The 57,671-nt window shown below is 52.3% G+C and carries 52 protein-coding genes (2 of these 52 only partly in view); 5 read left to right on the forward strand and 47 right to left on the reverse strand.

The features are described from left to right. A protein-coding gene (locus MKX63_RS30740) for an AraC family transcriptional regulator (RefSeq protein WP_341022573.1) crosses the window boundary here: on the forward strand, nucleotides 1–646 show its 3' portion. The gene continues 227 nt to the left of window position 1, outside the view; 646 of the gene's 873 nt are visible here — the last part of the coding sequence; the start codon falls outside the window, past its left edge; its stop codon occupies nucleotides 644–646. Between the two features lie 582 nt (nucleotides 647–1,228). Here MKX63_RS30740 and MKX63_RS30745 read toward each other — a convergent pair. Then, the gene (locus MKX63_RS30745; RefSeq protein ID WP_341022575.1) at nucleotides 1,229–2,968 is read right to left on the reverse strand and encodes an ABC transporter ATP-binding protein; all 1,740 of its coding nucleotides are present in this window, start codon (nucleotides 2,966–2,968) and stop codon (nucleotides 1,229–1,231) included. Then, nucleotides 2,965–4,704: an ABC transporter ATP-binding protein gene (locus MKX63_RS30750; protein ID WP_341022576.1), complete on the reverse strand. Its 1,740-nt coding sequence runs from the start codon at nucleotides 4,702–4,704 to the stop codon at nucleotides 2,965–2,967. Before MKX63_RS30750 ends, MKX63_RS30745 begins: the two co-directional genes overlap by 4 nt. A 161-nt stretch (nucleotides 4,705–4,865) precedes the next feature. Between MKX63_RS30750 and MKX63_RS30755 the strand changes: the two genes are divergently transcribed. Further along, nucleotides 4,866–5,735 (forward strand): LysR family transcriptional regulator, encoded by an 870-nt coding sequence (locus MKX63_RS30755; RefSeq protein ID WP_341022579.1) that lies wholly within the window; start codon nucleotides 4,866–4,868, stop codon nucleotides 5,733–5,735. A gap of 178 nt (nucleotides 5,736–5,913) precedes the next feature. Here the strand turns inward: MKX63_RS30755 and htpG are convergent, their stop codons facing one another. Continuing rightward, the gene (htpG, locus tag MKX63_RS30760; protein WP_341022581.1) at nucleotides 5,914–7,797 is read right to left on the reverse strand and encodes a molecular chaperone HtpG; all 1,884 of its coding nucleotides are present in this window, start codon (nucleotides 7,795–7,797) and stop codon (nucleotides 5,914–5,916) included. A gap of 233 nt (nucleotides 7,798–8,030) precedes the next feature. Here htpG and MKX63_RS30765 point away from each other — a divergent pair, with 233 nt between their 5' ends. Beyond that, nucleotides 8,031–8,486: an AraC family transcriptional regulator gene (locus MKX63_RS30765; RefSeq protein ID WP_341023366.1), complete on the forward strand. Its 456-nt coding sequence runs from the start codon at nucleotides 8,031–8,033 to the stop codon at nucleotides 8,484–8,486. Nucleotides 8,487–9,026: 540 nt separating this feature from the next. On the opposite strand, the gene MKX63_RS30770 is transcribed toward MKX63_RS30765, so the two are convergent. Next, nucleotides 9,027–9,923, reverse strand: coding sequence for a LysR family transcriptional regulator (locus MKX63_RS30770; protein ID WP_341022582.1), 897 nt, complete (start codon nucleotides 9,921–9,923; stop codon nucleotides 9,027–9,029). Nucleotides 9,924–10,042: 119 nt separating this feature from the next. Here MKX63_RS30770 and dapA (MKX63_RS30775) point away from each other — a divergent pair, with 119 nt between their 5' ends. Further along, entirely contained in the window at nucleotides 10,043–10,948 is a 906-nt protein-coding gene (gene dapA / locus MKX63_RS30775) for a 4-hydroxy-tetrahydrodipicolinate synthase (RefSeq protein ID WP_341022584.1), read from the forward strand. Between the two features lie 110 nt (nucleotides 10,949–11,058). Here dapA (MKX63_RS30775) and MKX63_RS30780 read toward each other — a convergent pair whose 3' ends face one another. The 19 genes from MKX63_RS30780 to sleB all read right to left on the reverse strand — a co-directional run bounded on the left by MKX63_RS30780 (nucleotide 11,059) and on the right by sleB (nucleotide 29,969). Then, nucleotides 11,059–12,591, reverse strand: a complete 1,533-nt coding sequence (locus MKX63_RS30780; protein WP_341022586.1) for a DEAD/DEAH box helicase — start codon at nucleotides 12,589–12,591, stop codon at nucleotides 11,059–11,061. A 220-nt stretch (nucleotides 12,592–12,811) separates the two neighbouring features. After that, nucleotides 12,812–13,384 (reverse strand): phosphate propanoyltransferase, encoded by a 573-nt coding sequence (gene pduL, locus MKX63_RS30785; protein ID WP_036692683.1) that lies wholly within the window; start codon nucleotides 13,382–13,384, stop codon nucleotides 12,812–12,814. Nucleotides 13,385–13,545: 161 nt separating this feature from the next. After that, the gene (locus MKX63_RS30790) at nucleotides 13,546–14,532 is read right to left on the reverse strand and encodes a dipeptidase (protein ID WP_341022588.1); all 987 of its coding nucleotides are present in this window, start codon (nucleotides 14,530–14,532) and stop codon (nucleotides 13,546–13,548) included. 159 nt (nucleotides 14,533–14,691) lie between these two features. After that, complete coding sequence (locus tag MKX63_RS30795) at nucleotides 14,692–14,952, reverse strand: stage V sporulation protein S (protein WP_019910496.1); 261 nt, start codon at nucleotides 14,950–14,952, stop codon at nucleotides 14,692–14,694. A gap of 203 nt (nucleotides 14,953–15,155) precedes the next feature. Continuing rightward, nucleotides 15,156–15,950, reverse strand: a complete 795-nt coding sequence (locus MKX63_RS30800; protein ID WP_341023368.1) for a TIGR00282 family metallophosphoesterase — start codon at nucleotides 15,948–15,950, stop codon at nucleotides 15,156–15,158. Nucleotides 15,951–16,173: 223 nt separating this feature from the next. Beyond that, the gene (rny, locus tag MKX63_RS30805; protein WP_036692679.1) at nucleotides 16,174–17,715 is read right to left on the reverse strand and encodes a ribonuclease Y; all 1,542 of its coding nucleotides are present in this window, start codon (nucleotides 17,713–17,715) and stop codon (nucleotides 16,174–16,176) included. A 309-nt stretch (nucleotides 17,716–18,024) separates the two neighbouring features. After that, complete coding sequence (locus tag MKX63_RS30810; protein ID WP_341022590.1) at nucleotides 18,025–18,759, reverse strand: regulatory protein RecX; 735 nt, start codon at nucleotides 18,757–18,759, stop codon at nucleotides 18,025–18,027. 161 nt (nucleotides 18,760–18,920) lie between these two features. After that, complete coding sequence (gene recA / locus MKX63_RS30815; protein WP_341022591.1) at nucleotides 18,921–19,985, reverse strand: recombinase RecA; 1,065 nt, start codon at nucleotides 19,983–19,985, stop codon at nucleotides 18,921–18,923. Nucleotides 19,986–20,284: 299 nt separating this feature from the next. After that, nucleotides 20,285–21,574 carry a competence/damage-inducible protein A gene (locus MKX63_RS30820; protein ID WP_341022592.1) on the reverse strand — a complete coding sequence of 430 codons (1,290 nt, stop codon included), beginning with the start codon at nucleotides 21,572–21,574 and terminating at the stop codon, nucleotides 20,285–20,287. Between the two features lie 58 nt (nucleotides 21,575–21,632). Beyond that, a complete protein-coding gene (gene pgsA / locus MKX63_RS30825) occupies nucleotides 21,633–22,220 on the reverse strand; it encodes a CDP-diacylglycerol--glycerol-3-phosphate 3-phosphatidyltransferase (protein WP_340753219.1) in 588 nt (195 codons plus the stop codon). Between the two features lie 149 nt (nucleotides 22,221–22,369). Continuing rightward, nucleotides 22,370–22,861, reverse strand: a complete 492-nt coding sequence (locus MKX63_RS30830; protein ID WP_341022593.1) for a YajQ family cyclic di-GMP-binding protein — start codon at nucleotides 22,859–22,861, stop codon at nucleotides 22,370–22,372. Nucleotides 22,862–23,092: 231 nt separating this feature from the next. Next, the gene (locus MKX63_RS30835; RefSeq protein ID WP_179090467.1) at nucleotides 23,093–23,254 is read right to left on the reverse strand and encodes a hypothetical protein; all 162 of its coding nucleotides are present in this window, start codon (nucleotides 23,252–23,254) and stop codon (nucleotides 23,093–23,095) included. Between the two features lie 83 nt (nucleotides 23,255–23,337). Next, complete coding sequence (locus MKX63_RS30840; RefSeq protein ID WP_341022594.1) at nucleotides 23,338–24,285, reverse strand: RodZ domain-containing protein; 948 nt, start codon at nucleotides 24,283–24,285, stop codon at nucleotides 23,338–23,340. Between the two features lie 48 nt (nucleotides 24,286–24,333). Then, nucleotides 24,334–25,101: a DUF3388 domain-containing protein gene (locus MKX63_RS30845; RefSeq protein WP_341022595.1), complete on the reverse strand. Its 768-nt coding sequence runs from the start codon at nucleotides 25,099–25,101 to the stop codon at nucleotides 24,334–24,336. Between the two features lie 147 nt (nucleotides 25,102–25,248). Next, nucleotides 25,249–25,509 (reverse strand): DUF3243 domain-containing protein, encoded by a 261-nt coding sequence (locus tag MKX63_RS30850; protein WP_036692667.1) that lies wholly within the window; start codon nucleotides 25,507–25,509, stop codon nucleotides 25,249–25,251. Nucleotides 25,510–25,641: 132 nt separating this feature from the next. Then, entirely contained in the window at nucleotides 25,642–26,409 is a 768-nt protein-coding gene (gene ymfI, locus MKX63_RS30855) for an elongation factor P 5-aminopentanone reductase (protein WP_036724753.1), read from the reverse strand. Next, nucleotides 26,409–27,689 carry an EF-P 5-aminopentanol modification-associated protein YfmH gene (yfmH, locus tag MKX63_RS30860; protein ID WP_340753216.1) on the reverse strand — a complete coding sequence of 427 codons (1,281 nt, stop codon included), beginning with the start codon at nucleotides 27,687–27,689 and terminating at the stop codon, nucleotides 26,409–26,411. Before yfmH ends, ymfI begins: the two co-directional genes overlap by 1 nt. A gap of 2 nt (nucleotides 27,690–27,691) precedes the next feature. Next, nucleotides 27,692–28,972 carry an EF-P 5-aminopentanol modification-associated protein YfmF gene (gene yfmF, locus MKX63_RS30865; RefSeq protein ID WP_445323547.1) on the reverse strand — a complete coding sequence of 427 codons (1,281 nt, stop codon included), beginning with the start codon at nucleotides 28,970–28,972 and terminating at the stop codon, nucleotides 27,692–27,694. Between the two features lie 145 nt (nucleotides 28,973–29,117). Continuing rightward, nucleotides 29,118–29,969 carry a spore cortex-lytic enzyme gene (gene sleB / locus MKX63_RS30870; RefSeq protein ID WP_341022597.1) on the reverse strand — a complete coding sequence of 284 codons (852 nt, stop codon included), beginning with the start codon at nucleotides 29,967–29,969 and terminating at the stop codon, nucleotides 29,118–29,120. Between the two features lie 172 nt (nucleotides 29,970–30,141). Between sleB and MKX63_RS30875 the strand changes: the two genes are divergently transcribed. Continuing rightward, nucleotides 30,142–32,121 carry an AraC family transcriptional regulator gene (locus MKX63_RS30875; RefSeq protein WP_341022598.1) on the forward strand — a complete coding sequence of 660 codons (1,980 nt, stop codon included), beginning with the start codon at nucleotides 30,142–30,144 and terminating at the stop codon, nucleotides 32,119–32,121. Between the two features lie 75 nt (nucleotides 32,122–32,196). Here the strand turns inward: MKX63_RS30875 and MKX63_RS30880 are convergent, their stop codons facing one another. From MKX63_RS30880 to rimP, 24 genes are all read right to left on the reverse strand, one after another. Next, on the reverse strand, nucleotides 32,197–34,872 hold the full coding sequence (locus tag MKX63_RS30880; RefSeq protein WP_341022601.1) for an FtsK/SpoIIIE family DNA translocase: 2,676 nt from the start codon (nucleotides 34,870–34,872) through the stop codon (nucleotides 32,197–32,199). 97 nt (nucleotides 34,873–34,969) lie between these two features. Next, entirely contained in the window at nucleotides 34,970–35,185 is a 216-nt protein-coding gene (locus MKX63_RS30885; protein WP_341022602.1) for a YlzJ-like family protein, read from the reverse strand. Beyond that, a complete protein-coding gene (locus MKX63_RS30890; RefSeq protein ID WP_341022604.1) occupies nucleotides 35,182–35,976 on the reverse strand; it encodes a ClpP family protease in 795 nt (264 codons plus the stop codon). Before MKX63_RS30890 ends, MKX63_RS30885 begins: the two co-directional genes overlap by 4 nt. 158 nt (nucleotides 35,977–36,134) lie before the next feature. Beyond that, a complete protein-coding gene (locus MKX63_RS30895; protein ID WP_341022605.1) occupies nucleotides 36,135–37,154 on the reverse strand; it encodes an anti-sigma factor in 1,020 nt (339 codons plus the stop codon). Then, a complete protein-coding gene (locus MKX63_RS30900; protein ID WP_341022607.1) occupies nucleotides 37,151–37,651 on the reverse strand; it encodes an RNA polymerase sigma factor in 501 nt (166 codons plus the stop codon). The genes MKX63_RS30895 and MKX63_RS30900 overlap by 4 nt, the downstream gene beginning before the upstream one ends. A 153-nt stretch (nucleotides 37,652–37,804) precedes the next feature. After that, on the reverse strand, nucleotides 37,805–39,490 hold the full coding sequence (locus tag MKX63_RS30905; RefSeq protein ID WP_036692641.1) for a ribonuclease J: 1,686 nt from the start codon (nucleotides 39,488–39,490) through the stop codon (nucleotides 37,805–37,807). Between the two features lie 617 nt (nucleotides 39,491–40,107). Beyond that, nucleotides 40,108–40,983: a 4-hydroxy-tetrahydrodipicolinate synthase gene (dapA, locus tag MKX63_RS30910; RefSeq protein ID WP_341022610.1), complete on the reverse strand. Its 876-nt coding sequence runs from the start codon at nucleotides 40,981–40,983 to the stop codon at nucleotides 40,108–40,110. Between the two features lie 16 nt (nucleotides 40,984–40,999). Continuing rightward, nucleotides 41,000–42,220 carry an aspartate kinase gene (gene dapG / locus MKX63_RS30915; RefSeq protein ID WP_341022611.1) on the reverse strand — a complete coding sequence of 407 codons (1,221 nt, stop codon included), beginning with the start codon at nucleotides 42,218–42,220 and terminating at the stop codon, nucleotides 41,000–41,002. 218 nt (nucleotides 42,221–42,438) lie between these two features. Then, complete coding sequence (locus MKX63_RS30920) at nucleotides 42,439–43,035, reverse strand: dipicolinate synthase subunit B (protein ID WP_341022613.1); 597 nt, start codon at nucleotides 43,033–43,035, stop codon at nucleotides 42,439–42,441. Next, nucleotides 43,036–43,932, reverse strand: a complete 897-nt coding sequence (dpsA, locus tag MKX63_RS30925; protein WP_341022616.1) for a dipicolinate synthase subunit DpsA — start codon at nucleotides 43,930–43,932, stop codon at nucleotides 43,036–43,038. Nucleotides 43,933–44,111: 179 nt separating this feature from the next. Next, nucleotides 44,112–44,564 (reverse strand): dUTP diphosphatase, encoded by a 453-nt coding sequence (gene dut, locus MKX63_RS30930; RefSeq protein ID WP_036724736.1) that lies wholly within the window; start codon nucleotides 44,562–44,564, stop codon nucleotides 44,112–44,114. Then, entirely contained in the window at nucleotides 44,536–45,801 is a 1,266-nt protein-coding gene (locus MKX63_RS30935) for a M16 family metallopeptidase (RefSeq protein ID WP_341022619.1), read from the reverse strand. Before MKX63_RS30935 ends, dut begins: the two co-directional genes overlap by 29 nt. Before the next feature lie 79 nt (nucleotides 45,802–45,880). After that, nucleotides 45,881–46,867 carry a polysaccharide deacetylase family protein gene (locus MKX63_RS30940; protein WP_341022622.1) on the reverse strand — a complete coding sequence of 329 codons (987 nt, stop codon included), beginning with the start codon at nucleotides 46,865–46,867 and terminating at the stop codon, nucleotides 45,881–45,883. A gap of 267 nt (nucleotides 46,868–47,134) precedes the next feature. After that, on the reverse strand, nucleotides 47,135–49,237 hold the full coding sequence (gene pnp, locus MKX63_RS30945; protein ID WP_341022623.1) for a polyribonucleotide nucleotidyltransferase: 2,103 nt from the start codon (nucleotides 49,235–49,237) through the stop codon (nucleotides 47,135–47,137). Nucleotides 49,238–49,461: 224 nt separating this feature from the next. Then, nucleotides 49,462–49,731: a 30S ribosomal protein S15 gene (gene rpsO / locus MKX63_RS30950; RefSeq protein WP_019910460.1), complete on the reverse strand. Its 270-nt coding sequence runs from the start codon at nucleotides 49,729–49,731 to the stop codon at nucleotides 49,462–49,464. Nucleotides 49,732–49,880: 149 nt separating this feature from the next. Beyond that, nucleotides 49,881–50,828: a bifunctional riboflavin kinase/FAD synthetase gene (locus MKX63_RS30955; RefSeq protein WP_341022624.1), complete on the reverse strand. Its 948-nt coding sequence runs from the start codon at nucleotides 50,826–50,828 to the stop codon at nucleotides 49,881–49,883. 36 nt (nucleotides 50,829–50,864) lie between these two features. Next, a complete protein-coding gene (gene truB, locus MKX63_RS30960; protein WP_341022626.1) occupies nucleotides 50,865–51,779 on the reverse strand; it encodes a tRNA pseudouridine(55) synthase TruB in 915 nt (304 codons plus the stop codon). Next, nucleotides 51,776–52,753, reverse strand: coding sequence for a DHH family phosphoesterase (locus tag MKX63_RS30965; protein WP_341022630.1), 978 nt, complete (start codon nucleotides 52,751–52,753; stop codon nucleotides 51,776–51,778). Before MKX63_RS30965 ends, truB begins: the two co-directional genes overlap by 4 nt. A gap of 26 nt (nucleotides 52,754–52,779) precedes the next feature. Next, on the reverse strand, nucleotides 52,780–53,127 hold the full coding sequence (gene rbfA / locus MKX63_RS30970; RefSeq protein ID WP_036692621.1) for a 30S ribosome-binding factor RbfA: 348 nt from the start codon (nucleotides 53,125–53,127) through the stop codon (nucleotides 52,780–52,782). Between the two features lie 18 nt (nucleotides 53,128–53,145). Beyond that, complete coding sequence (gene infB, locus MKX63_RS30975; protein ID WP_341023374.1) at nucleotides 53,146–55,797, reverse strand: translation initiation factor IF-2; 2,652 nt, start codon at nucleotides 55,795–55,797, stop codon at nucleotides 53,146–53,148. Beyond that, the gene (locus MKX63_RS30980) at nucleotides 55,790–56,113 is read right to left on the reverse strand and encodes a YlxQ family RNA-binding protein (protein WP_445323548.1); all 324 of its coding nucleotides are present in this window, start codon (nucleotides 56,111–56,113) and stop codon (nucleotides 55,790–55,792) included. Before MKX63_RS30980 ends, infB begins: the two co-directional genes overlap by 8 nt. Continuing rightward, nucleotides 56,106–56,414: an RNase P modulator RnpM gene (gene rnpM, locus MKX63_RS30985; RefSeq protein ID WP_036692616.1), complete on the reverse strand. Its 309-nt coding sequence runs from the start codon at nucleotides 56,412–56,414 to the stop codon at nucleotides 56,106–56,108. Before rnpM ends, MKX63_RS30980 begins: the two co-directional genes overlap by 8 nt. A 30-nt stretch (nucleotides 56,415–56,444) precedes the next feature. Next, nucleotides 56,445–57,542: a transcription termination factor NusA gene (nusA, locus tag MKX63_RS30990; RefSeq protein WP_036724723.1), complete on the reverse strand. Its 1,098-nt coding sequence runs from the start codon at nucleotides 57,540–57,542 to the stop codon at nucleotides 56,445–56,447. Nucleotides 57,543–57,568: 26 nt separating this feature from the next. Then, nucleotides 57,569–57,671 carry the 3' portion of a ribosome maturation factor RimP gene (gene rimP / locus MKX63_RS30995; protein WP_341022632.1) on the reverse strand. The gene runs 365 nt beyond the window's last position, so 103 of the gene's 468 nt are visible here — the last part of the coding sequence; the start codon falls outside the window, past its right edge; its stop codon occupies nucleotides 57,569–57,571.

A 57,671-nucleotide genomic window follows, 5' to 3' on the forward strand; every position in this document is an offset into this window, starting at 1 on the left:
GCATGAATATTATCCGTTATCCCACGAACCGTGGCATGTCGGCTTTATCGGATTCCACGGCAGCCAGTCTGCCTCCGTTCTGGAGGGTCTCGGCCTGCTGCCTTCGGCCCCGTTCCGCCCCGAGCGGTTCGAGGAATGCTGGGACATGCTCAGCGGGATCTGGCATACGGTGAACGGGAACAGCTCGGCGCGTCAGGAGGAACAGCCGATGCAGGAGTTGTCGGTGACGCTGTATCGGCTGCTGCTGATGCTGCGCAAAAGTGAAGTCTCCTCAGTTCCAGCAACCCGGCTGGAGAACGAAAACGTCCGCAACGATGCGCTTAATAAAGCGGTCAGTCTGATTAATGAGCATTTCACCGAACCGCTGCTGATCACCAACCTGGCGGCGGCTGTCGGTTATTCCGTCCAGCATTTCCAGCGTCTGTTCCTGCAGGAATACAGCGTCACTCCGCATAAATATCTGCAGAACCTGCGCCTGCAGCGCGCCATGCAGATGCTGACTGAGGACCCGGAGCGTCCCGTGCAGGATATCGCCCTCAACCTAGGCATGGAGACCAATTACTTCATCCGGGTCTTCCGCAAGGCCCATGGAGTGACTCCCGGGGTGATGCGCAGCCGGCTGCATCCGGGCAAGGATCAGTATTGAGCCCGCTGGGCAAAAATAGGGGGTGCCCCATAAGCCATGAAATGGCAGGGACACCCCTTGTTTTGAAGTTGGATGGACGTTTGCGCTCGGTGAGGACGCTCCGCGAAAGCGGAAGAACAGGCTACGGCCGCTATCCAAGGAAAAAAGCTGCAAATTTCCAAAAACACAGAGCAGCGATTCTCTAATAACGGAGAATCGCTGCTTTTTTGTATGTTCAGCTTTTGAAGATACGGCCTGTCTCCTGAAAATCACTTTAACTAATGGCTTGCTGAGAGGTTACCTCCCCCCGATTAGGGTGCAAGGGGGAGGCTTAATTATAATTCGTACAACTAAATCGTCCGATGTGCCGCCAAATCTCCCTTTAGATGTACTTCGTGCAATTAAAATGCCCCTACACCTGGATTTTTGCCCATTCCAGCAAATTTAGTTGTATGGAATACAGTAAGGATAGGAATGCCTTCCTTTTCACTGTTTTTAGTTGCACAGAATACACTTATCCCTGTTTTTCGCTAAGAATGCAGCTTCATACCTTACCGATTTTATGGAATGAAATCACTTGTTTAATCCTGATGGTATACCTAGTTACACCGCCGTAAACTGGCTGTTGTACAAGCGGGCGTAGTAGCCTCCGCTCTCCAGCAGCTCATCATGCGTTCCGCTCTCCACGATATCTCCATCCTTCATGAACAGGATGAGGTCCGCCTCGCGGATCGTGGACAGCCGGTGCGCAATGACGAAGCTGGTCCGGCCGGTGATCATTGCCAGGAAGGCCTTCTGTATCCGCGCCTCTGTCAGCGTATCAATACTGCTGGTCGCCTCATCCAGAATGAGCATCGGCGGATCAACCAGCATGACACGTGCAATGGTGAGCAGCTGCTTCTGGCCCTGGGAGAGATTATCTCCCGAGGTACTGATCTTGGTGTCATAGCCTTCAGGAAGGCGCTTGATGAAGCTATGCGCATTCGCGGCCTTGGCGGCTGCAATCACCTCCGATTCGGAGGCCTCCGGCTTGCCGTATGCAATATTGTCACGGATGGAAGCCCCGTACAGCCAGGTCTCCTGCAGCACCATACCGAAATTGCGCCGCAGACTGTCACGGGTGATGGAGGTAATATCCACCCCGTCAATCCGAATCGTTCCGCTATCTACCTCATAGAAACGCATCAGCAGGTTAACCAGCGTGGTCTTGCCCGCCCCGGTCTGGCCGACGATCGCCACACGTGTGCCCGGCTTCACCTCCAGACTGAAGTTCTTGATCAGCGGGCGCTCCGGTGTATAAGCGAAGCTTACCTTGTCGAAGGTAATGGTTCCCCGGCTGTTCTCCATTACAAAGGCATCTGGCTGGTCCGGGGCCTCCTGCGGGAGATCCAGAATGGTGAAGATCCGCTGCGCCGAGGCTGTGGCAGATTGCAGTTGTGTAATAACGCCAGTAATCTCATTGAACGGCTTCGCGAACAGACTGGAGTAGATCAGGAAGCTGGACAGATCCCCTACGGAGAACAGGTCTCCGATAACAAGCACACTCCCGATCATCGCTATCAGCGAGAAGGTGATATTATTGACCAGCCGCGTAGTCGGATTCGAGAGCGAGCCATAGAACTGCGATTTCGTCCCTGTCTTGTACAGCTCATTATTCCGCTCGGCGAAACCTGCAAAAGAGCGGTCCTCGTAATGATAAGCCTGCACCACCTTCTGCCCGCCGACGATTTCCTCAACATAGCCGTTCAGGCCCCCAAGAATCTTGGCCTGCTCACGGAACAGCTGCTGGGAGCGCATTGTAATGAAGCGGGCGACGAAGAAGGTGGCCGGAGCAGACAGCAGCACCACCAGCGTCATTATAGGACTGATATAGAGCATGAGCCCTATGGCTCCGGCAATGGTTACGATCCCTGTCAGAAGCGTGGAAAAGCCCTGCAGCAGCCCGTCAGAGACGGCATCCATGTCATTCACGAACCGGCTGATGCTGTCTCCCTGAGGATGGTTATCATGGAACTTCAGAGGCAGGGCGTCCAGCTTGTCAAACAGCTCGCGGCGCAGGTCATAGACTGTACGGAACGCCAGCTTATTCGTGTAGTAAGTGAGCAGCCAGCCGAAGAAGCTGCCGACCAGATACACACTGCCCAGAATCAGCAGGAGGCGCAGAATCTCAGGGAACTCCACCCGGTCCGGTCCGATCATATGGTCAATGGCGCGGCCGATCAGGAGCGGCCCGATCAGGCTGGCAACCACGCTCAGGATGGCGCAAAAAACAGCTCCATATGTTATTTTCCGGTACTCACGGGTATATTGAAACAGACGTTTCCAGGTCATTGTACTGGTCATTGTAGTGCCTCCTCGCTTGAGAGCTGTGACATACAGATTTCCTGATAGACTGCGCAGCTCTCCAGCAGTTCCTCATGCGTACCGATTCCGGCAATCTTGCCTTCCTCGAAAACGATAATCTGATCGGCCTGCCTTACTGTACTTACGCGCTGGGATACCAGCAGCACGGTCATATCCGCACTGTTCTCGCTCAGCGCACGGCGCAGTGCCGCATCCGTAGCGAAATCCAGCGCACTGGAGGAATCATCCAGGATAAGGATCGGCGGACGTCCTACGACAGCCCGGGCAATGGTCAGTCGCTGCTTTTGTCCGCCGGACAGGTTATGCCCGCCGCGTACGACCAGCGTATCCAGCCCTTCCGGCAGCCGGGTGATGAACTCCTCAGCCTGGGCAACCGCCGCTGCAGCCATGATCTCATCCCGTGTAGCAGACGCCTTGCCCCAGCGGATATTCTCAGCAATCGTGCCGGTGAACAGCATCGCCTTCTGCGGCACAATACCGATTCTGCTGCGCAACTGTTCCAGCCGGTAGTCCCGTACATTTACGCCCTCGACTCTAACTTCCCCTTCCACAGCGTCATAAAAGCGCGGAATCAGATTTACGAAGGTGCTCTTACCAGAACCGGTACTGCCGATTAATCCAACCGTCTGCCCTTTGAGGATATCTACAGAGATATTTTCCAGGGCCAGCTCTCCGGTCGTGTTATAGCCGAAACAGACATTGCGGAAGGAAATCACCGGTGCTGCACCGTCCGGCTTCGCAGCAGGTGCTTGAGCAGGCACTTCAGCAACCGAAGCGGTCATCGCCAGCACCTCATTGATGCGGCTGGCAGACGACGAGGCTTTGGTGAACAGAATAACCAGATTGGAAACCACGATCAATGCCAGTAGGATCTGGGTTACATAGTTAATGAATGCAATAATCTCACCCTGAGACAGACTCCCGGCTTCGATGTGAATGCCGCCCACCCACAGTATGGCAATAATGGCCGCGTTTACTACCAGTGTCGTCATCGGTCCCAGCCAAGCGGAGATCCGTCCGACACGGATGGCCGTCTGCGTCAGATCCTCAGAGGCTTCATTGAAGCGCTGCTTCTCGCGGCGGCTCTCGGCGAAGGCCCGGATGACCCGGATGCCCGAGAGATTCTCGCTGAGCACCAGCGCCAGCCGGTCCAGCTTCGCCTGATATTTGCGGTACATTGGCGAGCTGCGCGTAATGATGAAGTACAGAATGATTCCGAATACAGGAGTAGCGGCAATCAGGATCAGCGACAGGCGGAAATCCAGGATCATCGCCATAATAATCGCCCCGATACAAATAAACGGCGCACGGATGACCAGCCGGATCAGCATGGCTACTGCCACCTGCAGCTGGTTAACATCGTTGGTGATCCGGTTGATCAGCGAAGGTGTGCCGATGACATCAAGCTCCGCATACGATAGCGAAGAAATATGCTTGAACATTTTATTGCGCAGCGTGGTCCCGAACCCCTGAGAGGCCCGCGCCGCATAATATTGACATACCAGAGAGCAGCCGAAGCCCAGAATAGCCATTGCCACCATCAGGGAGCCCATCTTGTAGACATAGCTGCTATCCTGCTTGGCAATTCCGTTGTTGATGATCAGGGCTACTATGGTCGGCAGCAGCAGCTCCAGAATTGCCTCCAGCAGCTTGAAAATCGGCCCGATCGTCACTTCTTTTTTGTACGGTTTTAAGAAAACTGCAATTTTGCGCACATTGATCCTCACCTAACTTAGCGTATTATGTACTCCCTCTTGAAAAAAACAAAAGACCCGTTATGATTATGTCATACCTGCTTACATATTCATAATATTGGTTTCGTATCTATCCCATATGAATAGCATATGTCATAACCCTTAAGAACGGAGGCTGCACCATGGATATCCGCCAATTAAAATATTTCCTGGCCATTGCCGAGGAAGGACAAATTACATCCGCAGCCAGGAAGCTGAGGATGGCCCAGCCGCCGCTCAGCCAGCAGCTGAAGCTGCTGGAGGAGGAGCTTGGGGTCAAGTTAGTGGAGCGCGGACCGCGCAGTATCCAGCTAACGGATGCCGGAATCATTCTGCGTAACCGGGCCCAGCAGATTCTGGAATTAACGGACTCCACCGCCCGGGAGATCAGCGATTATGCCAAGGGGCTGAAGGGCAGCCTTACCATTGGAACGGTCTCCTCTTCAGGCGCTACCTTGCTTCATGAGCCGCTCACAGCGTTCCATAAGAGCTACTCGGGCGTAACCTTTGAAATCCATGAAGGCAACACATTCATGATTATCGACCTGCTGAATAGGGGCATTGTTGAAGTGGGCATTGTCCGCACCCCGTTCAGCACCAGCAACCTGGAGTGTCTGTATTTCCATTCAGAGCCGATGATTGCGGTTATGACCTCAGATTATGACTGGGCCCCGAGTCAGACTGCCGCCCAACTGGGCGAGCTGCAGGACAAGCCGCTGATTATCTACCGCCGCTTCGAGCAGCTCATCCGCGAGACCTGTCTGGAGCACGGCTTTGAGCCACAGCTCTTCTGTATGAACGATGATGCCCGGACCACGCTGCTCTGGGCCAATGCGGGACTCGGGATCGGCATCGTACCGAGGTCGGCTTTCGAGCTGGCTAATCACAGCAACCTGATCTACAAAGAGATCCTCTGCGAGACTCTGCGCACCCGCGTGGCTGCCGTATGGATGAAGGATAAATATTTGTCGTCCATGGCGACCAAGTTCATCGAGACCTTCAAGTCCATTTGAACCGGCCGCGCACCACTTCCAGCCTCCGCATTCAGGAGGATGTCCAATCCCGGCGGCATTCATCCGCAGGCTGCCCGGACGCCATATTTCTGTGATCAACACAAATACCCCGCTACCGGTCAGCACCAGTAGCGGGGGTTGTTATTCTCTCAGGTCTGCGCCCGGCGCTACGCCGGTGTTAGACCATAATTTTACAAATATCGTTCGTAAACTGTACCGGATCATTAACCTGCAAGCCCTCGATCAGAAGCGCCTGATTGTACAAAAGGTTGGTGTACAGTCCCAGCTTCTCCTTGTCGCCTTCGGCAGCTGCCTTCAGTGATTTGAAGACATCATGGTGAATGTTGATTTCCAGCACCTTATCCGCTTGCACATCCTGGCAGCCGTTAGGCATGGCCTTGAGGATTTTCTCCATCTCGATTGTCAGCTCGCCCTCGGTGGACAGGCAGACCGGATGGGATTTCAGCCGCTTGGAGGCTTTGACTGCCTTCACTTTGCCGGACAGAATGCCCTGCATCGCTTCGAACAATCCCTTGTTCTCATTCTCTTCCTCTTCGGATGGCTTATCCTCGGCACTTTCTTCAATCCCCAAGTCGCCGCTGGAGACATTTCTGAACTCCTTCTCCTTATATGCCATGATCATCTTGATTGCGAATTCATCGATATCATCGGTGAAGTAGAGAATCTCATAGCCCTTATCCAGCACCATTTCGGTCTGTGGCAGCTTCTCAATGCGCTCTACCGATTCACCGGAAGCGTAGTAGATATATTTCTGGTCTTCCGGCATTCTCTCTACATATTCAGCCAGCGTTACCAGCTTCTTCTCTTTGGAAGAATGGAACATGAGGAGATCCTGCAGTGTTTCTTTTTCCATGCCGTAGTCGTTATAGACTCCGAACTTCAGCTGTCTGCCAAAAGACTTATAGAACGTCTCATACTGCTCGCGCTCATCCTTCAGCAGGCTCAGGAGCTGGCTCTTGATCTTGCTCTTAATGTTCTTCGCGATCATTGTCAGCTGGCGGTCATGCTGCAGCATCTCACGGGAGATATTGAGCGACAGGTCCTCGGAATCGACCATCCCCTTGACGAAGCTGAAGTAATCCGGCAGCAGGTCGGCGCATTTATTCATAATCAGCACGCCGTTGGAGTAGAGCTCCAGGCCTTTTTCATATTCCTTGGTGTAGTAGTCGAACGGAGTATTCTCCGGGATGAACAGAATTGCATTATAGACCACTGCGCCGTCGGCACTGATGTGGATATGCTTCAGCGGCTTGTCGAACCCGTAACGCTTCTCTGCATAGAAGTTGTTGTAGTCCTCATCGGTCAGCTCTTTCTTGTTCTTGCGCCAGATCGGCACCATGCTGTTGACCGTCTGCTCTTCGGTGACATCGATGAATTCATTCTCGGCGCCCTCTTTGGGCTGTCTGCCGGTAATGTCCATCTTGATCGGGAAGCGGATGAAGTCCGAATACTTCTTGATGATCGATTTCAGACGGTATTCTTCGAGGAATTCATCGTAGTTATCGTCCTCGGTGTTCTCTTTGATCTTCAGCGTAATTTCGGTACCGACCGTATCCTTCTCACAAGGCTCAATCGTGTAGCCGTCGGCCCCCTGGGATTCCCACTTGAACGCCTGCCCGCTGCCCAGCGCCTTACTGATTACGGTCACATCGTCAGCCACCATGAATGCGGAATAGAACCCGACCCCGAATTGTCCGATGATGTTGTGTCCGTCCTTGGCTTCATTATCCTTCTTAAAAGCAAACGAACCGCTGTTCGCGATAATACCCAGGTTGTTCTCCAGCTCTTCCTGTGTCATCCCGATGCCGGTATCGGCAATGGTTAACGTGCGGCTTTCTTTGTCAGCGGTTACTTTAATGTAGTAGTCCTCTTTATTGAACACCAGACTATCATCGGCCAGTGCCTTGTAATAGATTTTATCGATGGCATCACTTGCATTTGAGATCAGTTCCCGCAGAAAAATCTCACGCTGCGTATAAATGGAGTTAATCATCATTTCCAGCAGTCTTTTGGATTCAGCTTTAAACTCTTTTTTAGCCATGAATAAATAAATCTCCTTTCAAAAGTAACCTTCGGATTGCGGAGCATCGTTTAGCACTCCACTCACTTGAGTGCTAACACTCCCTTTTATATAACATATTCTCGTTTTTGATGTCAATATCTTGCTGCATATAATAGGCGCCGAAAAAAGATATGCATTCTATTTTAGTCCATGTTAGCATTCGGATTGTACTTCATTTGACCACTTAACTACAGAAAGGATAATGAATCTTGATGAACATTCAACTCGAAAGCATTCCGGCAACACGCATAGCTTATGTACGGCAGACAGGTCCCTACGGTCCCGCAAACGCTCAGGCGATGGAACATTTGAAGCAGTGGGCGCGCGAACAAGGCTTGCTTCAAGGCTCGGCGGTGCTGTTCGGCATTCCGCAGGACAACCCTGAGACCACCCCGCCTGCGGAGTGCAGATATGATGCCTGCATCAGCCTGCCTGAGAATCCTCCCACCGAGGACTCCGTACTTTACGGCAAGCTTCCCGGCGGAGCCTACGCAGTGGTAACCCTCCAGCATACGGCTGAAGCTGTAGGGCAAGCCTGGGCTGAGATTCTCCCGGCAATGTCACGCAGCGGCCATCAGCTTGATCCCGGGCGGCCGGTTATGGAGAGATACACGGAGGACATGGTCAGCAGGCATCTTTGTGAGCTTTGTTTCCCTGTGTTAGGGTAAGAGCGGGAAGGCGCTTTGAAAAGCGGATGTGCCGAAATCCATGAATGGAGCAAGATCAACGTGGGCCCTTGGGTAGACGCTCCGCAAACAGAACGTTGTTACACAATATTGTTGCACATTTTGCAGGACTTCACTAAAAAAGTTACTGGCTACAGTACATTGTTGCATTATTTGCAGGAATTCCGGTGCTTGGAGCAAGTTAGCGCTGGCATTGTTGCAATTGTTGCAGGATCTCAGCATCAGTCGCTTCTACCGGACACTATTGCTGCACTTCATGCAAGATTTCTCTACGATGTTACAAGCTGCGGAGCACGAGGCCTGTCCTTCATCGCAGCAACACCAATTGTATTCGAATTTCCGCATAGATGGGGTCCGATTATCTTCGTGACAGCATTGTGTTCGGTTTTCCGCATCCATTGTTACACTTTCCTTCACACCGAACAAGAGCGCTGCCACACCCTTCATGAGGGTGTTACGGCAGTGCTCTTCTAATGGTATGAATCTGCTAAACGACGGCCAGACGCTGCGCGCACGTTACCATCATAGCGCAACAGTCCTCGACTTTGCATCCTCAAGCAGCATCTGAATCAGCGACTGGAGCGGCAAAGACCTCCACTTCTTCGGATGCAGCAGCAGCTGCAGATCGAAATGAATCTCCGGGTGGGCAAAAGACAGCTCAGACAGGTTGCCCCGCTCGATCTCCTCCTCCGCCACAATCCGCGGCAGCAGCGCTATGCCCAGGCCATTGCGTACACAACGCTTAATCGCTTCCAGATTCGACAGCTCAAAACCAATCCGGAACACGATCCCGTGGTCCCGGAGCAGGTTCTCGAACAGGCTGCGGTAAATGCAGCTCTCCTCGGAGACAATCAGCTCGCAGTTGTTCAGATCCTGAAGCGTCACCTGCTCCAGCCGGGCCAGCGGATGGCTGGCGGGTGCCACCAGGACAAGTGGCTCCTCGCGGATGATCGTCCGGGTAAGCGCGCTATCCACCGTGCTGCGGTCCAGCAGAAGGCCGATATCGACCTCGCCGTCCCTGATCTTAGAGATCAGATTGGCCTCCTGCTCCGTCTGCAAATGAATATTCAGGCCAGGGAACATCGTCCGCAGCTGCTGCAGGAACGGCGGCAGATAGAAGGCTGCGAGTGAATCAATCGTTCCAATTGTAAGCGTTCCGCCGATCTGCTGGGCGATCGTTTCCTTAGAGCGGTCATAGAGCTCCAGAATCTCCACGAACAGCTTAAGCAGCTCCTCACCCGGCGGTGTCAGACGCAGGGCGCGGCCGTGACGTTCGATGAGCGGTACGCCATATTCCTTCTCAATCTTCTGTATCTGCATCGTGACACTGGACTGTGCATAGCCCAGCTCTTCAGCCGCGCGCGTGAAGCTCTGCCGCTTGGCCACTTCGCGGAAGGTCCGCATATACGTTAAGTCCATCGTCTCACCCTAACATCAATATTATTGATAACCCACATCATTTATTATAGCTAACAACGATGCAATAATCCATGGTACAGTAGAACAAACGGATTTTTCATTTTTGGAGGACGATATTCATGTTAACAGAAGAACAGATTTATGGAATTTATGTTCCCGTGGTCACCCCGTTCCATGCTGCTGGTGAGCTTGATCTGGAATCGTATCAGCGTTATGTGAGCAACATCATCAAGAACAATATTCATGGTCTGGTCGTCAATGGAACCACTGGAGAATCGCCGACAGTCAATATACAGGAATTACAATCGCTCGTAGATACCTCACGGGAACTTTTGAAGTCCAGCTCGATCCCGCTCGTGGTGGGCACAGGTACGAATGATACATACTCTACCGTAGCCCGTACTGAGCTGGCGGCGAATGCAGGTGCCGATGCCGCACTGGTGGTTGTCCCTTATTACAGCCGTCCGTCTCAGGAAGGCATCATCGCCCATTTCCGCAAGGCGGCAGAGGTAGGTCTGCCTATTATGGCTTACGATATCCCGGGCCGCACTGGAGTCGGCATGACACTGGACACCGCCCGCACGATCCTGGAGATGAATAATGTCGTAGGGTTAAAAGACTGCTCCGGCTCCCCCCTGCTCGTCTCCGAGCTGTCGAGAAGCGGTGGCAAGCCCGTGCTCTGCGGCGACGATCTGCATTTCTTCGAGATGCTGGGCTACGGAGCCGCCGGAGGCATGCTGGCCTCAGCCAATGTACATACCGGCCGCTTCCTCAGCATCTACGAGCAGTACAGAGCCGGTCAGGTTGAGGCTGCACAGGCCGCGTATGATGGGCTGGTGCCGCTGATGAAGCTGCTGTTCAAGGAGTCCAACCCGGCTCCGATCAAATGGCTGCTCAGCGAACTCGGTGAGCTCGCCTCGGATACGCTCCGCCTGCCAATGACCTCCATCAGCGCCGCGCTGCGCGAAGAACTTGGCGCCTACCTTGCAGGAGAAGCTGTCATGGGCAGACAAGAAGCGATGTAACAGATAAGAGTCATGTAACAGACAAACACCCGGCATTTTCAGTAAGGTACTGAGAATGTCGGGTGTTTGCGTTAAATAAGATCAAGCATTACTGCACATTGCAAAGCCAATTACGAGCGGCCCGCTTTAGCCGCTGGACGGCTGGAAGGACGTCCGCCCTGATTGCCGCCAGGTCTGCTGCCCGGCTGGTTTGAACGGCCGTATGAGCCGCCAGAAGATTTCTGGCTCTGGCTGCCGCCTGGACGCCCGCTGGCATTAGCCTGGCTCCCCGAAGCACCTCTCGCTCCACCGCCAGCATACCCGCTGCGGGGTGCGCTTCCGGCTCCACTGCCTGCATGACCGCTTCCAGATGCGCCTTTAGCGCCGCCTGTGTTGCCCCCGCTCTGCTGTTTGCCTTGCACGAACCATTCCGACTTTGGCTTGCGGGGCGGATTAGTCTTGGCTTTCTGCGACGGTTTGACCGGGGCTTTGCCGGGACGGTCTGCCAGCAAGGCCATATTGCTCTTAGACATCGGGTACGCATGGTCCTTGATCTCCGGAATCGTCTTGCCGATCAGCTTCTGGATATCCTTCAGATACGGAATCTCCTCCGCTTCGCACAGCGAGATGGCAATGCCGCTCATCCCCGCACGGCCGGTCCGGCCAATCCGGTGAACATAGGTTTCCGGGATATTCGGCAGATTGAAGTTGATGACATGGGACAGCTCATCAATATCAATTCCGCGCGCAGCAATGTCTGTAGCTACCAGCACGCGGGTAGCTCCGCTCTTGAAGTTTCTCAGCGCATTCTGGCGCTCATTCTGTGATTTGTTGCCGTGAATGGCCTGTGCAGTAATATTAATGCGGGTTAAGTCCCGGGTTACCCGGTCCGCGCCGCGTTTGGTGCGTGTGAATACCAGCGCCGATACAATCGACGGGTCCTGCAGCAGACGGTTCAGCTGATTCTGCTTGTTTCCGTTCTCCAGCAGATAGATCGACTGCTCAATTCTGTCTACCGTAGAGGATACCGGAGTAATCTCGATTTTGACCGGATTGACAAGCAGTGTCTTCACCAGCTGGGAAATCTCCGCAGGCATAGTTGCCGAGAAGAACAAGGTCTGCTTCTTGACCGGCATCTTGGCGATAATCCGCTTCACATCATGAATGAAGCCCATATCCAGCATGCGGTCCGCTTCATCCAGCACGAGAATCTGCACATGCTGCAGATCCACACGCTTTTGGCTGATCAGGTCGATTAGGCGGCCCGGTGTAGCAATCAGAATGTCGGCACCGATGGCAAGCGCCCGTTCCTGCGCCTTCTGTGATACGCCACCGACAATGGCTGTCGAGCGGATCGTTGTGAACTTGCTGTAGGCCTGAATGTTCTCCTGAATTTGCAGCGCCAGCTCACGGGTAGGCGTAAGAATCAGGGAACGGATGCGCTTGCCTCCACCGGTTCTGCCCGGCTGCTGGCTCAGCAGCTGAATGATCGGCAATGAGAAGGCCGCCGTTTTACCGGTGCCGGTCTGTGCACAGCCCAGGATATCTCTGCCGGCTAAGGCTGCAGGAATAGACTCTTCCTGAATAGGGGTTGGGGATGTATAGTTTTCCAGGCTAAGCGCCTTAAGAATCGGGGGGATCAGGTTCAAATCGTTAAATGTCATTTTATCTCCTTCATTGGGCATACATATATTGGTGAATCCTTAATTCCAGTACTGTATATTCCTTTTGCGGCGTCTCCACATAGCGCTCAGCAAAGTCATAACACATAATGATAACACAGAAAAGCATTTTTGAAAACTTTCATTTCTTTCTTTTCAAAAAAATATACAACAAAAAAGCAGAGGATAGGTCCCCTGCTCTTGTCTTCACTATAATAAAATACTAGTCTAGGATTTCAGCGGTATCGCCATTGTTGGCACCGGCAGCGTTAGCTTCATCGGTATCGATATGCATGTCCAGCTTGAAGCTGTCGGATACGCGTGCAATCACGTTCTCCAGCACCAGGCCGCGTTCACCGCCCAGACGTACCTTCAGGAGCTGCTTGTCAGCAATGCCCCAAGCTTCTGCTTCGGAAGTGTGGAAGTGAATGTGACGTGCTGCAACAATAACGCCAGTCTCCAGCTCAACTTCACCGGCAGGTCCTTTAATCGTAATTCCTGGTGTTCCTTCAATATTGCCGGATTCACGGACAGGTGCCTTCACCCCGAGGCTGAAGGAGTCTGTGCGGGATACTTCCAGCTGCGAAGCCGGACGGGCAGGTCCGAGGATTCTTACTTTGTCGAACTTCCCTTTCGAACCAATTACAGCTACCTGCTCATTCGCTGCGAATTGTCCGGGTTGGGACAGGGGTTTGAACTCGGTCAATTGATAACCTGGGCCGAACAATGCTTCTACGTGCTCCTGCGTAAGGTGAATATGCCGGGCCGACACACCTACGGGTACAGTCTTGCTCATTTTTAAGTCACTCCTTGTATTTTCTCTAGTATCTGTACAAGCCACTGAACATTATACATCTATTTACCCGAAAATAAAAAGACCCGCATCACAATGCGAGGCTTTTTTCCGGGCATATTACGATTCTGTGAATGCTTCATCCTGGTTTTTCCAATTCATAGTCATTTACTGGCGAGAACTGAGGCGCTTCCTGCGGAAGAAGGCAACTGCTCCCTCAAGAACCCCAGCGCATTCTCATACAGCCAGCCCCGCACATCCGCCTCCGGATAATATTTCAGCAACATATCAGCGAACTCCGCATATTTTCCCGGATGCTCCAGCCCTTCTACCCATGCTTCAATCCCGTCAAAATCCGAGCCGAACATCAGCTGTCCGCTCCCGCCAAGACCACAGACATGCTCAATATGCCTCCGCATATCCTCCCGCCGGGCCGCTCCTTCATCCCGCACGAACCAGGGGACAAAGGTAAGCCCGATTCGCCCGTCCTTGGCAATCAGTGCCTTCAGCTGATCATCGCTCAGATTGCGGGGATGACTGCATACCGCAGCGCAATTCGAATGCGAAGCAATGAACGGACGGGTACTGTGCTCCACCAGCTCCCAGAAGCCTGCCGGGGCCAAATGCGACACATCCAGCAGCATTCCGCTCCCGTTGCACCAGTCGATCAGCTTCCGGCCATGCTCAGTGAAACCGCCGTTCCGCCGCTCCAGCACACCGTCCGCCGCCCAGTTGGCATAGTTCCAGGTAATCCCCAGGCAACGCACACCCAGCTCGAAGCATAACTGGGCATAGAACAGATTGCCTTCCAGACCGTCCACGCCCTCCAGAGAGAGCATTCCATAGGTCGGTCCAGTTAAGCTGCCTTCCTGCACTTCTTCCTTCCAGCGCAGCCACTGAAGCCCTCCAGGACAAGCAACCTTTTGATGAAAGCACTCGATTTGCCCCAGAATATCCTCGAATTTGGCCCTTCCGCGCACCGCAGACAAGTAGATGGCAAAAACCTGCAGTCCGACATTCCCCTCTGCCAGCCGCTCTGCGGTCACATCCAGCCGGGGGTCATTCCTGAAGTCTATCCCTGGATTCGCCTGCAGCTTACTCAGAGCATCACAATGAAAATCCGCTACCTTCAGCTTCCTGTTCTCCACCATAGGTCCGCTCTCCTTCTTTCTTCACCTGCTGAATATCCGAATGAATTATTGACGGCCCAGCGTCTATTTCATGTATATGCGCCTGACTGAAGCAGCAGTCAGCACAGCAAAAAGCCTGTTTACAGTGTAAACAGGCTTAATCTAAATGATTCACTTGAGTTATCTAGGTTCTACAATAAGTTTAATTGCCGTCCGGTCTTCCCCATCAATCACTATATCCGTAAAAGCCGGAATACAGATCAAGTCCACTCCGCTGGGTGCGACAAATCCCCGGGCGATGGCAACGGCCTTAACGGCCTGGTTCAGTGCTCCTGCTCCAATAGCTTGTAGCTCGGCCGATCCACGTTCGCGAAGAACACCTGCTAATGCGCCAGCAACGGAATTTGGATTGGATTTAGCTGATACTTTTAATACATCCATAGTAAGTACCTCCCCTGGGAAAATGATGGTGTTCTTCTTCCACTACAGTAGATGTTATTCGCTTCAGAAGAATTAATTCCTTCTTTTTGCGGACCTCTCCGGAGAAAATAGTTCAAAAGATACTCTTTTTCGATATAATAAATATCACACTTTACCCAAAACAAAATGAGTCTTACCGAATTACCTATTTGTACGAAAACCTTCTAGCTCATCACCCATTCATCTTCACGCAGCCGGATCTTCTCCAGTCGTGTCGCTTTGCCTGTAGCTTCATCAAGTTCTGCGAATAGACCATGCAGCTGCCATTTGCCTTCGTCGACTACAAACCGGGAGGGAAGCTGAGTTGTAAATTTATAGATGATCGCATCCTTTTCCATACCCAGAATCCCTTCTCTTGAACCAACCATACCCGCATCTGTAAGATACGCTGTCCCTCCAGGCAGGATCACATCATCATTGCTCTGCACATGAGTATGTGTACCGACCACAATCGAAGCCAGTCCATCCATAAAATAACCCATCGCTATTTTCTCTGAGGTTGCTTCTGCATGGAAATCCACCAGAATGCACTTATGCTCTCTGCGCAGTTCCTCCACAATCTCCTCGCCTACCCGGAACGGATCATCGATCGCCGGAAGAAAGGTACGGCCCTGCAGATTCACAATCGCCAGCTGCTTACCGTTCCCCTTAACAACGGTATATCCCCGGCCCGGTGTCCCCGGCGGAAAGTTAGCCGGACGGATGATCCGCGGCTCGTCGTCGATGAACTCGAAGATATCCTTGTTGTCCCAGGTGTGATTGCCCATCGTAATACCGTGGATACCCCAGTTAAAGAATTCGTTAGCGATAGCAGCGGTGATCCCTCTGCCGGCAGCGGCATTCTCACCATTGGCAATAATGATATGCGGCTGATATTTGCTTTTCAGGGAAGGCAGCATTTCACGCAGCGCTTTTCTGCCTGTATTGCCTACAATGTCTCCGATAAATAAAACTTTAATAATCTTCTCCTCCTAAATTTTTGGTTTGTGTATGCTCTGCCCACCATAAATCGCTGCTTAAGTATAATTTCACCTATTCTGCTTCATTCCAAACTCAACGCCGCTTGTGGCGCAGGATAGAGCATATTAGATTGTTCAGCAGGCTCCAGTGTGAATGGATATACCAACAGCTCACGGCTTTCACGCAAGAAAAAAGGCCCCGCAAGGGGGCCGATTTCCTTATTTATTTCGCATATTCTACAGCGCGTGTCTCGCGGATTACCGTAACCTTGATATGACCCGGATAATCCAGCTCACTCTCAATCATCTTCGTAATATCGCGGGCCAGACGGAAGCTTTCGGCATCATCAATCTTCTCAGGCTGTACCATTACGCGAACCTCGCGGCCCGCCTGAATGGCATAGGATTTCTCTACACCCTCGAAGGACTCCGAAATTTCCTCCAGCTTCTCCAGACGTTTGATGTACGTTTCCAGGGTCTCACGGCGTGCACCCGGACGGGCAGCCGACAAAGCGTCAGCAGCTCCAACCAGCATAGCAATAACCGAGGTAGCCTCGCAATCTCCATGATGGGACGCGATACTGTTGATAACCACCGGATGTTCCTTGTACTTCTTCGCCAGTTCGACGCCGATTTCAACATGCGAACCTTCCACTTCATGATCAAGCGCTTTGCCGATATCATGCAGCAGTCCGGCACGTTTTGCAAGCACGATGTCTTCCCCAAGCTCACCGGCCATAAGTCCAGTCAAATAAGCAACCTCCATGGAGTGCTTCAGTACGTTTTGACCGTAGCTCGTGCGGAATTTCAGGCGGCCCAGAATTTTGATCAGATCCGGGTGCAGACCGTGAACGCCAACCTCGAAGGTAGCTTGTTCACCGTATTCGCGAATCCGTTCATCCACTTCTTTGCGGGATTTCTCCACCATTTCTTCAATACGTGCAGGATGGATACGTCCGTCTGCCACCAGCTTCTCGAGTGCCGTACGGGCCACTTCGCGGCGGATCGGATCAAATCCTGACAGAATAACCGCTTCCGGCGTATCATCAATAATAAGATCAATCCCGGTCAGAGTCTCCAGCGCACGGATATTCCGGCCTTCACGACCGATAATCCGGCCCTTCATCTCTTCATTCGGCAAGGTAACGACAGATACCGTAGTTTCCGCCACATGATCAGCCGCACAGCGTTGAATCGCCAAGGTGATAATCTCACGGGCTTTCTTGTCCGCTTCTTCCTTAGCCTGCTGTTCGATTTCCTTGATCATCTGAGCAGTTTCATGGCGAACTTCCTGTTCTACATTGCTGAGAATGATACTTCTGGCATCATCGATGCTCAGATTGGAGATACGCTCCAGTTCAGTAACCTGATTCTTGTAAATCACATCAATTTGCTGTTGGGTTTCATCAATTCGTTTCTCTTTGTTAGCTACTTGTTCTTCTTTTCGTTCAAGCGATTCCATTTTTTTATCCAGCGATTCTTCCTTTTGCAGCAAACGTCGCTCTTGCCGTTGGATTTCATTCCGACGTTCACGAGTTTCTTTCTCAGCTTCGGTACGGATTCTATGAACTTCGTCCTTAGCTTCGAGTACCGTTTCCTTCTTCAGCGCCTCCGCCTCTTTCTTCGCGTTCTCCACGATGACTACGGCTTCTTTCTCTGCGCTGGAAATCTTAGCTTCTGCAAGGGATTTACGAATAAAATAACCGAATCCAAAGAATGCTGCAGCTACAACGAGAACGATAATGACCCAGATCAATGGTTCCATCTGTTCACCTCCTCGTTGATATCCTCCAAGGTGCGTCCCTTGGGTATTTGTGCAGTTGTTAAACTATCCGTTCATCACCATACAAAAAACCGGTAATACACCGATTGCCATACTGCACATGCTGCACATGCACATTGCCCGCCTTATCCGGCGATTACATTTCATATGAGTTGTACGCGAACCGGAACATAAGAGTCTGCTTTTTGGGAAGGAAAAAGGATTCTTAGTTTATGCCGATTCATGTTATATTTTATTATTTATAAAAAGACCTTGTCAAGAGAGTCGATAACCGCATTAAAGTCAAGAGAATCAATCCGGGAAGTAAAACTCCTCTTCTTCCCCCTCAGAATCCTGCTCATCCCGCAAAATCCCGATCACCTGGCGCACCATTTCCCCTGAGAATCCCCGGCGCATCAGGAACGCCCCTGTCTTCCGGCGTTTGTCGTTCACATCTCCCCGGATCGTATTCCACTTCTTCCGTCCGGTCTGCAGCGCGCTATCCAGCTCCTGCTCGGGTGTGATCTCATCCAGTGCTTCCGCAATCAGCGACTTATCAATGCCCTTCTCCCGCAGCTCCTGCCTGATCCACATCTTGCCCTTACGCTGGTTCACAATCCGCTGCTCCGCCCACTGCTTGGCGTACAAGGGATCATCCAGCAGACGTTCCTCCTGCAGACGGAGCAGAACTTCGGCAATAACAGTCTCCCCTATTTCCTTCTCCCTTAAACGGCGGGCCATCTCCTGTGCGGTTCTGGGCTTGCGCTCCAGATACCTAAGCCCCTCCACATATGCCCGCTGGCGCTCGTCTGCGGCAACAATATTCTCCAGATCCGCTTTGACAAAAGTACTCCCGGTAATCATACGGTATTTAATCATGACATCTTCATGTACAGTCATGTTGTAGTCTCCGAAATGAATCAGATAACGATAGTTAGACTTCTTGATCCGCTCTACCCGTGTAATTACCAGTTCTTGATCTGCCGGGAAATCCGCCAGCACCTGCTCATCCTGTTCTTCGAATTCCTCATCCAATTGTATAACCATCCTGCCAATCACCTCGTTAAGCTGGAAATAATATAGAAGCTTTTTACTAATATCCTTTACGCTTATTATTGATCACTTGCGAAAAGGCACCCTGTTATATCCTCACAGGGCGCCTATCCATCTTGACTTCATTATTCAATTAGAAGTAGACGAGTAGTTAATTACTCGATCTCAAGCAACAGCTTTTCTTCTTCCTCTTGCTCCGCAGCCACATCTGCTTCAGATGGCGCCTCAACCAGAGTTGTCAGGTTGCTGGCCTCACGGATCTTATTCTCGATCAGCAGGGCAATATCCTGATGTTCCTTCAGGAACTGCTTGGAATTCTCACGTCCTTGACCCAGACGTTCGCCTTCATAGGAATACCAGGCACCGCTCTTGTTAACGATATCCATCTCTGTACCGATATCCACAAGGCTTCCTTCTCTGGAGATTCCTTCGCCGTACATGATATCTACATCCGCTTGCTTGAACGGAGGCGCTACCTTGTTCTTCACAACCTTGATCTTCGTGCGGTTACCCACGACATCGTTACCCATCTTGATGCTCTCTACCCGGCGCACATCCAGACGGACCGAGGAGTAGAATTTCAGAGCGCGTCCACCCGGAGTGGTCTCAGGGTTACCGAACATTACGCCGATCTTCTCACGAAGCTGGTTAATGAAGATCGCAATGGTATTGGATTTGTTGATGGCACCTGACAGCTTCCGCAATGCCTGAGACATCAGACGGGCCTGCAAGCCTACGTGGGAATCACCCATGTCGCCTTCAATTTCTGCCTTTGGTACCAGTGCTGCTACAGAGTCAACTACAATGATGTCTACTGCTCCACTGCGTACAAGCGCTTCAGCGATTTCCAGGGCCTGTTCACCTGTATCAGGCTGGGACAGCAGCAGTTCATCAATGTTAACACCAAGCGCCTTAGCATACTTAGGATCAAGCGCATGCTCAGCATCGATGAAGGCAGCTTGTCCGCCCTGCTTCTGTACTTCAGCAATCGCATGAAGGGCAACCGTCGTCTTACCGGAAGATTCCGGTCCATATACTTCAATAATACGTCCTTTGGGAAGTCCGCCAATACCTAGTGCAATATCAAGTGCCAAAGATCCGCTAGGTACAACTTCCACTTTCATGTGAGTGGATTCTCCCAGTTTCATTACCGAACCTTTACCGAATTGTTTTTCTATTTGACGAAGCGCCATATCAAGCGCTGCACGACGATCTGACAATCAGACCACTTCCTTCACTGTTTATAGTATTATAATAACGTGTTTTGAAGGTCTTGCCAAGTCTTTTTTAGAACATACATTCGTTTTTTTTGCTCCCAGGGATAATACTCCCTTTTATTGTAAGATACTAACCTCCTTCCGGATGCAAGGACTTAGCAGGCAGCTTCTCTTCCGCTTCTTACGTAAACAGGAACAATCATAGGATAATTTGTTATACCTGATATAAAACAAAAAACCGCAGCATGATTGCTCAAGCCACGGTTCTTCCGCATACCTAAATTATATACTGCCTTGAACCGTTATTGCAAGGCCGAGCCTTCCAGCGGAGTGGCTACCTTGCGTTCTTCCAGCCGTCGCCACAAACGGTACAGCAGCGCCTTGACTGTGCGCAGGCGGATGTTCTCACGGCTGCCCTTCAGATTCAGCTCATATACCTCTGTTTTGCAGCCCCGCTCAGCCAGACCCACGAACACAAGTCCGACCGGCTTACGCTCGGAATATCCCGGACCGGCTACACCGGTAACCGATAAGCCGAAGTCCGTGTCACCGATCATACGCACCTGCTCAGCCAGCACCTCCGCCACCTCGCGGCTCACCGCTCCCGGGGCATCCGGGCCTTCAAGCATAGCGGAAGGCACATTCAGCAGTTTCTTCTTAATATCATTGGAATAACAGACGATGCCCCCGGCAAACATGGAGGCGCTGCCCGGGATATTCGTAATGCTCTCCATCAGCAGCCCGCCCGTACAGCTCTCGGCAGCACTCAGCGTCAGCCCCGCATCCGCCATCCAGTCCACAATCAGCTGCTCCAGCGGCACATCAATGTTGGCATACAGATTCTCCGGCAGAATAGCAGCAATCTTCTTCTCAAGTGCATCAAGCTTAACCATAGCTTCCCGCTCGGACGGCGCTTTGGTAGAGATGCGCACGGTCACTTCGCCTTCCTTGGCATACGGGGCAATCGTAGGATCGCTCTGGCTGCGGATCAGATCAATCAGCTTGTCCTCCAGCAGCGACTCGCCAATCCCGGCGAACTTAAGCATCTTCGAGTAGAGCGGCATTTCACTAGTAAGTGCATGCTGCTGAAGCCATGGCTTGGCCTTATCCGTGAACATCGGCTTCATCTCCCGGGGCGGGCCCGGCAGCACAATATAATATTTGCCCTCTTCTGCAAAAGCAATTCCTACCGCAAGGCCGGTATCATTGGACAATGGGGTCGTCCCTTCAATGACAAGCGCCTGCTTGCGGTTATTCTCAGTCATTACAATCTTGCGGTCATCGAAGAAGCGCTGCACATGATCCATGGCCAGCTGGTCGATGTGCAGGGTCCGGCCAAGCGCCGCAGCCAGCGCATCCTTGGTCAGATCATCCTCGGTCGGACCGATGCCGCCGGTGAATAATATAACATCCGCCCGGCTCTGAGCAATCCGGATCGCTTCCAGCAGACGGTTTTTGTTATCTCCCACAACGGTCTGAAAATAAACGTCAATGCCTAATGCAGCCAGCTCTACCGATAGAAACTGGGCATTGCTGTTCACGATTTGTCCAAGTAAAAGTTCTGTTCCAACGGCAATTATCTCTGCTTTCATAGCTGACGTTCTCCTCCTGATTGTAGGTATCCTGCAAGGCTTAGCCTGTTTCAGCATCTCAGGCTTTGTTCAAATCCAGCAGCTCCTTATTCTTCACGAAATAATCAATGCCAGAGTAAATGGTAATGATGGCTGCAGCCCAGATTGCAATGTCATCCACGGGGATGCTGACGAACTGGAACGGGAAGTTGTTAAGCAGCAGCAGTGAAATGGCAACAATCTGAATCACTGTTTTTACCTTACCCCACTTGCTTGCAGCCACTACCTTCCCTTCCAATAGTGCCACCTGGCGCAGTCCGGTCACGGCAAACTCACGGCTGATGATGACAATGGCAATCCAGGAATCGCATCTTCCCAGCTCAACCAATGAGATCAGTACGGCTGAGACCAGCAGCTTATCCGCTAAGGGATCGAGCAGCTTACCCAGATTGGTGACCATGTTATATTTTCTGGCTATGTAACCGTCAATTCCATCGGTACTGGCTGCCAGCAGAAAAATAACTGCCGCTACCAAGTGATTAATTGAAAGCTGAAAGGAGCCCCAATGTATCGGTTCCGGATAGAAGCTGAAGTCCACCAGCAGAAAAAACATCATGATTGGGATAAGGCAAATACGCGCTAATGTGATGCGGTTGGGTAAATTCACTGAAGGTTCCTCCCCTAGTCCATACGAATCCGTTATTCCAGCATGTTCTTCAAAACTGCTTAGCTAGTATATTATAGCCATAAATAAGTGTCAAAAAAACATGAAGCACCCCGCAAGTAAGGTAAGTATACACTGCGGGGCACATGATCTTACTTTAAATTGTTAAACTGTAAATCAAGCGGCAAATCAGCCTTGCGTAAAAGCTGAATAATCTGCTGGAGGTCGTCGCGGCTCTTGCCGGTCACACGAATCTGATCACCCTGAATCGTGCTCTTGACCTTCAGCTTGGAATCGCGGATCAAAATATTGATCTTCTTCGCGTTCTCCTGGTCTATTCCTTGCCGCAGTCCCAGCCGCTGGCGCACTGTGCCGAGCGAAGCCGGCTCCACTTTGCCGAAATCCATATTCTTTAGCGTGATTCCCCGCTTCACCATCTTGGTCTGGAGGATATCGATTACTGCATTCAGCTTGTATTCATCCTCAGAGGCAATGACAAGCGCATCCTTCTCCAGCTTCAGACTGCTCTTGCTGTTCTTGAAATCAAACCGGTTCTCGATTTCCTTCTCGGTCTGATGAACCGCATTGGTCAGCTCCTGCATATCCATCTTGGATACGATATCAAATGAACTTTCTGAACTCATGGTTCCACATCCTTTAGTTACAATTAGTCTGTTCCTATTATATGAGATAGGCGCTGCTAAGTCTAATACTGGAAAAGAGTCAAGTGAAAACGGCATTCCGTCCTTTGTAAGGACGGTAACGTTTCAGCGAGAAATAGAAGGATAATTTATAGCGTGAACATATAAATTCTTATATTTGCACCTAAAAACACGCCTCCCGGAACCTGTCCGGGAGACGCTCACCTCTAGATATTATCTGCTGCGTGCAGGAGCCCGGAACATATCCAGAATCCCCAGCAGAACATGTGCCAGTCCAAAGCCCAGAATGCCATATCCCCAGGCGCCCGGTGTTAAATAATACCCCAGGAGACTGACAATAATGCCAAGCCCTGTTACAATCCAGCTGACGGTCATGAGAGAATACACCTCACTTTGGCGAGAGAACTGTTAAACACTTCTAGGTTCTCCAATCCGCCAAAGACTATACATGGGATGTACTATTCTCCGGTAGTACTCCCGCCAGTAGCGCCGTCAGTCCCGTTATCCAGTTCAAGCAGCAGACGAGAGGAGGTTTTGCCGTCGGTGATCGCCTGTCCGTTAACCGAAATTGCCGTAGCCGGTGAATAGCCTGACTTGATATACATGCCTTGGCTGTCCAGCGTGAAGCTGAGATTATCGCCGGCCTTGGTGTTCCCGAAGCTGAGCTTCTCCCCCTTGGAGTTCTCACCCTTGTACACTTCAAGCCAACTGACTCCGGTGGAGGCAATCACGACCTGAACTTGGCTTCCAGCAGGCGCGGAGACCTTATAGATCGTCGTCTTGCCTGATTTACGGTCCTGAGTAACTGTGACCGCTCCCGGAGAAGCCGATGGAGACGGCTCTGGAGTTGCAGAAGGCGCAGTAGTAGCTGCGGCTCCTGCATCAGCTGTAGCTGCCGCATCCGCTGTCGCAGAGGGCACTGCTCCCCCGCCAGCGGCCGTAGGTGAAGGCTTCACCTTGGCCGGATCTTGCGTTGCCTCAGTCAGGCTTGCGTTATCCGCTTTCTTCGGCCCCGAATCATTTATCGTGGAAGAAGCATATAGGTAGATGACTACCAGGATCAGCACCGGGAAGGTCCACATCAGCAAGGTCGGCAGCCACTTGGCATTACGCTCCGTTTCAGGCTTTCGGCTCCGCTTCTGAATTACGGTCTCCATGGTAGTATCGACGGGAGCGGCAGGCACATTGCCATGCTCCTCCATCAGCTCATCCGGGTTAACACCGACCGCCTCGGCATAGGTTTTGATAAAGGCCCGGACATAAAAGCTGCCCGGAAGCACTTTATAATCCCCTGCTTCGATGGCTTCCAAATATTTTTTACGGATCTTTGTTACTTCCTGGACATCATCAAGACTCATCCCCTTTTGCAGACGAGCCTCCTTCAAATGCCGGCCCAGTTCCGACATACCATCACCTCCTGAATGTTGTGTGAGCAATGCTCTAAATGAAATATATTAAAGATCTTCACTGTAGCTTGTCGTAAACGACTCGTACAATATCTCTTCGTTCGGTGCGTTGCGCAGCTCAATAATAATATCGAAGTCATCGAAGGTGAATTCGGACTCCCGCACAAAAATATCAGGATGCTCAATCACCTTGGTGCTTGCCATACTCATGACATTCTGCAGCAGGTTATAATGCTTCTCGTTTGAGCGGATGGTGCTGACGATCCCGTCAATGATAAATACATTATGCGGATTCATCTCGTCTTCAGCGAGCTGGCTGCGGACGGTCTGGCGCAGCAGCGTAGAGGAGACAAACGTCCAGCGCTTCATCGCACAGACACTGCCGGCAATAATCGATTCTGTCTTGCCTACCCGCGGCATGCCACGTAGTCCTATAACCTGATTGCCTTCCCTCTTAAACAGCTCACCCAGGAAATCCACCAGCAGCCCGAGCTCATCGCGGGTGAAGCGGAAGGTCTTGCGGTCATCCGAATCACGGTCGATATACCGTCCATGCCGGACGGCCAGCCGGTCGACAAGCCGCGGTGTACGGAGTGCCGTAACCGTTATATTATCAACTTTCTTGAGCATCTCGCCCATCAGCATGATCTTCTCATCGTCGCTGGTTTCCAGCAGCATTCCGCGCGTCTTGCCTTCTACGCCGTTAATCGTCAGAATATTGACTTCCAGCATCCCCAGCATAGAAGCGATGTCGCCTAACAGACCGGGTCTGTTCTTATGTATCTTATACTCCATATACCATTGTTTATATTCCACTTGTGCGCACCTCATAGATTCCTTTTCCCTGCATGTTGTTTCAGATACACGGGTCATGTTAATGATATAGAAAAAAAAATTGAAAGGCAAGGACACGATTGTAATAATTGCAGAAAAGCTCCCGCTAGGGGAGCTTCTTCTGCGTACCTATGCGTTTTTCTTCGCCAGTTTGACCATGAGTCCGGCAATGGTATGCTTCTCATCATCCGTTCCGACATCCCACAGCTCTTTGATGGCCCGGTTGGAATAGTTGCCCGGATCGACCTTCTTGTCGAGGAATTCCCCGATTTCGAACGCCAGCTTGGTGATGGTCTCGTCGCTCATCCCCATTTTTTCGGCCTGAATGACCCGGTCGCCCAAAAAGCTTTTCCAGGTATCAAAGTTCTTCACTACGGAATCTGTTGACATCTTAAATCCTCCTCAGGTTTGTGATGATATTGAGATTTAGAAGCAACAGTTATAATATGTCTCAAGCCGGAAATTCTTATGCTGGAGCATTTCTCCAGAGCAGACTCATGATTCCTGGTGTCATACAAGTTATTAAGTAATCCAGCCGCCGTTCGGACTGATGACCTGTCCCGTAATATAACCGGATTCAGGCAGCGCCAGAAAATAGACAAGCGAGGATATATCTTCAGGGGTAGCCAGTCTCCCCGCAGGGATCTCCTCCTCCAGCATCTTCAGCTCATCCGCCTGCAGATTGGACAGCATGGCCGTGTGGACCGCTCCAGGCGCTACAGCATTCACAGTAACCTTGGAGGGGGCCAGCTCCTTGGCGAGCGCCTTGGTAAAAGCATTCACTCCGCCCTTACTGGCCGAATACGCCACTTCACAGGATGCGCCCGAAATCCCCCATACGGAGGAAACATTAATGATCCGGCCGTAACGCTGCGTGACCATATAAGGCATGAAAATCTGGCTGCACATAAAAGTACCCTTCAGATTCACCGCCATGATATCGTCCCACTCCTCCTCGGTCAGATCGGCTAACATGCCATAATGTGCTTTCCCGGCATTATTGACCAGGATATCCGGCATCATGCCGCTGCTCTCCAGCCTTTCGGCCATGCGTACGAGCTGACTGCGGTCTTTCATGTCCGCCGCTACGGTCATAACCTTCGCTCCCAGCGCCAGACAGCGCCGGGCCACATCATTAGCCGCTTCATGCGAATTCATATAATGAATCACAATGTTCATTCCCACCGAAGCAAAACGTTCAGCGATCGCGCCGCCGATTCCCCCGCTGCCTCCGGTAATGAGCACTGTCATTTCACCAATCGGTTTGCTGTCCTCTCCCGGTAACATCATTAAGGACTCACCACCAGCGACACGGCCAGCTGCTCCCAGTTCACATGGGCATGGAGCCGGGCATTCACTTCATCCAGAGTGATCGATTCATACAGGGGAAGTACTTCAAACAGATCTCCTCCTCGGAACTGGTAACGGGTGAACTCATGGGCAATGCTCTCCGGCGAATTCAGCATCCGCAGGAAGCCGCCGATTTTCTTTTTGCGGGCCCGTTCGAAATCCTTCTCCGCGAAGCCCGTCTCCAGAATACGTCCTACCTCTTCCTTAATCCGTTCAAGCAGCAGTCCCGGATCTTTGGTATCGCCGCCGATCGCCGAGAAGGCATACTCCGCAGAGCTGTTAAATTCGTGGCCGAAGCTGTCCGAGATCAATTCCTCGTCATAGAGCTTCTGATACAATGCCGTACTGCTGCCAAACAGCAGGTCCAGCATCAGCTTCGTGGTCAGATCACGGCGCACCGCCGCTTCACCGCTCAGACCATCCACCTTTTCCTTGAAGCCGAACATCATCTTGGGAATGGAGACAGCAAGCCTGCTCTCCACATGCTTCGAGGCCACCTGCTCAGGCTCCTCCGCGAAGATACGCGTAATTTCACCCTGCTTCTCATAGCTCTTACCCTGCTGATTGCTGCGGATCAGTTCAAATACCTGCTCAGGGTCCACCCCGCCGACCACGAACAGCAGCATATTGCTGGGATGATAAAAGGAATTGTAACAGGTGTACAGCGTTTCCTTCGTAATGGTTGAGATCGATTCGATCGTTCCGGCGATATCTATATGAACCGGGTGGGTAGCATACATGGCTTCAATCAGCCCGAAATAGACGCGCCAGTCTGGATTATCGGCATACATATTGATTTCCTGCCCGATAATCCCTTTCTCCTTCTCCACATTCTCATCCGTGAAATAAGGACGCTGCACAAAATCTACCAGGGTGCTGAGATTCTGCTCAATATTCTCCGTGGCCGAGAAAAGATAGACCGTCTGGTCAAAGCTCGTGAAGGCATTCGCCGATGCGCCATTGGACGCAAAGGTGGCAAAAATGTCGCCTTCCGGCTCCTCGAACATTTTATGCTCCAGGAAGTGGGCAATGCCATCCGGCACTGTAGTCTCCTCGCCGCCCGCCACCTTGAAGTGATTGTCTACCGAACCGTATTTCGTGGCAAAGGTGGCGTAGGTTTTGAGAAAAGCTGGCTTCGGCAGCACATATACCTGAAGACCGTTATCCATAACCTCGTGATAAAGTGTTTCTTGAAGCCGTTCGTAATGGAGCTTCTCCATCCTTATTCCTCCTTCCCTGTCAGGAAATAAATCGTATCCAGCTCAAAAGTATCTGCCGCCGCCTTCACTTCAGCCGCTCCCATACCGTCAACCTGGTCCATCAACTCCTGGGCAGAACGGTCTTTGCCGGATAGCTGGCGGTTGAAATCAAAGGAGATCATCTCAAACGCTGAATCCTGAATCTCGGACAGCAGGTTGCGGATCATCGCCTTGGTCTGGCTAAGCTCCAGGTCAGTGATATTGCCGGCTTTCAGCTCTTCCAACTGCTTGCGGATAATATCAACGGCTTTGCCGTAGTTCTGGGTCTCGATCCCCGATTGAATCGTCCCGATGCCCTTATGCCCGTCATAACGGGAGGAGGCGTAATACGCCAGACTCTCCTTCTCACGCACATTGACGAACAGCTTGGAATGCGGGTAACCGCCAAGGATACCGTTGTACATCAACGCGGAAGCATACCGGTCATCCTTGTAGGTAATCGAGGTCCGCAGCCCCATATTCAGCTTGCCTTGATTCACATCCAGCTTCTCTTCCACCGTCCGCACTTCCGTAACCGTTACCGGAGTGAAGTCCGAGGTGTAGCCTCCTGCTTCGGAGTGATGGGCGCGGCCGAAATGAGCGGTTACCAGCTTCTCGACTTCTTCAGGTGTGGTATCGCCGACTACATACAGATCAAGCGTTGCGCCGTTCAGCCAGGAGGTATAGCTCTGGTACAGCGTCTCGGGCGTAATAGCATCCAGATCTGCCCGCTGGCCGAGGGGATGAAGATGGTAAGGCTCGTTGCGGCACATTTCTTCAATGCAGCGTTCTGCTGCGTAGCGGATTTTGTCATTTACAATGGATTCCAGCTTCTTGCGGATCGTCTCGCGTTCGGTAGCCACATAAGAAGCCCGGAAGCTTCCATTCTCAAGCAGGGGACGGGTCAACACCTCTCCCAGAAAAGCAAAGGATTCCCCAAGCAGGCTCTCCTTGCTCTGCACAAAGGAATCATTGATCGTATCCATCCGGAACTGGACAATCTGGTAATCCCCGCGTTTGTAAATATCGAAGCCGAAGCCTGCACCGTACAGCTCCTCCAGACGCTCGCGGAATTGGGTCGTCTCCGGGTAGGACGCTGTCCCCCGGCGGAGTACAAACGGAACCAGTGCGGTAGAGGTTACTGTACTCTCTTCAAGCGGAACGCCTGCATACAGTGAGATGGCGAACGTCTTGAACGCCTTAGTCGGCAGAACATGTATACGCATGCCTGCGGCATGGCCATGTTGAAATCCATTATTAGTCAAGTCCAAAACTCCTTTGCAGCGTGGATTGATGCTCTATAACAAGTTTATGAAGTATTATCCATTCTAAACCATTCCAAAGTAAGGAAGCAACCGGAGGACAGCGTGCCGGTTGCTCTAACGGAGGGTTGTATACAGATACTGTAAGCTACATACAGAAGATATGCTGGCCGATCGTCTTCACCTGCGGACGGGACCAAATCCACTTGGAGGTCGCCGTCTTGGGATTGAAGTAATAGATACAGCCGCCCGACGGGTCCCAACCACTCAGTGCCTGCTGTACGGCCTTGCGTGCCTGTTCATTAGGCTCCAGATAGATCTGGCCGTCAGCTACGGCGGTGAAGGCTCCCGGCTGGAAAATGACGCCCGAAGGCGTGTTCGGGAAGCTTGGCGATTTTACACGGTTGAGAATAACGGCCGCTACGGCTACTTGCCCTTCAAAGGGTTCGCCGCGTGACTCGCCGTATACCGCATTAGCCATGATCTTCAGATCGTTCTCGGACAGGCCCATCGTATTGCCGGAGGACAGCTCAGCCGTATTGGATTTGGCCGCAGCTGCGCCGGAGGGCGCTTTTTTCTGGGCGGTAGACGTCTCAGGTGCTGTCGGCTTCCAGGCTGTAGTCGCATTGTATAACTTAAGCTTCGTCTTGGCCCCGACCACCCCGTCGGATTTCAGGCCGAATTTCCACTGGAACCAGGTCACGGCATTCTTCGTCTTGGTCCCGAACTGGCTGTCAATCTTCCCGTTAAAATAACCCAGGTATTTCAATCTTCCCTGCAGCTCATAGACATCCTGCCCGGAGGAGCCCACCTTAAGCGGTGTTGTGCCGAATACAGGCATGGCTTCCTCCTCTACATCAGGGAGGTCCGAGTCAACCTGTTCTGCTGCATAGGGCTTGGCATAGATCAAATCATGATCTTTGAAGACTGCACCGGCAAACGGCGCAGCTGCAAGGGCAAGGGTAACTGCGGCAATGATCCACTGCTTATGTTTTGTCATGGGATTCGCTCTACCTTTCTCTTGGAAGTTCTGCATGAATGGCTAAAGTTATTATGACGACTGGCAGGACTTCCTATGCATGACCGCAAAGCTTGGAAGCGTAAATCCATTGCAGCTGAGAACGATTATCAACTATACTTGGGTTATGAAACAACAGGAGTTGAGAAGAAACATGGATTTTAACGACCATATTGTACTGTGGAACCATGCTACTGTAGAAGTTATTGATATCCGCAAGGCCTCGTTCACTTATGGACAACCTCCGTTGAAATACCGCCTTCCGGCTAGCACATACCTGTATATCGTCCGCGGCAGCGCAAGTGTGCTTATAGATGACTACCCCTATGAAATCAACGGCGCAAGTGTCTTTCACGGGGGTAAAGGTGCTATTATCAAATTGCTGCAAACCCAGGAAATTCTGGATTATTTCCTTATTATGTACCGTTCAACGTTAACCCTGCCGACCCGGCGCAACCTGACAGCGCGTTTGGAACGCAGCAAGCCTTTTAGCGGAACCTATCATTTCATTCCTGTCCATCCCCTGCCGCTGTATGAGATTCTAGACCAGATGTATGGGGATTGGCAGACACGCCGCGCCTTGGAGCATCTGCATGTCAAAGCCCTGTTCTATCAGTGGGTCCATGAGCTGCTTCATCAGATGCAGGGGCAGGAGAATCACCCGCTTAGAGCAGATGTGCTCGACCAGGCTGTACGCTATATGCACGCTTCTTACAGTAGGCCGTTCACCCTGGACACACTTGCCGGCACTCTGGGCACCAGCCCTAGGACGTTATCGAGGTTATTCCGCATGCGGCTTCAGACCAGCCCTGCCCAATATCTGGTTCAGATTCGCATGGACAAAGCCCGTGAGCTGCTATTGGGCACAGAGTCCACACTGCATGAAATTGCTGCTGCTGTAGGCTACCCGGATGCATACTCTTTTGGTAAAATGTTCAAGAAGCACTTCGGAAGCCCGCCCGTGAGGTACAAAAATTCTGTACAGGCCGCTTCACCGTGGCAGGAAATGCCATCTGTGCTGTCTGCAAATGACATTGCCCGTGAAGGTACTCTCCGATATATTGATGATGATAATCATTATCAATATACTTTAGAAGGAGCGTCATCCATGTCCAGAACGGCCAAGCCATCCCTAATGTTAACCTTGTTGTTATGCTTCACCATAGTGTTAAGCGCCTGTTCCTCAGGGAATACCGGTTCTAACTCAGCAGGCAATGCCAGCCCCTCGCCGGCCTCTTCTCCTGCAGCCACCTCCCTCGCCACTCCCTCTCCAGACCACACTGCAGCCGAGGCACAGACCCGGACAATTGCTACTGTAAAAGGAGACATTGAGGTGCCCGCCGATCCTCAGCGTGTCGTTGTGCTGTACTTGCTGGGCGATGTGTTGGCGCTGGGCATCATGCCCGTAGGTGTGTCTAGTGTAAATGAAGGCGCTGCGTTCGAGAACGAATTGAAGGATGTACAGAAGCTGGGAAGTTGGTTCGAGGCCAGCCCGGAAGCTGTCTTGTCACTTGATCCCGATCTGATTATCGTTCCATCCGAGGAGACCTACAATGCATTGCATGACATTGCACCTACTGTGTTAGTACCTTATGAGAAAATGACAACTGCTGAGCGGGTCAGCTTCATTGGACACACTCTTAACAAGGAAAATCAGGCCACCACCCTCTTAAACGACTTCAATTCCAAGGTGGAGAACAGTAAGCAGAAGCTGCAGGAAGCGGGAATTCTAGATTCAACCATCTCCATCATGGAAGGCGGCGAAGACCGCAGTATGTTAGTGATTATGAGCAAACAGTATGGCCGGGGTTCACAGGTCTTATATGAATATCTTGGCATGAAGGCACCGGAGAAAATTCAGCAAAAAATAGATAGCAAGACCGATGTAGGCGGCGAGCCTGTATCCTTCGAAGTCATTGCCGATTACAGCGGGGAGTACATCTTCCGTTCCGCCTATGACGGGATGACTGACCTGACAGGAGACCCGCTCTGGAACAGTATTCCGGCAGTCAAAGAAGGCCGATTGATGAACATCGACTTCGGATTATCCTATTACAATGACATCTACTCACTGAATGCACAGCTGGATTACATTGTTAATGCACTGCTTGCAGCACCCCGGGTGAAGAAATAGGAGTTCAACCCTTTCATTTCATAACTTATCTTCCGCAAAAAAAGAGATGGCCCAAGTATTGGGTCATCTCTTTTTTTAAGAACTCAATCTGTTGTGCTGATACTGCTCCAGCGACATCAGCACCTCACGCGGCTTGCTGCCCTCGTAAGGGCCGATTACGCCTCTGGCCTCCATCGAGTCGATCAAGCGTGCAGCACGGGTGTAACCGACACGCATACGCCGTTGAAGCAGCGACACAGAAGCCTGCTTGGCTTCCAGAACAATCTGGACAGCCTGTTCATACAATTCATCCTGCGGCTCCTGATCCTCGCTCAGGGTGTCGTCTACCTCAGGCACAAGCGACTCATCATAATTCGCTTCCCCCTGGCTGCTGACATACTGCACAATCGTCTCCACTTCCTGATCGCTCATGAAAGCGCCCTGGACACGGATCGGCTTGGAAGCCCCCATCGGCAGGAACAGCATATCGCCGCGTCCGAGCAGCTTCTCGGCGCCCGGCATATCCAGAATGGTCCGGGAGTCCACATTCGAGGAGACGCCGAAGGCAATACGCGAAGGAATATTCGCCTTAATTAGGCCGGTGATAACATCTACCGAAGGACGCTGTGTGGCGATAATCAAATGAATTCCGGCCGCCCGCGCCATCTGGGCAAGCCGGCAGATGGCATCCTCCACATCATTGGCCGCAACCATCATCAGGTCGGCAAGCTCGTCCACTATGACCACAATATACGGCAGCACTGCTGCCGGATTATCCTTCATCAAGTTGTTGTAGCCTTCCATATTGCGTGTGCCTGATTTGGAGAACAGCTCATACCGCTTCTCCATCTCCACCACGATTTTCTTCAAGGCCAGACTGGCACGCTTCGGGTCTGTAACTACAGGAGCCAGCAAATGCGGAATGCCGTTATATACATTCAGCTCAACCATCTTAGGGTCAACCATAAGGAATTTCACTTCATTGGGCTTAGCCTTATACAGAATGCTGGTAATAATACCGTTGATGCAGACCGATTTACCGGAGCCAGTAGCTCCTGCAACGAGCAGATGGGGCATCTTGGCGAGATTGCCGATAATCGTCTGTCCGGAGATATCCCGTCCGAAGGCAATGGACAGCCGCGAATCTGCCTCCTGGAAAATCTGTGTCTCCATCACTTCCCGCATAGTGACGACTGAGACTTCTGAATTCGGCACTTCAATGCCGATGGCTGATTTGCCGGGAATCGGCGCTTCCATACGGATATCCTTGGCAGCCAGTGCTAGCGCAATGTCATCGGTTAGATTGACAATCCGGCTGACCTTCACGCCGATATCCGGCTGAATCTCATACCGGGTTACTGCCGGTCCACGAACCACTTCAAGCACCTTCGCCCTTACACCGAAGCTCTCCAGCGTAGCCTCCAGCTTGCGTGCCGTCTGCATATAATCATTCTGATCGCCCGCCTTCGCCCCGTTATTAGGCTTAGCCAGCAAACGGAAGGAAGGCAGCTTGTAAGGCTTGGGAGGAGGCGGAGGCGGTATAAACGGAGCCGCTTCGCCCTCCTCGGCCGTTCCCAGCAGCCCGTCCAGCTCCACAGGCAGTATATCCTCTTCGGATTCCCCTGACGGTGTAGAATCTGCTCCCGCTCTTGTAAGCTCAGCAGCTCCGGTTCCGTTGGCAGCACCACCGCGCGCAGCCGGTGAGAATTCGCTCCATTCCTCACGGTCCTCGGCATTCAGCCCTTCAGAGCGGATATGCTCGAAGAAGTCCCGGATGATCGGTGTAACAGGCTCAAGCTCCTCATCCGGGAAGTCCTCCTCGCCATACTCCTCCAGAGGAACACCTCCGGCTGCGGTCATACCGGAGATGACCGGACCCGTGCGCGGATCAGTAATGATGATATCCGGCGGCAGCTCTTCCTCCAGATCATCCATAGCTTCCGGATGATTCTGGCGGGCAGACCCGCCGAACCATCCGGTAATTCTCCCCAGCAGCTTCGACTGTCCGCGTCTTGGCAGCTGCTGACCCGATCCGTCATCCTCTTCAAAGTAATCGTCATCATCCGCAGGTTCCGGCGTTGTCACTCTACTGGCTCTAACCGGTCTGCTGTTCACCACCGGAACAGCAGCCGGGCGGTTCGCCGCCCGGAGCTTAATTCCTTCAATCAGCTTGACGGCCCTTACCCGGAGTAAGGTAAACAGCTCTACATAGGACAGATTGGTAATCAGCATGAAGCTGATCGCCAGCAATACAATCATCAGCAGCTTAGCGCCCAGATTGCCGAACAGCCACAGAAGCGCAGCATATTCAAGCGCGCCGATGTACCCACCGCTGATATCCTTGCCCAGCATGTATACGCTGCTGTCACCCGCGCCCGGTGAGAGAGCGCCGGATAGATCATTATGTATTTGAGACATCACATTGCCCGGATGCAGCATCCCAATCGGACCCAGCTTCTGCTGCATAGCCGATATGGTACTCATCAGGCACATGGACAACAGCAGGAGCAGGCCGCCGGTATAGCGGCTGTTCCAGGTGGACGGCCATTTCCTGTGAATCATTACCATCAGGCCGTAGAAGATGCCCGCCAGCGGCAGCACAAAATAGAATCTGCCAAGCAAATAACCCGCCATGCTTGAGAGCGTGCGGCCGACAGCCGCTTCCCCTGACAAAGCAATGACGGAAATCGTAATCAGCAGAATTCCGTAGATTTCATATTTTAAAACACTGCCCAGCAGTGCTTTCTTCTTCTTTCTTCTCCGTTTAGCCACGCCAGCCACCCCCGAGTCAACATTATACCATATAATGGCGTGGCGTACCTATGTTCTCTTTTGTCAGAATATGCATCTTTAGGCGGTTTGTTCGCACTTAGCGGTCCAACTGAATGATTGCACCCGGGGAGAAGGCCGCATCCAGATATTTATCCAGTGGACACTGCAGCAGCCGGACCACCTTCGCCTGGCCTCCATCCAGCAGTTCAACCTGCATTAGCATGCCCTGAATCGTTATCTCCTGCACGGGAGAAGCATAACTCAGTGCCCCCTCGAACACCTGCTCCATCGGCAGAACGGTATACAAGGTCATTGGGTCAGCCCTCCTTGCGGAAGCGTATCGTTCGTCTGAGAAGGAGCAGCGGCAATCATCCGGTTCAGGTGGGCCAACGCGGCACCGATCCCGCCCACTTCATCCATCAGGCCGAATCTGACGGCATCCTGACCGCCCACTGCGGTACCGATGTCCCGGTTCAGCTCTCCGGTCTTGAACATCAGATCCTTGAACTGTGATTCCGTGATCCGGGAATGAGAGGTCACGAATTTCACCATCCTCTCCTGCATCCGTTCCATATACTCGAAGGTCTGCGGGACGCCGATCACCAGGCCGTTCATCCGGATCGGATGGATCGTCATGGTTGCACTTTCAGCAATAATAGAATATGTGGAGGATACTGCTATGGGTACGCCGATGCTATGACCGCCGCCGATGACAACTGTGACCGTAGGCTTCGACAAGGAAGCGATCATCTCCGCAATGGCCAGTCCGGCCTCTACATCCCCGCCAACCGTATTGAGAATAATCAGCAGCCCCTTGATGGTCTTATTCTGTTCGGCGGCAACAAGCTGAGGAATAATATGCTCGTATTTCGTGGTCTTGTTATGCGGCGGCAAGACGAAGTGCCCTTCAATCTGTCCAATAATCGTCATACAAAAAATATCCGGCTCCCCTGTCGGAACCGCTGTCTGCCCCAATTCCTTAAGCACGCCCACAGGTCCCGGCATTGCTGGTGGAACCGGCTCATTCACTACCGGCTTTATCTCCCCTGGCAGGATTTCTTCGTTACGCTCTCCGTCCGCCTTGCTTGCTTCTGTAATTTCCATCGTACACAGCGCTCCCCTTCTGCCTGTAACACCCGTGTGCTTCAGGATTCTGATTTCTGTTAGTATGACATTCCGGGGGACTCCCTTATACACCATTAACTTGAACTATCACATAGAGACGGCGGCCGCTCCTCAGAACGTCCGCCGTCATTGACCGGTTAATATTTATCCGCCACGGCTCCTAGTACAGCTCCGCGCACATAAGTCTGGCCCTTCAGACTTTTCAAGCTGTCAGCCGTGCCGGTCACAACTACGCCCAATATCCGGACATCGCTGGCCTCCGGCGCCGCTTTGTCCTTTTTCAAATAGTTGTATATCCGTTCGTACTCGCTGTGGTATTTGTCCTTTTTGTCCTTACCAATGGTCACGGCTCCGATGAAATCCTCAGGGTCTGCCTGATCCCAGTCCGGCTGGACGCCGAACCCGTAGACTCCGTAATTCGCACTCATCGGGTTCGGATAGTTCATTTTAGCGGGATCATTCCCACTAGGAAACGGCTTGAAGCTGAACCCCCCGCGGTCATCATACGTATCGACCCAGTACCAGACTGGCTTTGCGCCTGCGGGCAGCAGGCCTTTCACCTCTTCGAACGAATAATCCTTGTCAAAAGATATGGCCAGCTCCACCCGTTTATCCCCGTTCATCTGATTCAGCTCGGAAAGATCATTCAGGATCTTTCCGTTATAATCAACCCCGGGTACATAGAAGGCCATCTCTCTCTGTCCATTATAGGAATTATATCCCCGGTAATACTCATAGCCTTCCTGCTTCATCTTGGCATCCTGTACAGTTAGATTATTAGAGCCTCCATAGGCACCGGTTGTGAAAGGGAACCACCGAGCGTTGTAGTTCAGCCATCTGTTCTTCCAGGGGATAGGCACATCGCCGATAATTTTGTAGGTTTGCATTTCCAGAACTCCCGACAAAAAACCTCTGCTATCCTTATAGCCTGCTCCGTATTCATTAGGGCTGCTGATCCTCATATACTGCTCCTCACTAAATAACGCATTGGAGGACATCCGATTGACCAGTTGTGCCGCGCCAATGAATACAGCGGTCAGTATTAACACACTTACAGTAACTGAAATCAGAATACTGCGAATCAGGCTCTTCCGTTTGGTTTTCTTCAGGGTCTGGATAATACTCTGATCCTCTGCTTCTTCCCATGGGGCTGTCATTCGCCCTCACCTCCGTATAATTGTTGAAATTGCTGTCTGGCCCGGTAGAGCGAAGCCTTCACTCTTGCTTCAGAAATGCCGAGCATGGCGGAGATCTCCTTGTAGGATAGCTCCATTTCATATTTCAGCAGAATCAGCTGCTTATTCACCGGATTAAGCCGTGCTAATACTCCCTCAATCTCTTCCTTCCGTTCCCTGCGCAGCAGTACCGCCTCCGGTAACTCCTGTTCGCGTGCCGGATGTTCCTCCACTTCTTCACCGCTATACTGATATCTCTTCTGACTGCGGCAATGGTCAAAATACCGGTTAATTGCGACCTTGTACAACCAGGCGCTGAATTTGCGCTGATCGATCGCATCCAGATACAGCAGCGCCTTGTACACCGTGTCCTGCACAATATCCTCTGCATCTGAGGCCCCGGCGCCGAGGCGGATTAAGTAGCGGCGGATCTCCGCCAGTTTGGGTTGGAGCACCTTCTCCATGTCTCTTGGCTCCATGCTGCACCTCCTTGCCTGTATAACGGTCAGGTTGCCCAAATGTTGTTTTGAGCAGCGAAAAAAACATGAAAAAGCCCCTTTCCCCAGGAAACCGTCCAATATTTCCGGGAAAAGAGGCTATTGCCAAAGCTATATTGTTAAGAAATGCTTCTCTTAGACTTCCATAATAATCGGCAGGATCATCGGTCTGCGGCGGGTCTGCTCATAGAGGAAACGGCCGAGCGAGTCTTTGACACTGGTCTTCAGGGAAGCCCATTCATTGACCTTCTCACTCATCAGACGCTGCAGCGTTCCTGAGACAATGCGGTTCGCTTCATCCAAGAGACCTTCCGATTCCCGTACATAGACGAATCCGCGTGAGATGATGTCAGGACCGGAGACAATCGCTCCGTTCTGCTTGCTAAGGGTAACCACAACCACCAGAATACCATCCTGCGACAGCAGCTTACGGTCACGCAGTACAATGTTACCTACATCGCCGACACCCAGCCCGTCGATCAGTACGTTACCGGCAGTTACCTTACCCGCTCTGCGTGCAGCTCCTCCGGAGATCTCAATCACTTCACCCAGCTCGGTGATGAAGATATTGCTTGGCTCTACGCCAACTGACTCTGCCAGAAGTGCATGCTTGCGCTGCATCCGGTATTCACCGTGGATAGGCATGAAGTATTTCGGCTTCATCAGGTTGAGCATCAGCTTCAGCTCTTCCTGGCTGCCGTGACCGGATACGTGAACGCCGGAGTTGGAGCCGCTGTAAATAACATTGGCACCCAGACGGAACAATTCATCAATGGTACGGCCTACATATTTCTCATTCCCCGGTACCGGTGTAGCTGCAATAATAACAGTGTCGCCCGGCATAATATCTACCTTGCGGTGGCTGGAACGCGCCATGCGCGTTAGCGCCGACATCGGCTCGCCTTGGCTGCCTGTGCATAGAACTACCACACGGTTGCCTGCCATTCTGTTCATCTCTTCAGGCTCAATGAGCATGCCGTCCGGGATATGCAGATAACCAAGCTCGGAAGCAATGGATACTACGTTAACCATGCTTCGTCCAATAACAGTGATTTTGCGTCCGGTTGCTTCAGAAGCGTTCACTACCTGCTGGATACGATGCACGTTGGAAGCAAAGGTCGCCACTACCACACGCTGTTCAGCTTTGCGGAAAATATCCTCCAGCACGATGCCGACATTCTTCTCCGAAGGCGTGAAGCCCGGCTTCTCGGCATTGGTGCTGTCTGACAGCAGGGCCAGAACGCCCTTCGATCCGATCTCAGCCATGCGGTGCAGATTGGCAAATTGACCGTTGACCGGCGTGTGGTCGAATTTGAAGTCACCGGTGTGGACAACGTTGCCCTCTGGTGTCTCAATGCATACCCCGACAGAATCCGGAATACTGTGATTCGTTCTGAAGAAGGTCACCTTAAGCGATGTGCCCAGCTCAACCTCGGAATCCTCGTTAATCAGAATCCGCTTCGTTTCACCCAGCAGGTTCGCTTCCTTGAGCTTGTTCTCCACAAGGCCCAGGGTCAGTCTTGTTCCGTATACCGGAACATTCAGGTTCTTCAGCACATAAGACAATCCGCCAATGTGATCCTCATGGCCGTGGGTAAGTACAATCCCTCTTACCTTGTCACGGTTCTCAGTGAGGTAGGAGATATCCGGTATTACAATATCAATACCCAGCATATCCTCTTCAGGGAACTTCAGACCGGCGTCTACGACTACAATGTCGTTGCCGTACTGAACTACGTACATGTTCTTACCAATTTCACCGACTCCGCCAAGTGCGAATATCGTCAGTTTGTCGTTGTTGTTATTGTTTTTTTTGGACAAATGAATCTAACCCTCCTATGATGTTGGACGTCATACTTTTTATTTGTTAACAATGAGCTTCAATATTTCAGCGGCGCTGTAATATACATCAAATTGCTGTTAACTCCTTATTTCGACAAGGAATTCCCGGTAAGTCTGTATACTTGCGCAGATCTAAACTCCCGAATCCGGGCAGTAATATCCTCTTGAAGCGGGCAAATGCCCTCAAAATTCCACCACCGCGCCCCTCGCGCGTAAATCCGGCATATTTAGCACAGACTTATTCAAGGACCTATCCTGTCTTACAATGCAACAAATCCGCATTGCCGGAAGATTACCGCATATTCAATTAACCGCACCAAGTCACTTAAGTTCATTATACATGATTTTTTTGGCAAAAGACAAGTCACCCTGGACCTGGTCCTATTCTTTCCTTAACAAACAGCCAATATTTGAGGAAAAGACAAGCAAAAAAACGCTGCAACGCCTGACTTTTTTAACATAGAGTTAATGCAGGAGAAATAAATACCAAATATGATGTGGCTGATTAAACGGCCAGACATGCAAAAGAGCGGTCCTCCAATAACGGAGAATCGCTCTTTACACATGTTAAGTTTTGAAGATGATACTAGTCTAGCTTATCTTAGCAAGGCAGCAATGAAGGCCGCCTCTTCCTCTGTCGGTGAAACCAGCGGCAGACGGACCGATCCGACATCCATCCCGCGCAGCCCCAGCGCGTACTTCACAGCTGAGGGATTGGGCAGCGGCTGCGGACACTCAAACAGCCCCTTGAATACTGGAAACAGCTCCCGGTGAAGCTCGCCTGCACGGCGGACATCGCCGGAGTTGAAGGCCTCGATCATCTCCGACATCTGCGCTCCCACAACATGGCTGGCCACACTGATGATACCGTGGCCCCCCACAGCAAGCGTCGCGAGGCCGGCGGAATCATCTCCGGTGTAGACATGAAAGTCTTCAGGACAAGCTGCGGCAATCCAAGTAATCTGGTCTACCGAAGCACATTCCTTGGTGGCCACAATATTAGGAATCTCCGCCAGACGCAGGGTGGTAGCTACACTCATGCTTACTGACGTACGTCCAGGCACATTGTACAGGATGCAGGGCAGCGAAGTCGCGGCAGCAATGGCAGAGAAATGCTGATAGAGCCCTTCCTGATTCGGTTTATTGTAATAAGGGACGACCAGAAGCACACCGTCCACGCCGATTTGTTCGGCTTCCTTAGTGAGCTCGATGGAATGTCTGGTGCTGTTGCTGCCGGTACCCGCAATAATTTTACACCGTCCGCCTGCCTGCTGCTTCACGAAGGAGAACAGCTTCAGCTTCTCCTTATCGGTTAAGGTCGGCGATTCGCCGGTGGTTCCGCATACGACTAGCGCAGCGGACTTTTGTTCCTCGATCAGATAATCGACCAGCCTTGAAGTTGCTTCCCAGTTGATTTCTCCTTCCCCGTCAAACGGGGTTACCATTGCGGTGATCAGTCTTCCGAAATCCACTTTGAATTCCTCCTTGTCAGCGGTGCAATTCAAACTTGGCATGCAGGGCGCGAACCGACTGCACCATGTCTTCTTTTTTCACGAGAACCCAGATGGTTGTGTTGGAGTCGGCAGACTGCAGAATCTGGATGTTCTGCGAGCTGAGCGCCTCGACGATATGCGCCATGATTCCCGGAACGCCGTTGATGCCTCCGCCGATGACGGATACCTTGGCACAGCCGGACAAGCTCTTGGGACGCAGGCCCAGCTCTTGAAGCGCGGCAATCGCCTGCTCTGATTTGTCATCGAACACGGTATATACAGCCTCGGTCGGTGTCACATTGATGAAGTCCACGCTGATTCCGTTATCGGCCATACTCTTGAAAATCTGCAGCTGCACGCCCGTTCCGTTGCCCTCCGGACATTCTACCGAGATCTGTGTAATATTGCTGACATAGGCAACCCCTGTGACAAACCGGTCTACGACTCCATGGGATACATCGCTGAAGCCCTCAGGATGGGTCACAAGCGTCCCTTCCGCTTCGGAGAAGGTCGAGCGTACACGCACCGGAATCTGGGCCTGCATGGCAATCTCTACAGCCCGCGGATGAATGACCTTGGCTCCCTGATACGCCATGTTGCAAATCTCGGTGTAGCTGACATAAGTAAGCTGTCTTGCATCTTCCACAATCCGTGGATCAGCGGTGAGAATTCCGTCCACATCCGTGTAGATGTCTACCATGTCCGCACGGAGCGCCGCCCCAAGGGCTGTAGCTGAGGTGTCGCTTCCACCCCGCCCAAGTGTGGTGAAATCACCCGCTTCAGTCTGGCCCTGGAAACCGGTTACTATTACTACTTTATGCTCACGCAGTTCCCGTAGAATGCGTTCTGTCCGCACATCCAGAATTCTGGCGTTGCCATAGCTGTTGTCGGTCAGGAAGCCGGCTTGCGCCCCTGTCAGCACCGTCGAACGAATGCCCTCCTGTTCCAGCAGACCGCACAGATTGGCCGCCGAGATGATCTCCCCGCAGCACATCAGCAGATCCCGTTCCCGGTCCGGCAATGAATTCCCGCTCTGAACCGCCAGATCAAGCAGTGTATCGGTAGCATAGGGTTCCCCCTTGCGGCCCATAGCCGAGACTACAACCACCAGGCTGAAACCGCTGGCCAGCTCCCGTTTGACATGACGGATTACGTGTTCTCTGGCCACTGATGTGGAGAGTGAGGTTCCGCCGAATTTTTGCACCAAAATACCCATGTATAATTCCTCCATTGCTTCTCTCAGCAGAACTACTGAACCCTACGTGAAATAAATCACCCCGCGAGGCAAAAGTGTCCGTAGCCGCGATAACCTGACTCTTATTATAGCGTAAAATTGTTTGTGCCGCCCCCAGAATGGGGACGGCAGAAATGAAGCTTATGGGTCCGTCAGCTAAATTCCGCTCTTCCGGGCCAATCCTGTGTTGATTATATAAGCTATGCAGAATGAAATCGTTGTACCAGCATGGGCTGCAACTGGTTGCCCTGCAGGGCGGCGTAGCAGGCCTCAGGAATGAGATCCATTTGCGCCACCAGCGAATTCGGCTTACCCTCCGGGTTATCCTGTCCGAACGGGACGAAATAAATATGTTTGGCTACCAGGAGCTTCGCAATATTCGCAGCGTTAAGTCCGAGTCCGTCATTCGTCGAGATCGCCAGCACCAGCGGACGCCCGTTGCGCATCTGTGATTTGGCTGCCATCAGCACTGGACTGTCCGTCATCGCATTCGCCAGCTTGCTCGTCGTATTCCCTGTGCAGGGAGCAATCGTCAGCACATCCAGCAGCTTGGAAGGACCCAGCGGCTCCGCTTCAACAATTGTAGAAATGATATCATTCCCTGTTATATCTTTCAACTGTTTTAGCCAATTTTCCGAGGTTCCAAAGCGGGTATCGGTATTCAGTACCGAAGCAGATACAATCGGCACCACATTCGCCCCTCCATCCATGAACCGCTGAATCTGCGGCATCACCTCAGCGAAGGTGCAGTGTGAGCCGGTAATGGCATAACCTACTGTTTTTCCGTGCCAATCCATTCATTCATCCCCCCTGATTAAAGTCTCGTCCGATATCGACTGTACCAGTGCACCTGCCATAATGATTCCGGCGCTCTTGGGGGCAACAATCCCGGGCAGGCCCGGTGCCAGCATCGCCTTGATCCCGCGCTTCTCGGCATAACGGAAGTCGCATCCGCCCGGTGCGGACGCCAAATCAATGATCACGCAGTGCGGCTGAAGCCGGGACAGGACCTGAGCGTTGATAATCATAGCGGGTATGGTGTTGAAGATCAGATCCGCCTCTGGTGCATGCAGCAGCAAATCCTCTGTCATAAAAGGCTTCCAGCCCATTTCCGCCGCCCTTGCAAAGTGCTCCTGCTTCCTGACGCTTACTTTGACCGTTGCTCCCATTCCCTGGAGCGTTCTGGCCATGGTGAACCCGGTCCGGCCCATTCCCAGCACCATCGATGTGGAGCCGTGTATGGTAAAGTCCGTGTTCTGTACGGCCATCACCAAAGCTCCCTCCGCTGTCGGAATAGAGTTATAGATCGCCACATCGTCCCTGTTCAGCAGTTCCACCAGCTTCAGCGAATGTCCGGCACACAGGCTGCGCAAATAGCTTTTAGCCATGCCGGTGTACACGATTGCCCGGGACGGCAGTGCCGCGATATGCTCCTCCCGCAGCTGGAGACGTTCAGAAGAATATAATGCGTTAATGAAACCCTCATCATCGCAGCCGACCGCCGGCAGCACCAGCACATCCGCTTGACCCAGCAGCTCAGTCGACAGCAGTTCCAGGCTTACCCCCGGGCATGGGGCATCCCATGTATCGAATCCGGCAACGCTTACGGCCGCATCCAATTCCACACATTTCCGAATCACTTCAATTTGTCTCGCGTCCCCGCCCAGGAACACGATCCTGATGCCAGTAAGCATAGGGATGACGCTCCTTTCCACAACCACATTCGACTATAGAGCATCTTATGCCGGAAGCCGCCGATGGGTGAAGAGCGGAGAGGAATTCCCGTTTCACGACAAAAAAAGCCTGCAGCCGCACACCCGAAGGCGCGTGATCCGCAAGCTTTTATTAAATTCTCAAATAAGATTCCCGTATGCTATTTGCCGGTATGCCCGAAGCCGCCCGCTCCGCGCGCCGTATCAGACAGCTCATCCACTTCCACCAGAGTCACTTCCGGCACAGCCTGGAATACCATCTGGGCAATCCGCTCATTGCGGGCAATTGCAAAAGGCTCCTGACCCAGATTAATCAGCAGCACCTTAATTTCACCCCGGTAATCCGCATCGATGGTGCCCGGTGTGTTCAGGCAAGTGATGCCATGCTTCAGAGCCAGCCCGCTGCGCGGACGGATCTGCGCCTCCAGCCCGCCTGGCATCGCCAGGGATATGCCGGTGGGGATAAGTGTACGCTCGCCCGGAGCAAGCACCACAGGCTCCCCTACAGCGGCATAAAGGTCATATCCAGAGGCCTGTTCGGACATTTTGCAGGGCAGCAGAACATCCTCATTCCCCGGCAGTTTGTTAATTTGTACGTAATGAGGCAAGATCATCTCTCCTAACATTGGCTATCGCTTTATCTGTGGAACCAACCATTGCCAAGGACAATGGCTGTGCGAACATAAAGTCCAGCAGCGCATCGATATCCTCCATAGTTACAGCTCCGATTTTGGCTATCATTTCATCCAGCGTATCCTGACGGCCGAGCATCAGCTCATTTTTGCCCATCCGGTTCATCCGGCTGCCCGTGCTCTCCAGACTGAGAATCAGGCTGCCCTTAAGCTGCTCTTTGCCTTTACGCAGTTCGTCTTCGCTCAAACCGTTCACAGCCAGATCACGCAGCATCTCTTTAATAAGCTCAGTTACTTCCTTGGTCTGCTTTGGCGCTGTCCCGGCATAGACGGTGAACAAGCCGCTGTCAGCCTGGGCGCTGTGGTACGAGAAGACGGAATAGGCCAGACCGCGCTTCTCACGGATCTCCTGGAACAGCCGGGAGCTCATGCCGCCGCCGAACGCATTGTTAAGGAGCGCCATCGGATATTGTAGCGGCCCGCCGCTGCGGACACCCGGCAGGGAGATGCAGATATGATTCTGCTCCGTCTTCTTTTTGTGGAATACCAGTTCCCCCTGATATGCAGGCTCAGTCAGCACCGGCGCTTCACCATGATTCGTAAAGGAACCAAAATGCTGCTCCAGCAGCGGGATCAGCCCGTCATTAATATTACCGGCTACGCTGATCACTGTATTCTCAATGGTGTACTGCTCTTTCATGTAAGCACGCAGATCATCCGGCGTCATCTCCAGCAGGCGTTCCTTGAGCCCGAGGATCGTATAGGCCAGCGGGTGCTCGCCGTAGGCGGCAGCACACATCAGCTCATGGACAAGATCGTCCGGGGTATCTTCGCACATGGCGATTTCCTCCAGGATTACGTTCTTCTCCTTAGCCAGCTCTTCGGCATCCATCCGTGAGCGGAAGAACATATCTGCCAGCACATCCACGGCAATCGGCAGATGCTCATCCAGCACCTTCGCATAAAAGCATGTATATTCCTTCGAGGTAAATGCATTGACATTCCCGCCAATGGCATCGAACTGTTCGGCAATATCCTTGGCGCTGTAGCGGTCAGTTCCCTTAAAGAGCATATGCTCGATGAAATGGGAAATCCCGTTGTTCAGCGGGTTCTCATTGCGGGAGCCCGTCTTGACCCAGATTCCGAAAGATACGGACCGGCCGGTCGGGATCTTCTCGGTCACCACCCGGAGTCCGTTCGATAATAATATTTTGTCCAATGTGTAATCCTCCTGGCACAGCTCCTGGTTCTGTCTGTATTTGTTATTCGCGCCTTTTATCCTATCAGAAATAAGGCGTTCACTCAACTTCCGGCGGTATGATACGCTCAGGAGAGAGCGTCTGACTGACGGTTCCGAGCTGCAGGCCTTTGGCTTTGATCCCCCGGATCATCCCTCTAAGCGCTTGCGAAGAGGACGCCGTCGGATGCATCAGAATCAGGGTTCCCGGCTCTACCCGGCTGCTGATCTTGGCAACCACCGATTCCGGGGACGGATTGCGCCAATCGACTGTATCCAGCGTCCACAATACCGTCTTCAGCCCCAGTGAGGCGGCGATCTCCACCGTCTGCTGGTTAAAGTCTCCTGACGGCGGAGCAAACCACTTATTCGTCACACCCAGGCTTTCCTTCAGCAGCTTCTGCGTCTTCTCAATCTCGGCAGTGGCACGCGTCCGGCTGAGAATACTCATCTTAGGGTGCGTATACGCATGGTTCTCTATCTCATGCCCGCGCTTCAGCATCTCAGCTGCAAGCTCCTGGTTGCGGCTTAACCAGCTTCCGTCCAGAAAAAAGGTGACCTTCACCTTCTCCGCATCCAGAATGTCCAGCATCGGACGGATATACTCATTCCCCCAAGCCACATTAATCATCAGCGAGACCATCGGCTTCGCCGGATTCCCCCGGTAGATCGGCTGCGCCCCCAGATCATCAAGTGATACCTTAGGCTTAAGCTGGCGGTACATCAGTTTGAGGCTTGCTTCGGGTCCACGTAAAAGCGCGCTCCGGTAGGTTGCCTCCACATCGACCTCCAGCCCGTTATACCCCGGTATGGCCTTCCATACCCGGTCCACAACAGCATTCACCGGCTGCGCATTCAGCGCCTCGGCCCGGCGGGTAATCTGCGCACGCAGATCATCCTCCGCCTGATTCAGTGCATAGCTCATTACGGCTGCATCCGCCTGAGGCTTAAGCCCGGCAATCATCTCTTTCACGGGTCCGTTCGTGCTGCCAATTCCAATGACTACTGCGATGCAAGCCAGCACAAGCGCTACCTTGTCCGTCTTCATGACGTTATACCTCCCCGGCACACACGGTCTGTTCCGTCTCCGCACCAGGGTCAAGCCGTGCGGGGACGCTTTGTCCCAGCCTATGTATACAGAGGGCAAATTATGCATACTCCATCTATGCTGCATGCAAGCGGGTAAGGTATAACCGTCCGTCAGGACGGTACTGCAGCGTACACTTTTCCAAAAAAAAGAGCCAGAACCGTACTGCTTCTGTCTCTTCTTCTTATCTATAGTTAGGATAACGGTGAAGCGGCAGCGTAATGCTTCTTACGCCTTCGCTCCGCTCTCTGAAGTCAGCACCGCTTTGCGTGACAGGTTGACACGGCCCTGCTGGTCGATCTCCGTTACCTTCACGGTAATCGTGTCGCCAATCGCCACAACATCCTCAACCTTCGCTACACGCTCTGTAGACAGCTGGGAAATATGCACAAGGCCGTCTTTGCCAGGGATCAATTCCACGAATGCGCCGAATTTCTCAATGCGTCTGACGGTACCCACATAAATCTCACCAACCACTACTTCCTTCACAATACCCTCAATGATGCCACGGGCCTTCTGGATCATAGCTTCGTCAGAAGAACCGATAAATACGCGGCCATCCTGTTCGATGTCGATCTTCACGCCGGTTTCTTCAATGATCTTGTTGATGATTTTACCGCCGGCACCAATTACATCACGGATCTTATCCGGGTTGATATTGATGATGATGATCTTCGGAGCATATTTAGACAGGCTCGGTCTTGGAGCTGCGATCGCTTCATTCATTTTGCCCAGAATGAACATCCGGCCTTCTCTTGCCTGCTCAAGCGCCTCCTGCAGAATCTTGCGGTCGATGCCGTCGATTTTGATATCCATCTGAATCGCCGTTACGCCTTCTGCTGTACCCGCAACCTTGAAGTCCATATCGCCGAGGTGATCTTCCATCCCTTGAATATCGGTCAGGATGGATACATGCTCTCCGTCCTTGATCAGACCCATCGCTACACCGGCTACAGGCGCCTTGATAGGTACCCCTGCATCCATCATCGCCAGAATACTGGCACAGATACTTGCCTGGGAGGTGGAGCCGTTGGATTCAATCGCTTCGGATACCAGACGGATGGTGTACGGGAATTCAGTCTCACTTGGAATAACCTTGGATAATGCACGTTCACCTAGTGCCCCGTGGCCGATTTCGCGGCGTCCCGGTGCTCTTAGCGGGCGGGCTTCCCCTACGCTGAACGGAGGGAAGTTGTAGTGGTGCATGAAGCGCTTGGTTTCAGCCGGATCAATACCGTCCAGAATCTGCACATCGCCCAGTGCGCCCAGTGTACATACGCTGAGAATCTGTGTCTGGCCGCGTGTGAACAGACCGGAACCGTGCGTACGCGGCAGCAGCGCTGTATCACATTCGATCGGACGGATCTCATTCAGCTTACGCCCATCTGGACGAACCTTGTCATGCGTGATCAGACGTCTTACTTCATCCTTCACGATATCATGCAGAGCTTCCTTAACATCCTTAAGAAGCTCTGGGGTTTCTATGTATTTCTCTGCGAAATACGCCACCGCTTCGTTGTTCACCAGATCGATAGCATCCTGACGGGCATGCTTCTCGGCAATTCTTACGGCTTCCACCAGACGGTTCTCAGCAAAAGCACGAACCTCTGTATTCACATCCGCATTAACCGCATGCAGCTTAACTGCCATCTTCTCTTTACCGGCAACGGCTACGAGCTGTTCAATTACAGCCACAATCTTGCGGACTTCGTCATGTCCGAACATGATCGCTTCAAGCATCACTTCTTCAGTCACTTCACTCGCTTCTGCTTCTACCATCATGATAGCGTCCTTCGTACCGGCCACTACTACATAGATATCGCTGATTGCCTGCTGGGCTTGATCAGGGTTAATGATGAATTCTCCGTTAATCCGGCCGACAGCCACACCGCCGATCGGTCCGTTGAACGGCACATCAGAGATACTTAGCGCAGCGGAGGTACCGATCATGGCCGCAATATCAGGCGCACAGTCCTGATCCACACTCATCACCAGGTTCAGAACTTGAACGTCATTGCGGAACCCTTCCGGGAACAATGGACGAATTGGACGGTCTGTCAGACGGCTGGACAGAATGGCTTTCTCGCTAGGACGTCCTTCCCGTTTGATGAATCCGCCAGGAATTTTGCCTACTGCATATAATCTTTCCTCATAGTTCACTGTAAGCGGGAAGAAATCCAGATCTTTTGGCTCACTGGATGCTGTAACCGTACACAATACTGAAGTATCCCCGTAACGCACCATCACGGCTGCGTTTGCTTGCTTGGCCAGACGGCCTGTTTCCAGCACAAGGCGTCTTCCGCCCAGCTGCATTTCCACACGTTGTTCCATAAAACCCCTCCTTGAATGGTAATAATACGTTCTTGTATGTTCTACAAGCAAAAACGGCTTGTCCTCCGCAGAAGTGCTATAGCCGTTTTTGCGAATGCTATCAACTTGTCAATTGTAAAAGTTTACCCTAAATTTTCAAAAAGCAACCCGGCTGTCCCGCTGTCGCTCGTAAGAAGGACATACGGTATACAACCAGGCTGCTTTTGGGCTTAACTTATGGAAAATTAACGACGCAATCCCAGTTTTTCGATCAGGGCGCTGTAACGTCTGATGTCTTTGTTCTTCAAATACGCCAGCAGTTTACGACGTTGTCCAACCATCTTCAGCAGTCCGCGGCGGGAATGATGATCCTTCTTGTGCGTACGCAAGTGGTCAGTCAAATTAACGATGTTCTCCGTAAGGATAGCAACTTGCACCTCAGGGGATCCAGTATCGGATTCGTGAGTTTTGTGCTCGTCGATCAATTGGTGTTTACGTTCTTGAGTCAATGCCATCCTGTTCACCTCCTTCATTATAATCGCCAGTAGCCTCGTCACCGTCGGTGAGAACAAGTAACCAAGCTAAGGTTCACATGCTGTCATTCCAGCAACGTTAATCAGTATAGCACCTTCACAGGCAAAAGTAAACGGCTTGTCCGGAAAGATTAGGAATGATATCCCAGCATCCCTTTGGCCGTCTCAGCATCTGCGCCGATCTGTGCAATCAAAGCATCGATGGACCCGAACTTGCGCTCGGAGCGGATATAGGAGACCAGTTCCACCTTAAGCTCCTGTCCATAAATATCTGAGGCAAAATCAAACAGATGAACCTCAAAGCTCGGAGTGGTCACGCCTTCGTGGAACGTTGGCTTCACTCCGACGTTCATCACCCCGTACAAGACCTCATCCCGGTAAAAGACCTTGACGGCGTATACGCCCTTGGCCGGAATAACATAGCGGTCTTCGAGCTGCAGATTGGCTGTCGGAAAGCCGATGGTCCGGCCCCGCTTCTCTCCGTGCCCTACGGTACCGCGCAGGTGATAACAACGTCCAAACCAGGCATTAGCCTTATCAAGTTCCCCGCTCAGCAAGCTCTTGCGGATACCTGAGCTGCTGACCTTCTCTCCATCAAGCAGGAACGGAGCGACCGTCTCTACCTTCATCGCACCTTGTCCCAGCTCTGAGAGCGTGTCCGCATCCCCCTCGCCTTTATAGCCGAAGCGGAAGTCGAACCCTACAACTGCAGTTACAATCTGCAGCGGCAGCAGCATCACAGAGACAAAGTCCGCCGGACTCACCCGGGAGAGCTCTTCATTAAATTCAATTATATATAAAAGCTCAACACCCATCCCGGCAAGCAGCTCCTGCTTATCCTTAGAGGGGGTCAAATATCCCTCATAATCCCCTTTGCCCATGACATCCTTGGGATGGGGGTAGAAGGTCATCACCGCTGCGGGTACACCTGCCTCACGGGCAAGAGCAACAGCTGATGTGATGACACTGGCATGCCCGAGGTGCAGTCCATCGAACTGTCCCAGGGCAACTACTTGAGGCTGCGCGTACTGTGCTGCCGCCTCAGGCAGCATCGGATAGCTTAATGTTACGGTTCTCACGCTGTTTCTCACCTACATTCGCAAATAAATTAAAGTTTAGGCCTGGGCAAACACCTTGACCGGTGCAATAGCTCCGTTAGCCTCCAGAGCATAAATACCGAGGAATTCCCCTTGCTGATCATAGAGACGGAAATCCCCGGCCTGCTTCACTTCCGGCATTACAAACCGGGCCGACAGACGTTGTCCTTGCAGGGCTGCTTTTTTCTTCTCTGCGGCAACGGTATGTCTGGGCAAATGTGAAATCGCCTCGTCGGCAGCAATCAGATGCCCATCAAGTGTGCCGCCTTCCTTGTGCTCGGCAATTTGCTCCAGAGTCAGGCAATGACTGGCCGAGATCCCGGCCGACATCGTCCGCTCCAGCTTCACCATCACACCGGGAAGACCCAGCTTACGTCCGATATCTACACAGAGGGTTCGGATATAGGTCCCCTTGGAGCATAACGCCCGGAAAGTGATCTCCGGATAGTTGCCATTCCATACCATTCGCTGCATCTCAATCTCATAAATCTCCACTTCACGGCTCTTGCGCTCCACGGTCTTGCCTTCCCGGGCCAGCTCGTACAGACGCTTCCCGTCCACCTTCACTGCGGAATACATAGGCGGCACCTGTGAGATCACACCCTGGAAGGAGTTCAGCACAGCCAGCACTTCGGCTTCCGTGACATGAACCTCCTCAACGGATTCCGTAATCGTCCCGGTCAGGTCCTCAGTATCGCTGGCCATTCCCAGACGCAGTGTGGCAACATATTCCTTGGGCAACTCCTGGATATACTCCACTACCCTGGTAGCACGGCCCAGACAGAGCGGCAATACTCCAGTTACCTGAGGATCAAGGGTCCCGGTATGTCCAATCCGCTTCATGCCCAGAATGCGCCGCGCCTTGGCCACAACATCATGTGAAGTGAACCCTGCCGGCTTATATACAGCCAGAACTCCTGTAAGCTCACTCATAAATGACGTTTAACCTCCTCCAGCACCTGTGCCACAGCTTCTTCCAGACTTCCATTAATACGTGCGCCCGCTGCCCGGGTGTGTCCGCCGCCGCCGAAGGCTTGCGCAAGCAGCGCCACATCTACCTTACCTGCTGAACGCAGACTGGCCTTCACCGCATGGTCATCAATGACCTTGAACAGAATGCCTACCTCTACCCCGCGGATATTCCGGGGATAGTTGACAATCCCTTCAAGATCCTCATTGGCCGCTCCACAGTCCAGCATATCCTGAGGTGTAACGTATACCCACGCTATATCTCCTTCAGGACTAAGCTGTAATGTGCTAAGTGCACGGTTAAGCACCTTCACCTGGGGAAGCGTCATCTCTTCCAGCAAGGTCTCTGCCAGGTCCGGTCCATTCACACCCAGTGCCAGCAGCTCGGATACCGCCGCCATCACTTTAGGAGAAGTATTGCTGTAACGGAAACCGCCGGTATCCGTTAACAGCCCGGTATAAATGGCTGTGGCAATATCAATGTCCCACTTGAGTTCAAAGGTCTTCAGCAGGTCGAACAGAATCTCTGCTGTCGCTGCCGCATCCGGCTTGATAAGGTTCACCGCGCCGTAGCCGTTGTTCGTTGGGTGATGGTCTATATTCAAAATTAGGGCATCACTTGCGAAATGCTGCTGGGTCAGTCCTACACGCTGGAAATCCGCACAATCCACACATATCACATGGCTGTACTGGCGGGGCAACGAACCCTCAGACAGATTGACAATCTGATCGGCATGCCATAAGTATTCCATTCGCTGCGGAATCTGGCCTTCATTCAGCATCAAATATTTTTTGCCCAGACATGAGAGAAGCCAGCCCACCGCGAGGGTGGAGCTGACTGCATCTCCGTCCGGCTGAACATGCGACACTACAAGATAATCGTCGTGTTCCAGCAGAAACTTACGCGTCTGCTGGAGACTTTGTTCATAGCTCTGCATTCGCCGTCTCCTTTATGTTCCGTAGCCTATTCGTTTTTGCCGATTTCGCCGAGCAGCTTCTCAATGTGACTTCCGTAAGCAACGGATTCGTCAATCTTGAAGATCAGCTCAGGCGTATGGCGCAGGCGGATCGCTTTACCAAGCTCCGAACGGAGAAAGCCATTAGCCTTCTCAATCGCTCTAAGTGAGTCTGACTTCTGCTCCTCGTCCCCGAATACGCTCAGGTATACCTTGGCCTGTGACAGATCGTTCGTCACATCAACGCCAGTTACAGTTACGAACCCGACACGCGGGTCCTTCAGTCCGCTTTGGATGAGCTGGCTCAGCTCTTTCTTAATCTGCTCGCCAACCCGTCCCGCTCTGATTTTAGACATCTTATTTCACCTCTTCGCTTAGCGCTCTACCGTTTCCATGATGAATGCTTCGATAATGTCGCCTTCAACGACATCATTATAGCGTTCCAAAGTTATGCCACATTCATAACCCTGTGCCACTTCTTTTGCATCATCTTTGAAACGCTTCAAGGTGTCGATTTTGCCTGTGAAGACAACGATACCGCTGCGGATCAGGCGCATTTCAGCATTGCGGGTAATTTTGCCGTCGGTAACCATACAACCTGCGACACTGCCCACTTTGCTGATTTTGAATACGTTGCGCACTTCGGCATGGCCGATAACGTTCTCTTTATAGATAGGATCAAGCATGCCCTTCATGGCACTTTCGATCTCTTCAATGACATTGTAGATGATGTTATGCAGACGCACATCCACCTTCTCCTGCTCGGCTGCCGCTTTCGTCTGGGCATCCGGACGAACGTTGAAGCCGATCACGATAGCATTGGAGGCTGCTGCCAGGGTAATATCGGATTCCGTGATCGCACCGGCACCGCTGTGAAGGATCTTCACGCGAACGCCTTCGACTTCGATCTTGGCCAAGGAGCCTTTCAGCGCCTCTACCGAACCCTGAACGTCACCCTTGATGATCACGTTGAGATCCTTGATCTCGCCGTCCTTGATGTGCTTGAACAGATCATCCAGCGTAACGCGGGTGTTCGTGTTCAGCTCGGACTGGCGCTGCGTTGTGGAACGTCTGTCAGAGATCGCGCGTGCTTTACGCTCATCTTCGAAGGCCATGAACGGATCACCCGCCTGCGGCACCTCGGTCAGACCGGTAATTTCCACCGGAGTGGAAGGTCCCGCTTCCTTGATTTTGCGTCCCTTGTCATTCACCATGGCGCGTACGCGGCCGAAGCAGTTACCCGCTACAAATGCGTCTCCGACCTTCAGCGTACCGTTCTGCACGAGAATACGGGCAACTGGTCCACGATTCTTGTCAAGCTCAGCTTCTATAACAGTACCGCGTGCCCGTTTGTCCGGGTTCGCCTTGTACTCATTCACTTCGGCAACGAGCAGGATCATTTCCAGCAGCTCTTCAAGGTTAATACGCTGCTTAGCCGACAGGTTGACGAAGATCGTATCACCGCCCCACTCTTCCGGCACCAGCTCATAGTTGGTAAGCTCCTGCTTCACCCGGTCAGGATCTGCGCCCGGCTTATCAATCTTGTTAACTGCAACAATGATTGGAAGTCCGGCTGCCTTGGCATGGTTGATCGCTTCTACCGTCTGAGGCATTACACCGTCATCGGCAGCTACAACGATAATCGTCATATCTGTAACCTGGGCACCACGGGCACGCATGGCGGTGAACGCTTCATGGCCCGGAGTATCAAGGAATGTGATTTTCTTCTGATTAATCTCAACCTGATAAGCACCGATATGCTGCGTAATTCCGCCAGCTTCGCCGCCGGTTACATTCGTGGAACGGATGGCATCGAGCAGGGTTGTTTTACCATGGTCAACGTGACCCATGATCGTTACAACCGGTGGACGGGTCATCAGATCCTCTTCGGAATCATTCTCTTCCATGGTCTCGAAGCTGTCTTCGTCGACTGGAATCTTCACTTCTACTTCTACGCCGAATTCACCGGCCAGCAGCAGAATCGTATCGATATCAAGCTCCTGATTGATGGTGGCCATAACTCCCATCGAGATCAGCTTCTTGATCACTTCCGAAGCATCCTTGTGAAGCAGCTTCGCGGTTTCACCCACGGTCATGCTGCCACGGACAATGATCTTCTTAGGCGTGTTGTCAATCTTCTCACGATATACGGTCGGCTGGTTTCTGCCGCGGTTGTTCTTACCGCCACGGCCGCGATAATTGCCGCCCTTGTTGTCGTCATAGCGTTTCTGGCCATTGTTGCTGCTGCCAGGTCTGCCGCCAGTGGTATTCTTCTTAGGGCCGTCGTTACGTGAAAAGCCTCCGCCCCCATTGCCTTGACCTTGCGGACGGTCACCTGTACGCGGTGCGCCGCCTTGTCCTTGCGGACGGCTGCCAGCAGAGTTGCCCTGTGGGCGGCTTCCGCCAGTAGAGCTGCCTTGCGGACGGCTGCCGCCAGTCGAATTGCCCTGCGGGCGGCTGCCAGTGGAGCTGCCTTGCGGGCGGCTGCCAGTGGAGCTGCCCTGCGGACGGCTGCCAGTAGAACTGCCTTGCGGGCGGCTGCCAGTGGAGCTGCCCTGCGGGCGGCTGCCAGTGGAGCTGTTTTGTGGACGGCTGCTGCTTGAACTGCCCTGCGGGCGGGAATTCTGAGCGGAGCCTGATGTTTGTGTTCTGCGGGAATCTTGTCCGCTTTGGGGCCTTGGGGACGTCGTCGATTGGTTGTTGTTTTGGTTACTGTTCATACCTACCTGCTTTTCCGATTGAATTTTGTTGGTACTCTGAGCACTGCGCGCTTCGGCGTTTACCGCACCGGTAGTGACTACCGGACGGCTGCTGGTGCCGTTGTCCCGCTTGGCTGCAGCGTTTGACTTGATGTCCTTGAAGAACTGTTCAACTTTGTTCACGGAGCCATTCTCCATGACACTCATATGATTATTCACCGGGACATCCAAACGCTTCAGAATGGTGATAATTTCTTTACTGCTCATGTTCAAAGACTTGGCGTATTCGTATACGCGCAGCTTATCCTTATTATCTTCTTTAGTCAATAACTCCACCTCCGACAGTATCTCCAAGCGTTCTGGAGATCATTTCCGCGAATCCTTTATCCGTAATGGCCAGCACAACGCGCTGATCCTTACCAATACTTGCACCGAGTTCATCCCGGTGAAATGCGATTACTAGTGGAATATCGTAGGTCCCGCATTTATCGCGGAACTTCTTCTGGGTATTATCTGAAGCGTCACCTGCCAGGACGACCAGCTTCGCCTCTGAAGACCGTACTGCCTTAAGCACAGCCTCATCGCCGGTGACAATCTTGCCTGCTCTCATCGCAAGCCCTAAATAAGAAAGTGTCTTACTCATTGTCCTCACTATCCTTCGCTGCCAAAAACTGCTCCTCCACGGATGCAAAATCCCGGGCAAGCTGGGCATAGATTTCAGGACTGACCTGACATTTCAATGCCCGGTCAAGTGCTTTGGTCTTCTGTGCTAGCTTAAAGTATTCCAGTTTACCGCAGATATAAGCGCCACGGCCCGACTTCTTGCCTGTCAGGTCGATCAGCACCTCGCCTTCAGGCGTTCTCACCACGCGAATCAGCTCTTTCTTGGGCATCATCTCCTGGCTGGCAACGCATTTACGCAGCGGCACCTTTCTTTGCTTCATAACAAAGCACCTCCCGTCAGTCAGCATTCATTAATCGATGGAGACGGAATCCTGATGCATTTCATCATTGGACGATCTGGGTCTGCCGTATTCCTGCTCCGCCTGCGTCTCGCTCTTGATATCGATCTTCCAGCCGGTCAGCTTGGCGGCAAGACGGGCGTTCTGCCCCTTGATACCGATAGCCAGCGACAGCTGATAGTCAGGAACAATGACGCGGGCCATTTTCTCAGCTTCAAAGACTTGAACCTCAAGCACCTTGGACGGGCTAAGCGCATTGGCTACGTACTCCTGCACCAGCTCGGAATATCTGACGATATCAATCTTCTCACCGCGAAGCTCAGTCACGATGGTCTGTACACGCGTGCCTCTCGGGCCTACGCAGGAACCCACCGGGTCCACTTCGGGATTGCGTGAGAACACGGCGATCTTAGAGCGGAAGCCGGCTTCGCGGGCAACGGAACGAATCTCCACCACTCCGTCAAAAATCTCCGGCACCTCCAGCTCGAACAGACGCTTCAGGAGACCCGGATGACTGCGGGACAGCATGATCTGCGGCCCTTTGGTCGTGTTCTCCACCTTGGTGATATAAGCCTTAATACGCTCGCTCTGCTTGAACTTTTCTCCAGGCATCAGCTCGCTCAGCGGAAGAACCGCCTCGATTTTGCCAAGATCCACATAGATGTTGCGCATATCCTGACGCTGTACAAGGCCGGTTACAATATCATCTTCCTTGTCGATAAAAGCGTTATAGATCAGGCCGCGTTCCGCTTCGCGGATACGCTGGGTAACCACCTGCTTCGCAGTCTGGGCGGCAATGCGGCCGAAATCACGCGGCGTGACTTCCTGCTCGGCGATATCCTCCAGCTGGAAATGCGGGTTGATCTCCCGTGCAGCCAGGAGCGAGATCTCGGTCCGTGCATCGAGAACCTCCTCCACAATCAGCTTGCGGGCAAACACCTTGATTACGCCGGTGTTGCGGTTCATATCCACACGCACATTCTGCGCCGCATTGAAATTGCGTTTATAGCTGGAGATCAGCGCCGCTTCGATGGCTTCGAACAGCACATCCTTGCTGATGCCTTTCTCCCTTTCCAGTTCATTCATAGCTTCAATAAACTCCATACTCATGAAATTCCGGTCCCCCTTTCAAGACGTTAAAAAATAATGGCCAATCTCGCACTGGCGACCTTGGCGTAAGGTACCACATGTTCTTTTTTGCCCGCGGAGATGAGCAGTTCCTCGTTCTCGAATGATAGC

It is taken from the genome of Paenibacillus sp. FSL R7-0179 (genome assembly GCF_038002265.1).
Classification (GTDB): domain Bacteria; phylum Bacillota; class Bacilli; order Paenibacillales; family Paenibacillaceae; genus Paenibacillus_AQ.

Excerpts from the sequence above, each read along its gene's own strand:
- MKX63_RS30755 (WP_341022579.1), top strand. The coding sequence starts at position 4,866 with ATGGATATCCGCCAATTAAAATATTTCCTGGCCATTGCCGAGGAAGGA.
- MKX63_RS30980 (WP_445323548.1), bottom strand. The coding sequence starts at position 56,113 with ATGAGTAAGACACTTTCTTATTTAGGGCTTGCGATGAGAGCAGGCAAG.
- yfmH (WP_340753216.1), bottom strand. The coding sequence starts at position 27,689 with ATGGAGAAGCTCCATTACGAACGGCTTCAAGAAACACTTTATCACGAG.
- MKX63_RS30745 (WP_341022575.1), bottom strand. The coding sequence starts at position 2,968 with ATGACCAGTACAATGACCTGGAAACGTCTGTTTCAATATACCCGTGAG.
- pduL (WP_036692683.1), bottom strand. The coding sequence starts at position 13,384 with ATGAGCAAGACTGTACCCGTAGGTGTGTCGGCCCGGCATATTCACCTT.
- truB (WP_341022626.1), bottom strand. The coding sequence starts at position 51,779 with ATGAGTGAGCTTACAGGAGTTCTGGCTGTATATAAGCCGGCAGGGTTC.
- MKX63_RS30965 (WP_341022630.1), bottom strand. The coding sequence starts at position 52,753 with ATGCAGAGCTATGAACAAAGTCTCCAGCAGACGCGTAAGTTTCTGCTG.
- htpG (WP_341022581.1), bottom strand. The coding sequence starts at position 7,797 with ATGGCTAAAAAAGAGTTTAAAGCTGAATCCAAAAGACTGCTGGAAATG.
- MKX63_RS30920 (WP_341022613.1), bottom strand. The coding sequence starts at position 43,035 with ATGGATTGGCACGGAAAAACAGTAGGTTATGCCATTACCGGCTCACAC.
- dapA (WP_341022584.1), top strand. The coding sequence starts at position 10,043 with ATGTTAACAGAAGAACAGATTTATGGAATTTATGTTCCCGTGGTCACC.
- MKX63_RS30835 (WP_179090467.1), bottom strand. The coding sequence starts at position 23,254 with ATGACCGTCAGCTGGATTGTAACAGGGCTTGGCATTATTGTCAGTCTC.
- MKX63_RS30770 (WP_341022582.1), bottom strand. The coding sequence starts at position 9,923 with ATGGACTTAACGTATATGCGGACCTTCCGCGAAGTGGCCAAGCGGCAG.
- ymfI (WP_036724753.1), bottom strand. The coding sequence starts at position 26,409 with ATGATGTTACCGGGAGAGGACAGCAAACCGATTGGTGAAATGACAGTG.
- MKX63_RS30810 (WP_341022590.1), bottom strand. The coding sequence starts at position 18,759 with ATGGTTATACAATTGGATGAGGAATTCGAAGAACAGGATGAGCAGGTG.
- MKX63_RS30890 (WP_341022604.1), bottom strand. The coding sequence starts at position 35,976 with ATGGAAATTACAGAAGCAAGCAAGGCGGACGGAGAGCGTAACGAAGAA.
- MKX63_RS30885 (WP_341022602.1), bottom strand. The coding sequence starts at position 35,185 with ATGACCTTGTATACCGTTCTGCCGATGGAGCAGGTGTTCGAGGGGGCA.
- MKX63_RS30765 (WP_341023366.1), top strand. The coding sequence starts at position 8,031 with ATGAACATTCAACTCGAAAGCATTCCGGCAACACGCATAGCTTATGTA.
- dpsA (WP_341022616.1), bottom strand. The coding sequence starts at position 43,932 with ATGCTTACTGGCATCAGGATCGTGTTCCTGGGCGGGGACGCGAGACAA.
- MKX63_RS30790 (WP_341022588.1), bottom strand. The coding sequence starts at position 14,532 with ATGGTGGAGAACAGGAAGCTGAAGGTAGCGGATTTTCATTGTGATGCT.
- MKX63_RS30875 (WP_341022598.1), top strand. The coding sequence starts at position 30,142 with ATGGATTTTAACGACCATATTGTACTGTGGAACCATGCTACTGTAGAA.
- MKX63_RS30850 (WP_036692667.1), bottom strand. The coding sequence starts at position 25,509 with ATGTCAACAGATTCCGTAGTGAAGAACTTTGATACCTGGAAAAGCTTT.
- rbfA (WP_036692621.1), bottom strand. The coding sequence starts at position 53,127 with ATGTCTAAAATCAGAGCGGGACGGGTTGGCGAGCAGATTAAGAAAGAG.
- MKX63_RS30940 (WP_341022622.1), bottom strand. The coding sequence starts at position 46,867 with ATGAAGACGGACAAGGTAGCGCTTGTGCTGGCTTGCATCGCAGTAGTC.
- rny (WP_036692679.1), bottom strand. The coding sequence starts at position 17,715 with ATGGAACCATTGATCTGGGTCATTATCGTTCTCGTTGTAGCTGCAGCA.
- rpsO (WP_019910460.1), bottom strand. The coding sequence starts at position 49,731 with ATGGCATTGACTCAAGAACGTAAACACCAATTGATCGACGAGCACAAA.
- sleB (WP_341022597.1), bottom strand. The coding sequence starts at position 29,969 with ATGACAAAACATAAGCAGTGGATCATTGCCGCAGTTACCCTTGCCCTT.
- dapG (WP_341022611.1), bottom strand. The coding sequence starts at position 42,220 with ATGGGTATTTTGGTGCAAAAATTCGGCGGAACCTCACTCTCCACATCA.
- rnpM (WP_036692616.1), bottom strand. The coding sequence starts at position 56,414 with ATGAAGCAAAGAAAGGTGCCGCTGCGTAAATGCGTTGCCAGCCAGGAG.
- nusA (WP_036724723.1), bottom strand. The coding sequence starts at position 57,542 with ATGAGTATGGAGTTTATTGAAGCTATGAATGAACTGGAAAGGGAGAAA.
- MKX63_RS30840 (WP_341022594.1), bottom strand. The coding sequence starts at position 24,285 with ATGTCGGAACTGGGCCGGCATTTGAAGGAGGCTCGTCTGCAAAAGGGG.
- pnp (WP_341022623.1), bottom strand. The coding sequence starts at position 49,237 with ATGGAACAACGTGTGGAAATGCAGCTGGGCGGAAGACGCCTTGTGCTG.
- MKX63_RS30900 (WP_341022607.1), bottom strand. The coding sequence starts at position 37,651 with ATGGAGCCAAGAGACATGGAGAAGGTGCTCCAACCCAAACTGGCGGAG.
- MKX63_RS30820 (WP_341022592.1), bottom strand. The coding sequence starts at position 21,574 with ATGAAAGCAGAGATAATTGCCGTTGGAACAGAACTTTTACTTGGACAA.
- MKX63_RS30895 (WP_341022605.1), bottom strand. The coding sequence starts at position 37,154 with ATGACAGCCCCATGGGAAGAAGCAGAGGATCAGAGTATTATCCAGACC.
- MKX63_RS30780 (WP_341022586.1), bottom strand. The coding sequence starts at position 12,591 with ATGACATTTAACGATTTGAACCTGATCCCCCCGATTCTTAAGGCGCTT.
- dut (WP_036724736.1), bottom strand. The coding sequence starts at position 44,564 with ATGATCTTGCCTCATTACGTACAAATTAACAAACTGCCGGGGAATGAG.
- MKX63_RS30795 (WP_019910496.1), bottom strand. The coding sequence starts at position 14,952 with ATGGATGTATTAAAAGTATCAGCTAAATCCAATCCAAATTCCGTTGCT.
- MKX63_RS30830 (WP_341022593.1), bottom strand. The coding sequence starts at position 22,861 with ATGAGTTCAGAAAGTTCATTTGATATCGTATCCAAGATGGATATGCAG.